This window comes from Microbacterium sp. zg.Y1084 (assembly GCF_024623595.1).
Lineage (GTDB): Bacteria > Actinomycetota > Actinomycetes > Actinomycetales > Microbacteriaceae > Microbacterium > Microbacterium wangruii.
The window spans coordinates 173,015-229,705 of record NZ_JANJGV010000010.1 but is presented as its reverse complement, the minus strand read 5'-3'; the positions used below and the strand labels follow the sequence as shown (position 1 = coordinate 229,705).

Here is a 56,691-nt window from a genome sequence, read left to right as displayed (position 1 = left end):
CGCCACCCCGCCGGGCAGGCGCGCCCCGCGACCGCATAGGCTCGGAGCGTGTCCGTCGATCGTGAGCGCATCTCGGTCCTCGTGCGTCAGCTGCTCGAGGCGATCGGTGAGGACCCCGACCGTCCCGGCCTGCGGCTGACGCCGCAGCGGGTGGCCGATGCGTATGCGGAGTTCTTCGCCGGCGTCGGCGCTGACCCCGGCGAGCCGCTCGCCCACACGATCAGCGTCTCCCGCGGCCCCGCGCCCGACACGCTGCCCTCCGGCGCGGTGATGCTGCGCGACATCCGGTTTCGCTCCATGTGCGAGCACCACCTGCTGCCCTTCGCGGGGCACGCGCACATCGCCTACCTGCCCGGCGAGCAGGTCGTCGGCCTCGGCGCGCTGCCGCGGGTCGTCGACATCCTCGCCGCTCGGCCGCAGGTGCAGGAGCGACTGGGGGAGCAGATCGCCGACACCATCGCCGGCGCCATCGACACCCGAGGGGTGGTGGTCGTGCTCGATGCGACGCACCAGTGCGTCACGATGCGCGGCGGTCGTCAGCCCGATGCCTCCACCGTGACCGTCGCCGCCCGCGGCGAGCTGGCCGAGCCTGCCGCGCGCGCGGAGATCATGACGCTGCTGGCGGGAGGCGCACGATGACGCTCGTCATGGGGATCGTCAATGTCACCCCCGACTCCTTCAGCGACGGCGGTCGGTACGCCGACGCGGATGCCGCGATCGCCCACGGGCTGAGCCTGCTGGCCGCCGGCGCCGACATCCTCGACGTGGGCGGAGAGTCCACCCGTCCGGGATCCGAGCGCGTGGCATCCGCCGTCGAACGCGCCCGCGTGCTGCCGGTGGTCGCCGCCCTGGCGGAGACGGGAGCCGTGGTCAGCATCGACACGATGAACGCCGACACCGCCGCGGCGGCCGTCGCGGCGGGCGCGCGGATCGTCAACGACGTCTCGGGTGGCCTCGCCGATGACGGCATGCTCGCTGCGGTCGCAGCGGCGGGAGCGGACTTCGCCATCGGCCACTGGCGCGGCCACGCCACCGACATGTACGCCGGCGCGGTCTACGACGACCTCGTCGCCGACGTCGTCACCGAGCTCGGTGCACGCGTCGCGGCGGCGGAGGAGGCCGGCATCCGCCGGGAGCGCCTCATCGTCGACCCGGGGCTCGGCTTCGCCAAGCGCGGCGAGCAGAACTGGACCGTGCTCGGGCACCTGCCCCAGCTGGCCGCCCTCGACCTGCGCGTGCTCGTGGGCGCGAGCCGCAAAGGATTCCTCGCCGCGGCGCTGCCCGAGCCCGAGGCCGACGAGCGCCGCCGCGACCTCGCCACCGCCGTGACGAGCGTGCTGGCCGCGCAGGCCGGCGCCTGGGCGGTGCGCGTGCATGATGCCGCCGCGACCCGCGACGCACTGGCCGTCGCAGCAGCCTGGCAGAACGGAGCGGCCGCGTGAGCGACCTGGATGAAATCGCCGTCACCGGCATCCGCGCATTCGGGCGTCACGGGGTGTACCCCGAGGAGCGCCGCGACGGGCAGGAGTTCGTCGCCGATGTGGTGCTGTTCCTCTCCCTGGCGGCCGCGGCCCGCAGCGACGACGTCGCCGACACGGTGCACTACGGCGAGCTGGCCGAGGAGATCGCCGCGATCCTCGCCGGCGACCCCGTCGACCTGCTCGAGACCCTGGCCTCCCGCATCGCCGACACGGTGCTCGCCCGCGACCTCGTGCAGCGGGTGCGAGTCACCGTGCACAAGCCGGCCGCGCCCATCCCGGTGCCTTTTGGCGACGTCAGCGTCACTGTGACCCGAGGGCGGATGCCATGAGCCGCCGACTCGCGCAGGGCTTCCGCTCCGAGCACGACCGCGTGGACGCGCCGCCGGTGCGCGCCGTCGTCGCGCTGGGGGCGAACCTCGGAGACCGGGAGGCGACGCTGACCGAGGCGCTGCGCAGCCTCGCGCGGCTGCCGCTGACCACAGACGTCGTCGCCTCGGAGCCGATCGAGACGATCGCGCTCACCCCCGACGGCCCCGACCCCGACGCGCCGGCCTACCTCAACGCGGTGGCGGTGCTGCAGACCCGGCTGGCTCCGAGCGTGCTGCTGGGTTTCCTGCACGCCATCGAGGCCGACCACGGCCGTGCTGTCCGCGTGCCGGGCGCCGCCCGTTGGCAGGACCGCACCCTCGACCTCGACCTCATCGCCTACGGCGACGTGCGCAGCGACGATCCCGCGCTGCTGCTGCCGCACCCCCGGGCCGCGGAGCGCGACTTCGTGCTGCGGCCGTGGCTGAGCGTCGACCCCGACGCGGTGCTCCCCGGCCGCGGCCGCGTCGACGAGCTTCTGCGCGCCCTGCAGACCGACGGGGGGCGATCGTGAAGCGCACCGGCGCCGCCGTACTCGCCGTCGCCGGGGTGCTCGGCCTCGGCGCCGGCTTCATCGTCGACCAGGCGCTCACCGCCGCCGGGCGACCGACGTTCACCCCGTCGCTCATGCTGCCCGTCCTGCTCGTGGCGCTGGGGGCGATCCTCATCGTGCTGGCCCTGCCGATCTCACGGGCCACCCGCGGGGTCGCCTCTCCCGAGGCGCCGCCGGTCAACCCCTTCCAGGCGCTGCGCATCGCCATGCTCGCGAAGGCGTCGAGCATCCTCGGCGCCGCCGTTGCGGGCTTCGCGGTCGGCATGGGGGCCTTCGTCGCAACGCGCCCGTCGGATCCGTCGCTAGGCTCGTTGAGCACTCTCGTGGCGGCAGCCGTCGGCGGGGCGATCCTGGTGGCGGCAGGGCTCGTCGCCGAACAGCTCTGCACCATCCGGAAGGACGACGATGACGAACCCCCAGCCCCCGGGCCGGACACCACTCCCTCCCACCACTGACCCCGCCGAAGTCGAGCCGGCTGCAACGACCCGCATCGACGACGCCCTCGACAGCGGCACCTACGACCGCCTCGTCGAGCCGCGCGGCGAGGGGCGGCTGGCGCTCGAGCAGGGGGTGTGGCATCAGATCTCGCGCCGCTATCTCTCGGTGCAGCTGATCAGCTACGGCGTCGCCCTCGTCCTGCTGATCGCCGCGACGCTCGTGCTCACTCTGCTGCTCGACCAGCTCTGGGCGCTCATCCCCGCCGCGATCGCCGCCGTCGTGATCATCTGGCCGATGGCGATCCTGCCGCGGCAGGTGCGCGCCATCGGCTACCAGTTGCGCGACGACGACCTCGTGTTCCGCCGCGGCATCCTCTGGCAGCGCATCGTCGCCGTCCCGTACGGCCGCATGCAGCTGGTCGACATCACCCACGGGCCGCTCGACCGCGGCTTCGGCATCGCGCAGCTGAAGTTCGTCACCGCCGCCGCCACGACCGGCGTGACCATCCCCGGACTGTCGCAGCAGGCAGCCGACGCGCTGCGCGACCACCTCATCGCGGTCGCCGAGAGCCGGCGCACAGGCCTGTGACGGATGCCGCGATGACCGACCAGCCCACGGCCGCGACCCCGCCCGTGCCGGGTGGGGTGCCGGGTGCGCCCGCGGGCACCGCCCCGCTCACCACGACGGCCACCACCGCCGACGGCCTGCCCGTGCCGCCGCCTGCTCTCGTGCGCTCGCCCCTCAGCGACGGCGAATGGCATCGCCTGCATCCGCTGACCCCGCTGCTGCGCGGCGGACTGGCGCTGATCGTCATCGCCGGTGTGGTCATCGCGAACCTGCGCGACCGCCTGATCGGGCTGTTCGTGCCCGGTCTGTCGGGTGGGCGGGCCGACGCCGAGGACTGGGAGGAATGGCAGGGCGGCGGCGATCCGATCGACTTCGTGCTCGCCAACAACCTCCTCCTCGTCGCGCTGGCCGTCGTGGCGGGGGTCGTCCTGCTGCTGATCGCGGGCTTCTACCTGTCATGGCGTTTCCACACCTTCCGCATCACCGGCGACGACGTCGAAGTGCGCAGCGGCATCCTGTTCCGCACGCAGCGGCGTGCGCCGCTGGACCGGGTGCAGGGCGTCAACCTGACGCGGCCGATGATCGCGCGGCTGCTGGGCATGGCCAAGCTCGAGGTGGTCGGCGCCGGCACCGACTCGAACGTCAAGCTCGAGTACCTGTCGACGGCGAACGCCGAGGCCGTGCGTGCCGACATCCTGCGCCTCGCATCGGGCCAGCGGCTGGGCGCCGCGGCGGTCGCGCGCGGGGGAGGGTCGCTCGCGCAGACCGTGAACCGCGGTCTCACCGGCATCATCGAGGGTGACGATCAGCAGGCCGAGGCACCCGAGTCGGTCGTGCACATCCCGGTCGGCCGCCTGGTGGCATCCCAGGTCGTGAGCCCGAGCAGCGTCATGCTGATCGTCGGCGTGATCGCCATCATCGTCGCCTCGATCGTGGGGACGCCCTGGCTGCTGTTCACGTTCGTGCCCGCGCTGATCGGTTTCGGCGCCTACTGGGTGCGGCAGATCGTGCGGTCGCTGCGCTACTCGATCGCGCCCACCCGCGACGGCGTGCGCATCACGTTCGGGCTGCTCACGACCATCACCGAGATCATCCCTCCGGGGCGCGTGCACGCCCTCGAGGTGAGCCAGTCGGTGCTGTGGCGCGGGTTCGGCTGGTGGACGATCAAGATCAACCGCCTCACCGGGCGCAGTGCGATGGAAAGCGGTGCCGACCAGTTCACGACGGTGCTGCCGGTGGGCACGTATGCCGACGTGCAGCGGGTGCTGCAGCTGCTCGCACCGGCCACCTCCGCCGAGGAGCTTCCCACGCTGCTGCAGCAGGGCATCGCCGGGCCCGACGGCGATGACCCGTTCACGACGACGCCGCACCGCGCCCGCATCATCCGTCTGCTGTCGTGGCGTCGCAACGGATTCCTCCTCACGGACGAGCTGCTGCTCATGCGCCGTGGACTCATCTGGCGCAAGCTGGCGATCCTGCCCCTCGCGCGCCTGCAGAGCTTCGGGGTGTACCAGGGGCCGATCGACCGCATGCTGCGTGTCGCCTCGGTGCGCGGGCACATCGTGACCGGGCCGATCTACGCGAACGTGGCCGCGATCGACAGGGGCGACGCCATCGCGCTGCTGGAGGCGGTCGAGGATGCCGCAGTGCGCGCCGCCGCCGCCGACCGTTCGCACCGCTGGGCGGGCGAGAGCGCGGAGTGGGGCGTCGCTGAGCCGGGCGCGGGTGAGCGCGGCGCGGTCGCCGCCGCGAACGCCGCGGTCGCCGCCGCGAACGCCGCGGTCGCCGCCGAGCACAACCCGCACGGTGCGTTCGCTTCCGGGCCCACCGCTGTTGTTGCGCCGGATCCCGGCGAGCCCGCGGCTGCTGAGCCGGATGTGAACGTCGTCGCGCCGGTGCGGTCGCGGTTGCGCGCCGTCGGCGTCCCCGTGCCCGAGCAGCCGCCCATGCGGCCGCCGGTGTCGGAGAGCCCGCCCGCTCAGCCGCCGGCACCCTCCCGTGCCGTGGATCCGCACGACGGAGCCCCGTCCGCGGGCGACCCGGAGGCGGAGCACGCCGGTGGGGTGGACTTCGACGAGCCGCGCCGGTGGCGTCTGCCCGATGCGCACAAGCCGGAGGACCCGCGATGAACCGTGGCGCCGCACGCCTGGGCGTCGGCATCATCGGCGCCGGCAGGGTGGGCCCGGTGATCGGCGCTGCACTGGCCGGGGCCGGTCATGCCCTGGTCGGCATCACCTCGGGCTCCGACCCCGACCGCGTGGAGGCGATCCTCCCGGGAGTCCCGGTGCTCGACGCCGTGGAGATCGCACGACGCAGCGAGCTGGTGGTCATCGCCGTGCCTTCCGCCGAGCTCCCCGGTCTGGTCAGCGGGCTGGCCGAGGTGGGTGCGTGGCAGCCGGGGCAGCTGGTGCTGCACACCGACCCCGCCTACGGCGTGCAGGTGCTGGCGCCTGCGGCCGCGCGGGGCGCCATCCCCCTCGCCCTGCATCCCGCGATCACGTTCACCGGCACGACGATCGACCTGCGGCAGCTGGTCGACGCACACGCCGCGGTTGCGGCGCCGGCGGCGGTGCTGCCGATCGCGCAGGCCCTCGCCGTCGAGCTCGGCTGCGAGCCGGTCGTGGTCTCGGAGGAGGAACGGCCGGCGTACGCGGAGGCGATCGCGACGGCGACCGAGTTCTCGCAGTCGATCGTCGCTCAGGCCACGGCGCTGCTGGCGCAGGCGGGCATCGAGAACCCGGGCAGCTACCTGTCGACGCTCGTGCACTCCACGATCGACCGGGCGCTGACTGAGACCGGCGGCGGTCCCGCAGAGGAGTGACCACCCCGGCGGGCGCACACAGCCCCGCCGGTAGACTGGGGCCTGACTTTTCCGAGGAGCCCCTGTGACTGATCAGCCCCCTTCCGCGCCGTCCGAGCCTGCCTCCGAAGAGGATGTGTTCGAGCAGAAGGCCGTGCGACTCGCCAAGCGTGAGCGGCTGATCGCCGAGCGTGCGGATGCCGCCGGCGGCGCCTACCCGGTGGCGGTGCCCGTCACCGACACCATTCCCGCGCTGCGCGAGCGGTTCGCAGACCTCGAGGCGGGCGCGGAGACCGGCGTCACCGCGGGCGTTGCCGGCCGCGTCGTGTTCAGCCGCAACACCGGCAAGCTGTGCTTCGCGTCGCTGCAGTCCGGCGACGGCAGCCGCATCCAGGCGATGGTGTCCCTCGCCGAGGTGGGCGAGGAGTCGCTGCAGGCGTGGAAGGACCTCGTCGACCTCGGCGACCACGTCTTCGTCAGCGGGCAGGTCATCTCCAGCCGCCGCGGCGAGCTGTCGATCATGGTGCGGGAGTGGTCGATCGCCTCGAAGGCGCTGCTGCCGCTGCCGAACCTGTACACCGAGCTCAGCGAGGAGAGCCGTGTGCGCTCCCGCTACCTCGACCTCATCTCGCGGGCGCAGGCGCGGGAGACCGTCCTCGCCCGGGCCGCCGTCAACGCGAGCCTGCGACAGACGTTCGCCGCGCACGGGTTCGTCGAGGTCGAGACGCCCATGCTGCAGGTGCAGCACGGCGGTGCCGCCGCCCGCCCGTTCGTGACGCACTCCAACGCCTTCGACACGGAGCTGTACCTGCGCATCGCGCCGGAGCTGTTCCTCAAGCGCGCCGTCGTCGGCGGCATCGACCGGGTGTTCGAGATCAACCGCAACTTCCGCAACGAGGGCGCCGACTCCACCCACAGCCCCGAGTTCGCGATGCTCGAGGCCTACCAGGCATACAGCGACTACAACGGCATCGCCGACCTCACCCAGGAGCTGGTGCAGAACGCGGCGATCGCCGTCGCCGGATCCACCACGGTGACGTGGGCGGACGGCACCGAGTACGACCTGGGCGGCGAATGGGACCGCATCTCGATGTACGACTCGCTGTCTGCGGCATCCGGTCGCGCCATCACCCCCCAGACCTCGCTCGACGAGCTCACCGCGCTCGCCGCTGAGGTGGGGATCGAGGTTCCCGCGAAGATCGCGACGCCCGGCAAGTTCGTCGAGGAGCTCTGGGAGCACTTCGTCAAGGGCGACCTGACCCGTCCGACCTTCGTCATGGACTTCCCCCTCGACACCAGCCCGCTGGTGCGTGAGCACCGCTCGATCCCCGGAGTCGTGGAGAAGTGGGACCTTTACATCCGCGGCTTCGAGCTCGCGACGGGCTACTCGGAGCTCGTCGACCCCGTCATCCAACGGGAGCGCTTCGTCGAGCAGGCCAAGCTCGCCGCGCAGGGCGACGATGAGGCCATGCGCGTGGACGAGGAGTTCCTGCGCGCGCTCGAGCACGCCATGCCGCCCACCGGTGGCATGGGCATGGGCATCGACCGCCTCATGATGGCGATCACCGGTCTCGGCATCCGCGAGACCATCCTGTTCCCGCTCGTCAAGTAGCGCCCGCGGGGCAGGGTGCCGAGGGCTGCGTGCCCCGTTGCGGTCGCGCATTCGGTCGCGCGCCGGGCGCCGTTTCGTCATGGGCGGCGGAACGGGATGCGAGTCGTGCGCCTATCGGATTCACTTGATTACGTGAGGGTTGTTTCGACCGTCGATGACCGCATCCGTCTGCGTGCTGATCCACCGCGCAAGCCGGAACGACGACAAGCGTGAGCTGGAGCGACCCCCCGCATCGTCCAACAGCGAGATGGCTTGCTCCGGTGGTCAAGCTGACGGATTCGGGACAGACACCCACCCCTGCCGCCCCGGCCGGCGTGCGGAATCCCGTGGCGATCGGCGCGCCGCTGCAATCTCCCGGGGTCGGCGCTGCTCAGGAGCGGCCGGTGCGCGCGGGCATTCGTGGGCTGAGAGCCGCCCCTGCCCGAGCCTGAGGCTGGCTTCAACACCTCGACTCAGTTCCCAATTCGTGAACTGGGTCGTACCAATTGTTTCCATAAAATTACGTTTTTCTGGCGTCGCGCTATTCTCTGCCACGATGATTTCCTCACTGGACCGTACCACTGGAGGTAAAATGCGTAGGAAAGCGATGGCGATCGGCGCAATGATCGCGTCGACCGTACTGCTGGCAGGTTGCTCGGCAGGATCGAGTGGATCCGGCGGAGACCAGGGCTCCGGCGAAGGCACCGTGAAGCTCGTGTCTTGGCCGGGACCTGAGGGCGAGGCGATGATCAAGGTCGTCGACGCCTACAACGCTGAACAGGGCAAGGAAGACGGTGTCAACGTTGAGCTGACGATGCTCTCGCGCCAGGACACGTTCTCGAAGGAATCCGCCCTGATGGCGTCGAAGTCCTCCGATGTCGACATTTACTTCACGGCGTCGTACAACATCGGGCAATTCGCACCATCGTTGGATCCGCTTACCGATATCGACACCTCGTCGTACTTCCCGGTCGCCGCCGAGGGACTCACCTACGAAGGCGAGCTCTACGCGCTGCCGCTGGATGTAAGCAACCACTTCCTGCTCTACCGGAAGGACCTGACCGACGCACTGCTGGTCGACCCGACGGCGCAGGCCGCCTACGAACGCATCAGTGAGTCGGTACTCGGCGAGTCGCGCGCGCCCAAGGACCCGAACGAGTGGGACCTGGACGACTTCAAGGTCGCCGCGGCCTACTTCTCACAGAGCGAGAACCCCAGCTCGCCGACCAAGTACGGCACTGTCATCCAGGCGAAGAACCTGCTCTACAACACGATGATCTGGAACGACGTGCTGTGGGGCTATGGCGGTAATTGGGTAGACGACGGCCAGGCGGCGCTAACGAGCGACGCGGCGAAGAAGGCTGTTCAGCTGTACTCCGACATCTACACCAACGGGTGGACCTCGCCGGACAGCTCCCAGGCGGAGTTCCCTGAGACGCAGGCTGCGCTGCAGTCGGGCAACACCGCGTTTGCGATTCAGTGGTCGGCCGCGTTTGCTTCGCTCAACGACCCTGCCCAGTCGCCCGATGTGGCGGGGAAGATCGCGATCGCCCCGGTTCCGGGCGGCAAGACCCACGTGCACGCTCTCGCCGTCTCGCTCAACAAGTACAGCGAGAACAAGGCGGCGGCGAAAAAGTTCCTGTCGTTCCTGGCGACTGAGGACGCGATGACGCAGTACGCACAGGCGGGTGGTATCCCGGCCGTACCCGCTGTGCTGGAGGCGAACGGGGACCTCAACCCGGCGTTCACTCTTGTCTCCGAAACGATCACCGAGAACGGGTACTCGGTGCCGGTGTTCCCTCAGACGTTCCAGGGGTACAGCAAGATCGCAGAGGACCTCAGCGGTGCCTGGGTGGGACAGGTCGACATCGATAGCGCATTGGAGACCGCCAACGCGAACCTGCAAGAACTGCTCGGCTAACTGAGCGAACTCCTGAGGGGCGGGCACTTGTCTAACCCGCCCCTCAGTCTTCCCCCTGCATAGAAGGTCGACCAAAGATGTCTCACACCGTCGAACGCGCTAAGTCGATCGCCGCGGAGCGCCGAAAGCGCACCACCGCGGCTGCGATTCTCAGCTTGCCGCTAATTCTGTTCGCCGCAGTTTTCGTGATCTACCCGCTCGCATCGGGCGCGCTCACCGCCTTCCAGAGCAGCACCTTGCTGAATCAGACCAACGAACTGAACGGCATCGCCAACTTCATCTCCTTGTTCCGCAGCGGCGGCTTCGCGAAAGCCGCTGGCTTCACTATCGGCTTTTCCGCCGTTGTCGTGGCGATCGAGATGGTGCTCGGCTTCGGGCTTGCCCTCCTGATGAACCGCGTGTTCCCGGGCAAGAAGCTAGTCTTCACACTCCTTCTGTTGCCGATCATGGTCGCCCCGGCGCTGCTGGGGGTGATGTTCCGACTGCTGCTCAACGGAGACATCGGCGCCCTCCCCGCACTCTTGGAGAGCTTTGGGCTGAACGTCTCGCTGTTCTCGCCTGACTCCATCGTTCCGCTGCTCGTCGTCTTGGACGTACTGCAGTGGACACCGTTCACGTTCCTGATCATCTACGCGGGTTTGCAATCCTTTCCCAAAGAGCTTCTTGAGGCGTCATCGATGGACGGCGCAGGCTACTTTCGGTCGTTGACTTCCGTGGTGATCCCCGTGCTCAAGCCGGTGCTGTTCGCCGCGTTCTTCCTTCGCGCGATCGATGCCATCCGCACATTCGACGTGATCTACGTGCTCACCGCCGGAGGCCCGGGAACGAGCACCACCACTCTCAGCATCTACATCTACAAGACCGCGTTCGAGTCCGGTGATTTCGGAAAGGCAGCCGCCGCCGCACTGGTCGTCCTGGTGGTCCTGATCCCGTTCGTTCCGCTCATCGTGCGACGCATCTCCTCGACCGGAATGGAGGCCAAGAAGTGACTACTGTGGCCCAGAACTCAACGCAGGCAATCGTCCCTGGCTTGTCTTCCCGCAAGACAACTCGCCGCCCGAGGCTCTGGCTGTTCACGAGCATTGCGGGCGCCATCGCCTTCATCGTGAACGTCCCCCTCCTGAACGCCGCACTGGTCAGCTTCAAGCCAGACGGGGAGATCGCAAGAAACCCCATGGGTCTGCCCGCCTCGCCGACCCTCGATCACTACGCCAACGTGTTGTACGCGTCGGGATACGACTTCCCGCGGTTCTTCCTTAACTCGGCGATGATCGCGGTCGGGACCGTCTTGCTCGTGCTGATAATCGCGATCCCCGCCACTTACGCAATCGTGCGATTGAAATTCGGTGGGCGATGGATCATCAGCAGCGCCTCCGGCCTTCGGTTGCTGCCGGCCATCTTCTTTGTCGTGCCGTTCTTCATCCTGTTCTCGACGCTGGGCCTGGCAGACACCATCCTGGGCCTGATCGCGGCGAACACGTTCCTGAACCTGCCGCTGGCAATCATCCTGCTTTCCGCCGCTTTGGGCGACATACCGCAGGAGATCGAGGAAGCGGCCGCCGTGGACGGTGCCAGCATCTACCGCACGCTTGGATCCATCGTTCTGCCGCTCCTCGCACCCACCATGGTTGCCGTGGCGGTGCTTGTATTCATCTTCAGCTGGAACGACTACTTGTTCGCGCTGGTCCTGTCTACCTCCCGGGCCACCCCTGTCACGCTCGGCGCCGCGAACTTCATCACCAGTACCGGTATTCGGTGGGGGGACATCTCCGCTGCATCGGTGTTGTCGACCTTGCCGCCATTGCTGTTCGCGATCTTCGCCCAGCGGTACCTTGTCAGCGGCCTGTCCGCCGGCGCGGTCAAGGGATGACGACGACAGGCACGGAAGGACACGATCATGGCGCACAAGTACGAACAGGTCGCAGCAAGCATCCGCGACTCTATCGCCCAGTCGCTCGCCCCCCACGACGCATTGGAGTCCGAGCGTGAGTTGATGGCCATCCACGGAGTGAGTCGCATGACTATCCGCAAGGCCATTTCTGTGCTCGTCGACGAGGGCCGGGTCTACAACATCCGCGGCTCCGGCACCTACGTCGGGTCGGCGGATATCTTCTCGAAGACACCGAAGCTGACTTCCTTCACTGAGGACATGATCAGCCGGGGTGCGACGCCCTCATCGCGGGTGCTGGAGGTTGCTCGCATAGCCGCCCCCGATCACGTCTCGACCGCCCTCGGGCTGCCGGCCTCTAGTGAGGTGACCCTGATTCGACGACTGAGGCTCGCAGACGGCACCCCAATCGCTCTCGAAGATGTCTACCTACCTACCTCGGTCCTGGAAACCGAGTCTCTGAACCTCGGCGAGTCGCTGTACGAGCAACTCCGCCTTGCGGGCTACGAAGTGTTCCGCGCCGAGCAGGAAATCAAGGCCATCGCGCTGTCCAGCTCGGACAGCGAATTGCTGGATGTCTCCACAGGCTCCGCGGCCCTCTCGGTCACCCGGGTCAGCTCGTCTCGCAAAGGCCAACTGATCGAGTTCGCCCGTACCACCTACCGTGCGGATAGGTACACCTTCCAACTGGCCGTCACTCGGGACGATAAATGACGTTCCATCAACTCGACGAGAGAAAGACTTCTATGCTCCACACTTTGAGGGGCCGCCTCATCGTCTCGTGCCAGGCGTACCCCGGCGAACCGCTGCGGGATCCCGACGCCATGGCCCGCATCGCGCAGTCTGCCGTCATTGGTGGGGCAGCTGCCATCCGTGCGCAGGGTTTGGGCGACATCCGCGCGATCGCGCGGAGCGTCACCGTGCCGCAGATCGGCCTTTGGAAAGTCGGCGCGGAAGGCGTGTTCATCACACCCACCCTCGATCACGCAGTCGCGGTCGCCGGCGCCGGCGCACACATCGTCGCCATCGACGGCACCCGCCGGGAACGTCCGGACGGGCTTTCCCTGGCGCAGACCATCCGTGAGCTAAAACGGCGCGCCGACGTCCTCGTCATGGCCGACGCCGGAAGCGCTGATGACGGGCTCGCTGCCGAGGATGCTGGTGCCGACATCGTTGGTACCACCCTCGCCGGCTACACCGGAGAACGGCCGCGGACGACAGGACCGGACCTTGAGCTCGTGAACACTCTGGCTGCACGCCTAAGCGTCCCGCTGTTCGCGGAAGGACGCATCCACACACCGAACGACGCCCGCGCAGCCCTCGCCGCCGGCGCCTACTCCGTGGTCGTGGGAACAGCAATCACGCACCCCGCCTCGATCACCTCCTGGTACGTCGAGGCCCTCGCCGAAGAGCGGACCGTCCTCGCGGAAAGCCACCGCCAAGACTGAGCGCGGCGCCCCTATCCCATCGGACATGTGCGTGGCGGACGGTCTTGCGACGCTCACAACAGAGAAAGTGATCCACTGTGGTCGACCTTGCTATCGACATCGGACAAACCCAGGCCCGCATACGAGCCGTTCACGCAGAACGCTCTGATGTCGAGTTCGAAGTGGACGGCTTCGCCTACGGGTCTGACCCGCTCGAGACCATTGCCCGGATCGTGGAGGAGTCCGCCGACCGGCTCGGGTTCGACACCATCGACGCCGTCGCGGTTGGAAGTACCGGACTCTACGGACACGTGCCCCCCACAGACAATCTTCTTGCCCGACTTCATCGTGCCGTCGGAACCACGTCCGTGGTGGTCGCCGATGATGCCGTCACTGCCTACCTTGGAGCGCGCGGAGACCAGGACGGCGTCGTCGTTGCAGCTGGCACCGGGATGGTCGGCCTTGCACACGGGCCCGCCGGCGCCGCCCGTGTTGACGGGGTCGGTGGAATGATCGGCGATGAGGGATCGGGGTGGTGGATCGGGCGGCAGGGTCTTATAGCGGCTATCAGCGCCGCGGACGGCCGTTCGAACGCCTCACCCGCGCTGCTGAATCGCTTGGAAGCGCGTTTCGGGGCTGTAGATGCCTTTCCCGCGCTGCTCGCCGCCGAGCCCGCCCCCGTGGCTGTCGTCGCTTCGTTCGCGAAAGACGTCGCCGACATCGCCCGCGAAGGTGACGCCGTCGCCGCTCACATCTGGCGGCAAGCAGGCGAGCACATCGGCGGCGTGATAGCCGCAGCAGCATCGCGAGCAGGACTCGGTGGCAAGGTGCCATGGGTTTTGATCGGACGTCTAGCCGGCGGTGATGATCTCCTTCAGCCCGGTATAGACGCCCAGTTAGGCGTCCTTCTCCCGCAAAGCACACGCGTCGCGCCGGATCGTGGGCCCCTTGATGGTGTCGTCCGGCTGCTCACCATAGACCCGGCCGGGTACGCGCCCATGGTCCGCGACAGTCGCATCAACTGATCGCGACGCAGACGGGGCACGCTCCCATCGACGCGCCGCGTGAGGCTACGACGCCGGGAGATTTTCCAGGCAATCAGAGTAACGATCGCGGATGCGCGCGCCGTCCCGTCATGGGCGGCGGAACGCCCAGTCGGGCAGATGCCCGGCGTTGACGAAGGTCAGCACGATCTCAGCGAGACCATGCGTCGGCTCGATGTCGAGGGCGAGCAGCGCATACCGCTCCGCGTGCGTCGATCGGCCCAGTGCCCACGACAGCCATGCACAGGTCGCCAGCGCTCCGGGACGGAACGGCTCGGGTGCGAGGGCGGCGACGTCGCGCGTGAGCGTCAGCGCGCGCGTCAGTCGCTCGGGGTCGGGGCGTGGACCGTCGCCCCACATCGTCCTCGCCAGGTCGAGGGGGTAGTCCTCGCCCTCCTCCCACCGCTGCTGCGATTGCAAGGCCCGGTGGCCCCGGCGCGCGTCGGCACTCCACTGGACGATCGCCACATCGCGCAGCGCCGGGCGGGACAGGCACCACACCAGCAGCGCGGCCAGGAACGGTGACGCGGTCGGGGCATCGGTGGCGAGAGCCTGCTCGAACACGTCGACGATGTCATCGAGCCGCTCCGCCACCGCCAAGGCCTCCGGGTGGATGCGCGGTCGGTTCCGGCCCGTGCCGCGCGGTGCGCCGACCGGGACGCGCAGGCCGTCGAGCGCCGCGAGCAGTGCGGGCAGTGCGTCACCGACGGCCGCGACACGGGCGGCATCCACCACGGGCAGCTCGGCGCCCGACGCCTGATCGCCGGCAGCCGGGGGATCCGACACTTGCACGGGTGTCAGCGCACCGAGTGGGCGCCCGCCGGGCGGGCAGTCCGAATCGAGGTGCGAACCCCAGCCGTCGCTGCCGACGCTCAGGGCATCGGTGACCCGCACGCCGCAGGCGTCGGCGCCCCGGCGCAGCGCAGCGACGAGCTCGGCACCGGGGAGGCCGTCGGCGCACGCATCATCGGAGAAGATCGCCGCCGCGAACGCGTCGGCGTCGGGTATGCGGCAGATCATGCCCAGGCACGTGCCGGCGAACGCGTCGAGGTCGGTGTCGTCGCGGGGCAGATCCAGACGGAGGCCGCCGATGCTGCGCACCCCGTGGAAGGGGACCAGCACGAGGCTCCGTCGCGGGGTGAAGCCGAGCATCGCGGGGATGAGGGAGAGGAAGTGCGCGGCATCCGCCGCCTTCACGATCGTGGTCATGCCGACAGCGTGGCGACTCGGGCGCGCCGGCGTTGCGCCCGCACGACCCCCGTTGTGGACGGATGCCGAAAGTCGCCCCCGGTGCAGAGAGCGCCGCCTCCCGACGCCGGGGGCGGACCGGCCGCACCGGCGCGCCGCGTACGATGGAGGGCATGGACACTGTGTGGGCTGGCGTGTTGTGGGCCCTGCTCCCCACTCTGGTGGTTTCGGGCCTCTTCTGGTTCGTGCTGCGCTCGATCATGCGCATGGACCGCACCGAGCGTCGCGTCCACGCCCGCATCGAGGCGGAGGAGCGCGCCAAGCGCGGGCTGCCGCCGGTGTCCGAAGCGCCGGAGGCTGCACGCCGCGCACGATGACCGTAGCCCCCGATACGCTGACCTCAGAGCATCGGGGGAGTAAGTGATCAGCATCACCGTCGACTGGACGTGGTGGGTCATCCTCGTGTTCATCACGGACCTCGTGGTCCGTGTCACCGCCATCATCGTGGTGCCGCGCAACCGTCGTCCCACCGCGGCGATGGCCTGGCTCCTGGCGATCTACTTCATCCCGCTGGTCGGAGTCTTCCTCTTCCTGCTCATCGGCAACCCCCGGCTGCCTCGCAAGCGGCGGCGCAAGCAGGATCAGATCAACGAGTACATCCACGAGACCAGCGAGCACCTCGACTTCGGCACGCTGCGGCCCCATGCGCCGGAGTGGTTCACCGCGACCGTTGCGCTCAACCGCGCCCTCGGAGCGCTGCCGCTGGCCGGCGACAATGCCGCCCACCTCATCGCGGACTATGAGGCGTCGCTCGCCGCGCAGGCGAAGGCGATCCGCGCGGCGCGGCACTACGTGCACGTCGAGTTCTACATCCTGCAGTCCGATCCCACCACCGACGACTTCTTCCGCGCGCTTGAAGAGGCGCGCGCACGGGGCGTCGTCGTCCGCGTGCTGATGGACCACTGGGCCAACCGCGGCAAGCCGTACTACAAGCAGACGCTGCGCCGGCTCACCGACATGGGGGCGCTGTGGCAGCTGATGCTGCCGGTGCAGCCCCTCAAGGGCAAGTACCAGCGCCCCGATCTGCGCAATCACCGCAAGCTGCTCGTCGTCGACGGAGTGGTGGCGTTCGTCGGCTCGCAGAACATCACCGACTCCACCTACAACCTCAAGCGCAACCTCCGCCGCGGCCTGCACTGGGTCGACCTGATGGTGCGGGTGGAGGGGCCGGTCGTGGCATCCGTCAACGCCGTCTTCCTCTCGGACTGGTACAGCGAGACCGACGAGACACTGACCGACGAGATCGACCTGTTCGACGTCACCGCCGGCCCGGGCGACCTGGACTGCCAGATCGTGCCGTCCGGCCCGGGGTTCGAGTTCGAGAACAACCTCAAGCTGTTCCTGAGCCTGATGTACGCCGCCCAGCGCAAGCTCATCATCGTGAGCCCGTACTTCGTGCCCGACGAATCGATGCTGCTGGCCATCTCGACCGCCTGCCAGCGCGGGGTCGACGTGCAGCTGTTCGTCTCGGAGGAGGGTGATCAGGCGCTCGTCTACCATGCCCAGCGCAGCTATTACGAGGCCCTCCTGCGTGCCGGCGTGCGCATCTGGATGTACCGCAAGCCCTACATCCTGCACGCGAAGTCGATGACCGTCGACGACGAGGTCGCCGTGATCGGCTCCAGCAACATGGACATGCGCTCGTTCGGTCTGAACCTCGAGATCTCGATGATGGTGCGCGGCGAGGAGTTCGTGCGGGAGATGCGCGACGTGGAGCAGGGCTATCGGGATCTCAGCCGCGAACTCACCCTCGAGGAATGGGAGCAGCAGCCGCTGCGCTCCACGGTGCTCGACAACCTGGCGCGACTGACCTCGGCACTGCAATGAGTGTTATCTCCCCGTGACCGCACGTGCGGGCAACGTCGAGCGGAACACGCCAGGATAGGGCCATGACCCTGCGACTGAGTCCCGTGCTCGCCGGTGCCGGCCTCGCCGTGCTGCTGGCGGGCGTCCTGTCCGCCTGTGCCACCGCCGACCCGGCATCCCCCGCATCGCCGGGCTCGCCGGGCACCGCGGCCCCGGGTGACGTGATCGAGACTGACGTGGATGCCACCTGGCTCGACGGCGGGCGCATGATCGGCATCGTGACCCAGGGATCGTCGACGTGCGTGCCGATGGCGGATGCCGCGACGGTCACGTCCGACGGAGTGCTGGAGGTCACCCTCGTCGACCCCGCCGGCGACACCCCCTGCACCGCCGACATGAGCCCGCGGGTGACGGTCGTCGGCGTGCCGGAAGGCGTCGACCCGTCGCAGGACCTCGAGATCCTCGTCACCGGCGACGACTACGGCGCCGACCTGGAGCTCGACGGCATCCCGGGCCTCGCCGCGCCCGCCGGGCAGACCGACTACGCGCCCAGCGCCGGATGGGTCGATGACGGCGCCTTCGTGGTGCTCACGTGGGGCTCCTCGTCGTGCGCGCCGGTGATCGAGTCGGTCGAGGCGACGGCGGCGGATGCCGTGACGGTCACGTTCGCCGAACCCGAGGCGGATCGCATGTGCACGATGGACATCGCCCCGCGGGCGGCCCTCGCGTACCTCGACGGCGGCACCGAGGTCGATGACGACGCGGAGGTCACCCTGACGCTGACCGGCGGCGGGCCGGAGTTCGCGGAGCCGGTGACCACGACGATCCTGCGCTGACCCGCGGCGCGCCGCGCCGGCCGCGCCGGCCGCGCCGCGCCGCGCCAGCGCTGCGCCGCGCCGGCGCTGCTCGAGTGTCGCGAATGGTGGGTGAGGCGGGCCCTCGCCGTGCGGACGCGACACCGGAGCGGCGCCGGGCCCGCGGTCACGAACGCCGTGGTGGCCCCGCGGCCGCGCTGCTCGAGTGTCGAGGATGGCGGGTGCTGTGGGCTTGCACCGTGCGGACGCGACACCGGAGCGGCGCCGGGCCGTCGTTTCCCGCGGCCGCGCTGCTCGAGTGTCGAGGATGGCGGGCGCCCCGGGCTCCGACCGTGCGGACGCGACACCGGAGCGGCCCCGGGCCCGCCGGGCGGCGACGCGCGGCGACTCCTCCACAGGCAGGGGACGCCCGGCATCCGTCCCCATATGGCGGCCCTGCTCCGCGCCGGGCGCCCGGCGGATGCCAGGTTGTGCACATGCTCCGTCGTCCGCTCCCCGCATTCCTGCTGCCGGCGTTCACGACGGCGGATGCCACGGCGGCCGGTGTCGGACGCTCGCGGCTCCGCGCGGCAGATCTCGAGCATCCCTTCCACGCCGTCTACGTCGTGCGTGATGGGCGGCCGCCGGTGCTGCGGCCCGAGGACGAGATCATGGATCGCGCCGCTATCGCGCACCTGCGACTCAGCGACGGAACGTTCTTCTCGCACCTGACGGCCGCTGTCCTGTGGGGCGTGCCGCTTCCTCCCGGCATCCTTCTCGCGCACGACGAACTCGACGTAGCGGTGCTGCATCCGCGACGTCCGGCTCGGGCTCGCGGGCTCCGAGGTCATCGCGTGCAGCCGGAACACGTGCGGCTGACCATCCATCCCGAGCACGGCCTTCCGGTGCCGACGCCGGCCAGCACCTGGGCGATGCTCGGCAGCGTGCTGCGGCATCCTTACGATCTCGTCGCGGTCGCCGACGCTCTGGTGAGCGACCGGCGGTACGACGCCGCACGGCCCCTCGCCACGCGCGCGCAACTCGAGGCCGCCGTCTTCACGAAGCGCCGCGTCGGGGTGCGCGCGCTGCGGGAGGCGCTGGTGCAGGTGCGGCCGCGCGTCGCGTCCCGCACCGAGACCTGGACGCGGCTCGTCATCGTGGATGCCGGCCTGCCGGAACCGCTCATCAACCACTCTGTGGTCGATGGGGCCGGTCGGTTCATCGCGTGCGTGGATCTGGCCTATCCGCAGTGGAAGGTCGCGGTCGAGTACGAGGGCGCGCACCACCTCTTCGATGCCACGCAGTGGGCGAGCGACATCCGGCGCTACGAGCAGCTCGCCGCTGAAGGGTGGCGTGTCATCCGCGTCACCAGCGACGAGCTGTTCCTGCACCCGGAGCGCCTCGCGCTCCGCGTGCGCCGCGCGATCCGCGCCGCCGCCTGAGCCCGGTGCGCCCCGCCCGGCGCCGCTCCGGTGTCGCATGTGGTGGGGCGGTCGCGTGCGTTGACCGTGCGGACGTGACACTCGAACCGCGCTATGCGCGCGCCCGGCCGCCGCCCGCCCGCCGCGTGGCCGCCGCGCGCCGGCGCTGCTCCGGTGTCGAATCTGGCGGGTGGAGCCGAGCGGGACTGTGCGGAAGCGACACTTGAGCAGCCCACGGGCCCCGACCGCGAGCCCCCGACCCCCCGCGGGCCGCGCCCGCGCGAGCCCCGAGCGCCCGCGCGAGCCCCGAGCGCCTGCGCCAGCCCCCGGCCCCCGCAACCGCCCGCGGCTAGCGCGGGTCGGCGCGCACGAGCAGGTCGCCGACCTCGCAGTCCAGCGCGCGGCACACCGCCGACAGCGTCGAGTACCGGATCGCCCGCGCGCGGTCGTTCTTCAGCACCGACAGGTTCACCACCGACACCCCCACGAGCTCCGACAGCCGTGCGAGCGTCATCCCGCGCTCGGCGAGCAGCTCGTCCAGCCGGCAGTGGATGCCGGTGGGGCCGTCGCCCTCGGCGGGGGTCATACCAGGCCCTCGGTCTCGCGCTGCAGCCGGGCGCCCACGGTGAACACGGTGGAGGCGAGCGCCGCGATGAAGCCGAGCATCAGCAGCGACGACACGTCCACAGACATGAGCACGTTGTCGAACGTCCCGTCCGACAGTGCGGCGAACGCGCCGTTGGCGGCCATGTTCCCGAAGAACGGGTAGGCGGCCGCGCCCAGCAGCGCGGTGAGTCCCGCGGTGGTCACGAGTCGGGTGTTCGTGCGGCTGAACACCCGGTCGCGCAGCACGCTGCGGGACAGGAGCAGCAGGCACGTGAGCACGATGACGACAGTGGCGACCATGAGCACCTGCTGGATGACGATCGACCAGAGGGATGCCACGGGGAGGTCCGCGACCGTCAGCACGGCCGTCTCCAGCGCGACGGTGACGCCTGCCCCGTCCACGCCGATCGGGGCGAGCGCCGGCGTGCCGACGAACTCCGCGAGCACCTCGACGCTGTCGGCGGTGAGCACATCCACGATGCGCACGACGGCGGACACGATCGCGCCGACCGCCAGCCCCGCTCCCGCGATCATCATGAACATCAGCGCGAACCTGTCGCCGCTCGACAGGGTGCGCTCGGGTGCCGTCATCTGCGACATGCTTCCTCCATAACGAAGATCGTTAATATCGATAGCCGTTATGTTATCGATTCTCGATATGTGCGTCAAGCGGCGGCGGGGCGGCGGCGGAGCGGTGGCGAAGCGGCGGCGGGGCGGCGGCGAAGCGGTGGCGGGGCGGATGCCGCGCAGCCGCCCCGCCGCCCTCACGGCATCCGTCCGAGTGGCCGTCTCGCCGCCCGCGCGGCATCCGCCCGTGGCGAACACGGGCATACCGGCCCTCCCCGGTCGTTACCCTTTTTTGTAAGCGCCAGAACTGTGCGCTTGGAGGAGTCGACGATGTTCGAGAGATTCACGGACCGTGCCCGTCGTGTGGTTGTGCTCGCCCAAGAAGAGGCGAAGATGCTCAACCACAACTACATCGGTACCGAGCACATCCTGCTCGGCCTCATCCACGAGGGCGAGGGTGTCGCCGCCAAGGCGCTGGAGTCGCTCGGTATCTCGCTCGACGCGGTGCGCGAGCAGGTGCAGGACATCATCGGGCAGGGCCAGCAGCAGCCGACGGGACACATCCCGTTCACGCCGCGTGCCAAGAAGGTGCTCGAGCTGTCGCTGCGCGAGGCCCTGCAGCTGGGCCACAACTACATCGGCACCGAGCACATCCTGCTCGGCCTCATCCGCGAGGGTGAGGGCGTGGCCGCGCAGGTGCTGGTCAAGCTCGGCGCCGACCTGAACAAGGTGCGCCAGCAGGTCATCCAGCTGCTCAGCGGCTACCAGGGCAAGGAACCCGCCGGCGTCGCCGCCGGCCCCGGCGAGCAGAACGCGCCCGCCCAGGGTGGATCGGCGGTGCTCGACCAGTTCGGGCGCAACCTCACCCAGGCCGCCCGCGACAACAAGCTCGACCCTGTCATCGGGCGCGAGAAGGAGATCGAGCGGGTCATGCAGATCCTCTCCCGCCGGTCGAAGAACAACCCCGTTCTCATCGGTGAGCCCGGCGTCGGCAAGACCGCCGTCGTGGAGGGCCTCGCACAGGCGATCGTCAAGAACGAGGTGCCCGAGACCCTGAAGGACAAGCAGGTCTACTCGCTGGACCTCGGGTCGCTCATCGCCGGGTCCCGCTACCGCGGTGACTTCGAGGAGCGCCTGAAGAAGGTCACCAAGGAGATCCGCACCCGCGGCGACATCATCGTGTTCATCGACGAGATCCACACCCTCGTCGGTGCCGGTGCAGCCGAGGGCGCGATCGATGCGGCATCCATTCTGAAGCCCCTGCTCGCCCGCGGTGAGCTGCAGACCATCGGCGCGACCACGCTCGACGAGTACCGCAAGCACTTCGAGAAGGATGCCGCGCTGGAGCGCCGCTTCCAGCCGATCCAGGTCGCTGAGCCGAGCCTGCCCCACGCGATCAACATCCTGAAGGGGCTGCGCGACCGCTACGAGGCGCACCACAAGGTGCAGATCACCGACGGCGCGATCGTCGCGGCGGCCAACCTCGCCGACCGTTACGTCAGCGACCGGTTCCTCCCCGACAAGGCCATCGACCTGATCGACGAGGCCGGCGCCCGCCTGCGTCTGTCGATCCTGTCGAGCCCGCCGGAGCTGCGCGAGTTCGACGACAAGATCGCCAAGGTCCGCGAGGACAAGGAGCGCGCCAGCGAGGACCAGGACTTCGAGAAGGCCGCAGCTCTGCGCGACGAGGAGAAGTCCCTGCTCGCCGAGCGTCTGCGCCTGGAGAAGCAGTGGCGCTCGGGTGACGTCGCCAGCCACGCGGTGGTCGACGAGGGCCTGATCGCCGAGGTGCTCGCGCAGGCCACCGGCATCCCGGTGTTCAAGCTGACCGAGGAGGAGTCCAGCCGGCTCGTCTTCATGGAGAAGGCGCTGCACCAGCGCGTCATCGGTCAGGACGAGGCGATCGCGGCGCTGTCGCGCACGATCCGTCGTCAGCGCGCCGGCCTGAAGGACCCCAAGCGTCCCTCCGGCTCGTTCATCTTCGCCGGCCCCACGGGCGTCGGAAAGACCGAGCTGGCCAAGGCGCTGGCGGAGTTCCTCTTCGACGACGAGGGCGCCCTGATCTCGCTCGACATGAGCGAGTTCGGCGAGAAGCACACCGTCTCGCGCCTGTTCGGAGCCCCTCCCGGCTTCGTCGGGTTCGAAGAGGGCGGCCAGCTGACCGAGAAGGTGCGGCGCAAGCCGTTCTCGGTCGTGCTCTTCGACGAGATCGAGAAGGCGCACCCCGACATCTTCAACTCGCTGCTGCAGATCCTGGAGGAGGGACGCCTGACCGACGGTCAGGGTCGTGTCATCGACTTCAAGAACACCGTGATCATCATGACGACGAACCTCGGTTCGTCGGCGATCGCAGGCGGCCCGGTCGGCTTCCAGGTCGAGGGCAACGCCCAGACCTCGTACGACCGCATGAAGGGCAAGGTCGACGAGGAGCTGAAGCGTCACTTCAAGCCCGAGTTCCTCAACCGCCTCGACGACATCATCGTGTTCCCGCAGCTGAACAAGGACGAGCTTCGCCAGATCGTCGGCCTGTTCACCAAGCGGCTGGCCGAGCGCCTGCTCGACCGTGACATGACGGTGGAGCTGTCGCCCGAGGCGACCGACCGGCTCATCGAGATCGGCTTCGACCCGACCCTCGGTGCCCGGCCGCTGCGCCGCGCCATGCAGCGCGAGATCGAGGACCAGCTCAGCGAGCGCATCCTGCACGGTCAGCTGAACGCGGGCGACCACGTGAAGGTCGGTTCCGACGCCAACGGATTCACCTTCGAGAGCGCCCCGCGCGGCGAGAAGGTGGCCATCGGAGTGGGCACCGCCGGCGAGATCTCGGCGACGCCCGACATGATCGCCGGCGCGGAGTAACCACCGCACCACGAGATCGACACGAGAGCGGATGCCACCCGGCATCCGCTCTCGTCGTTTCAGCCTGCGGTCGGGACGACGGGGACCGGTGCGTCGGCGACCGGGGCGACGTCGACCTGCACCCGCAGGGTGGAGTTCTTCGCCTCGGTGAAGATGATGCCCTTCACCGGCGACACGTCGCCGTAGTCGCGGCCCCACGCCACGGTGACGTACCGGTCGTTCGCCCACTGGTCGTTGGTGGGGTCGATCGCCAGCCACTGGTCGGTGCCCGGCATCCAGACGGCCAGCCAGGCGTGCGAGGCATCGGCGCCGAACACACGCTGCTTTCCGGGCGGCGGCTGGGTGGCGAGGTACCCGCTGACATAGCGGGCGGCGACGCCGTGGGCGCGCAGGCACGCGAGCGCCAGGTGCGCGAAGTCCTGGCAGACCCCGGCGCGGGTGGCGAGCACGTCGGCGACCGTGCTGGTGACGGTGGTGGCGGTGCTGTCGTAGGCGAAGTCGGCGTGGATGCGCTGCATCAGATCGGTGACGGCCTCGCCCAGCGGACGACCGGGCGTGAGGGATGCCGCGGCGTACGCGGCCGCTTCGGGCTCGTGCGCCACCCGCGGCGATCGCAGCGCGTACTCCACCGCCTGCCAGGCGCCCGGGTCGGCGCCGTTGAGCAGCGGCCGCGCGTTCTCCCACGGCTGGGCGAGGGCGTCGCTGTCATAGCGGGGAGGGTCGACCTCGATGTCGCTGGCGGCCTCGATCACGAGGGTGCTGTGCGGCTCGATGACGTGGAAGTAGGTGGCGCCGTTGCCGAAGTAGTCGACGTCGCGGTCGACGTCTCCCGGCTGGGGCGAGACGGTCACCTGGTGGCCGTGCACGCGCTGCCCGGGGAGAGCACGGGGAACGAGATGGAACAGTCCCACACTGTCTTCGACCTCGTCGCTGTACGTGTAGGTGGTGCGGTGCCAGACGCGGTATCTCATGCGCCGGCCCGTTCCTCGACGAGCGCCAGCTCCGACAGCGGCAGCGGCGGCGGACCGCTTTCGAAGTGCACGTGTGCGACGGAATCGGCGAGCTGCTCGAGCTGCGCGATGACGTCGACGAGGAACTCGGTGAGCGCGGGGCGGTGCTCACCGTCGGGCGCGGTGAGCACCGCCACGTCGACGTGGTCGAGCGCCGTCTCCAGGTGCTCGAGCAGGCGCTCGGGGCGGGTGGATCCGGTGGATGCCGGCATCGCCGCGAGGTGGCCGCGCAGCGCGGCGAGGCAGAACGTCAGCGACCGGGGGTTGCCGCCGTCCAGCAGCAGCAGCTCCAGGGCATCGGCGGTGCGCACCGACCCGCGGTAACGGCGTCGATAGGTGACGATGCTCTCCGACGCGGTCAGCATCGCCTCCAGCACTTCGCGGTCGGCTCGGTAGTCGCGGCGGCGTGTGGCGGTGGCCACGAGCAGATGGCACAGCTGCAGCGCCCGTTCGAGGCTGCGCCCCGCCTCGATCATGTGCCAGCCGGGGTCGCGCATCATGCTCGCCGTAACCCCCTGCAGGGACAGGATCGCCGTCAGCATCCGCCCGGCCGATTCGGCGGTGCGGTGGGCGTGCGGCGACGCCCGCAGCGCCCGGGTGGCACGGTCGATGGCGGAGAACACCCGCCAGGTGTCTCCCGAGAGCTGGTCGCGCACGCCCATCAGCGACTCGCGGAGGTGGGCCAGGGCGTGGGCGGCGCCACCGGTGCGCGTGGCATCCAGCAGCAGGGCGCGCAGCTCGGCATCCGCATCAGGACCCGCGTCGCCGGCCAGGCGCCGCAGCGCCCCCCGCAGCACGTCGGTGCTCTCGGCGGCCTGCGAGGTGGGACGCCGGCTCAGCTGCTCGAGCTGGTGGTGCGTGGTCAGCAGCAGGCGCAGCAGGTCCTCGGCGCGCTCGGCGTAGCGGCCCACCCAGAACATGTCCGCGAGCGCCCGCGGAGCCAGCGGTGGCACGGTCGGGCTGATGGTCGGTGGCGCGCTCTCGATCAGCCCCTGATCGGGGTCATCCTGCGTCGCCTTCAGCACCCACACGTCCTTGGTGACGGGACCGCTGTCCGCGTCGGCGAGCACGGTCGCGAGCCCGCCGACGAGCGGCCGGTAGGCGGACCCGTAACGCAGGGTGAAGCTGCGGAAGACCACCGGCCAGGCCTCGGCCCGCGCGCGATCGGCCCACACCGGCGCCTGTGACAGGGGCAGCAGCTCCTGCCCGACGAAGCGGTGCGGCTCGGCGAGGATGCGCGCGCGCAGCTCGGCCGGCGACGCGGCGGCCAGGGTCGCCCGCGGCTCGTCGATCGCGCGCACGATCAGCGCGGGGTCGTCGGCGGCGAGACGCTCCAGCACCTGCTGCCGCGCCTCGGGGTCGCCGCACCACAGTGTCGGCACCGACGGCAGGCGCAGCTGTTCGCCGAGCAGGCGCTCGCAGGCGGCGGGGAGGAAGGGCATGAGACCCGGGTTCTCCAGCACGCCCGCACCCAGGCCGTTGACCAAGCGCACATGGCCGCGGCGAACCGCCTCGGCCAGCCCCGCGACGCCCAGGCGCGAGTCGGCCCGCAGCTCCAGCGGGTCGCACCACTCGGCATCCACCCGCCGCACGATGACGTCCACGCGCTCCCGCGGTGCGGTGCGCGGCCAGCCGGCGGGCTTCATCCACACCCAGCCGTCGCGCACCACCAGGTCGCTGCCCTGCACGAGCGGCATGCCCAATGCGTTCGCGAGGAACGCCTGATCGAAGGCCGTCTCGGAGTGAGGGCCGGGGGAGAGCACGGCGACCTGAGGGGATGCCACGCCCGGGGCACTGTCGAGCAGCGCCGCGCGCAGGGCGGAGAAGTACGGCTCCATGCGGTGCAGGTCGCTGCCCTGATAGAGATCGGGCAGCACCTGCGCGATGACGCGACGGTTCTCCATCGCGAAGCCGAGGCCCGAGGGTGCCTGCACGCGATCGGTGAGCACGTGCCACTCCCCGCGCGCATCGCGGCCGAGGTCGGTGGCCGACAGCAGCAGCGGCTGGGTGTCGACGACACCGGGGCGCGCGACGGGGCGCGCGAAGCCGGAGTGGCCGAAGACGCACGCCGACGGCACGACACCGGATGCCAGCAGCGTCTGGGGGCCGTACAGGTCGCTGAGCACGGCGTTGAGCAGTTCGGCGCGCTGGGCGAGGCCGATCTCGAGGCGCGCCCACTCGGGGGCGTCGATGACCAGGGGCATGGGGTCGAGCTGCCATGGCTGGGCGCCGCCGTCGGGGCGCACGTAGGTCACTCCGTCGTCGGCGAGGAAGCGGGTGATCTCGCCTTCGACACGGCGCAGCTCGTCGGGGGTGAGAGCGAGCGCCAGGTCGGCCATGGACTTCCAGGCGGGGCGCAGGCCGCCGTCGGGGGCGACCACCTCGTCGTAGCGGGTCATGTCGTCCCGGCCATCCCGCGACGGAACGGCGAACGGGAGCGTCGGCTGGGTCACCGTCGTGGCGTAGTCGCGCAGCACACTCACGTCTGCGCACCTCCTCGCATCGTGGTGAGCGGCTCCGGGGAGAGCGCGCGGTACGAACTTACCGGAGCCGCACGCTCAGCCGCCGCCCGGCGTCGCCGCGCGTGAGCGGCATAGGCTGGAAGAGTGAGCAGCTTCACCGTGCGTCCGGCCCGCACCTCCGACGTGCGCGGCATCCTGGAAATGCTCGACCCGTACGTGCAGCGGCGCATTCTCCTCGGCAAGGACATCGTCGTGCTGTACGAGTCCGTGCAGCAGTTCGTGGTCGCCGAGGCCGATGGCCGCCTGGTCGGCTGCGGCGCACTGCACGTCATGTGGGAGGACCTCGGGGAGGTCCGCACGCTCATCGTGGTGGACGACTGGCTGCACCGCGGTGTCGGCCGCGCCATCGTGGAGCGGCTCGAGGAGGATGCCCGACGGCTCGGTCTGTCCCGGCTCTTCTGCCTGACCTTCGAAGTGGACTTCTTCGTCGCCCGCGGCTTCGAGCCCATCGGCGAGCACGTCGTCGACCCCGATGTCTACTGGCAGCTGCTGCGCAGCCGCGACGAGGGTGTCGCGGAGTTCCTCGACCTCGCTCACGTCAAGCCGAACACCCTGGGCAACACGCGCATGCTCAAGCGGCTGTAGCGGGCGCGCCCGACGCCGACCCGCCGGGGTCGCGACGTAGCCTGGGATCATGTCCGAGCCCGTCCGCCGCCGGCCCACCCCTGCCGTCTACCGCCGCCGCCGTCTGACGGTGCTGCTCGCTCTCCTTCTCGTCATCGCCGGGGTGGTGCTGCTGGTGTGGCAGCCCTGGAACGCCGATGCCGCCGAGACCGGGCCGCGCCCGGAGCCCACCCCCGCGGTGTCGTCTCCGGCACCGACCCCTGCGCCCACGACCTCGGCACCGCCGAAAGAGGCCACACCGGATGCCGAGGTGCCCGAGGACCCGGACGCGGGTTCCGATGCGGTCGGGGAGTGCACGTCGGGGATGGTGGAGGTCGCCGCGGTGACCGACAAGCAGTCCTACCCGGCCGGTGAGAACCCGCAGCTGTCCATCTCGCTGACCAACACCGGCGGCGTGGCGTGCACCATGAACGTGGGCACGACGACGCAGGTCTTCACGATCAGCAGCGGCGACGACGTCTGGTGGCGATCGACCGATTGCCAGAGCGAGCCGAGCGATCAGACCGTCACGATCGACGCCGGGCAGACGGTGTCCAGCGCCACCCCGCTCACGTGGGACCGCACCCGCTCGTCGGTCTCGACGTGCGGCGACACCGACCGGCCCGTCGCCCCCGGCGGTGGGTCGTCGTTCCACCTGAAGGTGGCCATCGGTGGGGTGCAATCCGCCGGGAGCGCGCAGTTCCTCCTGCAGTGATGCGTCGCTGAGCGGTCCACCACCGTCCTCACGTCGGCGAATCTGAGGGAATTCTCATCGATGTCCCCCAAAGAGGGGACACCTGGGTTGGGGGGCTTGGACTAATCTTGAGATCAGTTCCTGCACGTTGTCCCCCTCTGTCCCCAGCAGTTGAGTGAGGCTTTCCCCAAGGCCCCACACCGGGAAATCCAGCGGCAGTGAGCGTTGGGCCCTCTCGAGTCCCCCAGTCCCCAATGGGCGGCCCGAGAGGGCCCCTTCTTGTCCTCGGTACGCTGGGGGGATGGTCCGCAAGAAGAAGACGAAGCCCGTCGGCGCGGAGCATTTCCGCAACCCGCAGCTGAGCGATGCCCTGCAGACCCAGGACATGGCGGCGGTCGCGTTCGCCCTGCGCCACGGACCCACCGTGGTGCCCCTCATGCGTCCGGGAGCACGCGACAACCCGCTGGACGTCGGCGAGGTCTGGACCTACCGCGACCCGAACTCCGGCGAGCTCGCGCTGCTGCTGTTCAGCGACGCGACGCACAAGCCCGCCACGTTGCCCCCGGGCGTCGCGCTGCAGTCGCCGGCGTGGCTGCGGGAGTTCCTCGCCACGCACCAGGACCGCATCACGACCGTCTTCTTCGATATCGCCGGGCCCCACCCGATGCAGGCATCCCCCGCCGACCTCATCGCCGCGCTCGACGCGTGAGGCGTCACCGCGCGTAGCCCTCCGCGGCCGCCGCTGTCAGAACGACGGCTCGTCGCCTGCCTCGGTGCGGTGCAGCCGCGGCAGGTCGCGCAGGGCATCGCGCAGCGTCTTGGACGACGCGTCGAGCACCGTGCGGTAGCCGAGCCGTGCCGCTTCGCTGCGCCGCTGCTCGGTCTGGGTGACCGCGCGGATCTCGCCGGCGAGGCTGAGCTCCCCGATCGCGGCGAGCTTGGACGGCAACGGCCGGTCGCTCACGGCGCTGGCCACGGCCAGGGCGATGGCGAGGTCGGCGGCCGGCTCGGTGAGCCGAACGCCTCCGACCGTGGACACGTAGACATCCTGGTTGGAGACCGTGATCCCGCCCTTCTTCTCCAGCACCGCCAGGATCATCGCGACGCGCGCGCCGTCGACCCCGCTGACGATGCGCCGGGGGTTGGGCGCGCCCGTGGCCATGGTGAGGGCCTGCACCTCCACAGGCAGCGCCCGGCGGCCCTCGAGCGCAACCGTCACGCAGGTGCCGGCCTCGCGCGAGCCGTGCCCGAGGAACAGCGCGCTCGGGTCGGCCACCTCGGCGATGCCCGACCCCGTCATGTCGAAGCAGCCCACCTCATCGGTCGCGCCGAACCGGTTCTTCAGAGCGCGCACGAAGCGCAGCGACGTCTGGCGGTCACCCTCGAAATGGCACACGACGTCGACGAGGTGCTCGAGGATGCGAGGCCCCGCGATGGAGCCGTCCTTCGTGACGTGCCCGACGATGATGACGGGGAGATCGCGCTCCTTCGCGACGCGGATGAGGGTGGATGCCACCTCTCGCACCTGCCCGGGGTGGCCCGCCAAGCCGTCGGACAGCGAGGACGACACCGTCTGCACCGAGTCCACGATGAGCAGCTGCGGCTGCACCTCGTCGACGTGGCCGAGGATCGTGGCGAGGTCCGTCTCACTGGCCAGGTACAGCTCGTCGTGCAGGGCTCCGGTGCGCTCGGCACGCAGGCGCACCTGCCCGAGCGACTCCTCGGCACTGACGTAGAGCACGCGACGCCCGACCCGGGCGCTCTGCGCCGCGACCTCGGTGAGCAGCGTGGACTTGCCCACACCGGGCTCGCCGGAGAGGAGGATCGCCGCTCCCGGCACGAGCCCGCCTCCGAGCACGCGGTCGAACTCGCCGATGCCGCTCGTGGTGCGGGACGCCTCCTGCGTCTGGACCTGCGTGATCGGCCGTGCCGCGCGTGCGGCGCCTGGCGCCACCGGAGTGACGGTGCGGGTGATGCCGGTCTGCTCGCCCGACTCGACGACGGTGCCCCACTGCTGGCATTCGCCGCAGCGGCCGACCCACTTCAGGGTCGTCCAGCCGCATTCCGTGCATCGGTACGGTGCAGCTGTCGTGGGGCGTCGTGTGGCCATGCGGCAAGGCTAATCGCCGCCACCGACAGCGGCGGCATCCGCCCCTCTCAGCGGCTCCCTCGCCGGCGGTGACTCACTCCCGCAAGTCGTCGGCCACGCGGCGCAGCGCGTCGGCCGAGCGACGGAAGAGCCCCAGCTCGCTGGGTGAGAACGAGGTCTCGCGAATGGGCTTGGCGCCCGCGGCGCTGATGATGGAGGGCACCGAGAGCGCGACGCCGGAGACGCCGTGGAAGTCGTCCAGAACGGCGGAGACCGGCATGACGGCGTGCTCGTCATGCAGGATCGCCTCGACGATGCGCGCACTGGTGATGCCGATGGCGTAGTTCGTGGCGCCCTTGCCCTGGATGACCTTGTACGCCGCGTCGCGCACGTCCACCGCGATCTGGTCGAGCTCGTCCACCGTCATGCGCGGGTGGCCCTCGGTCTCCCAATCGAGGATCGGCACCGTGCCGATGTAGGCCTTCGACCACAGCGGGAACTCGGTGTCGCCGTGTTCGCCCACGATGTACGCGTGCACGCTCGACGACGAGACACCCGCACGCTGGGCGAGCTTCCAGCGCAGGCGCGAGGTGTCGAGCACGGTGCCCGACGCGAAGATGCGCTCGGGCGGCAGCCCCGTCGCCTCCTGCGCCAGCACGGTCAGCACGTCGCAGGGGTTGGTGACGATGACGAAGACCGCCTTGGGGGCCACCTCGAGCAGCTGCGGCACCATCGTCCGGAGGATGTTGGCGTTGGTGCCGGCGAGCTCGATGCGCGTCTGCCCCGGCTTCTGCTTGGCACCCGCGGTGATGACGATGACGTGCGAGCCTTCGGCGACGGAGATGTCGGCGCCGCCGATGATGTCGCTCGTGCCCGTGAACTGGGTGCCGTGAGCGAGGTCGAGCACCTCGGCCTCGGTCTTCTCCGCCGCGATGTCGTACAGCGCGACGTGCCGAGCCGATCCGCGGATCAGCGCCGCGTAGGCGGTGGAGGAGCCGACGCTGCCGGCGCCGACGACGGTCAGTTTCGAATTCTCGATCACAGTCATGTGGCCAGTCTGGCAGGGGCGGATCCCGCTGACTACGGGTGCCGTGAACGGCGGTGTGTCTACGGGGATGTGGCCGCCGGGTCGTCCTCCGCGGTCGTCGCCGGACGAGGGGTGCGGATGCCGAGGAACGACACCACGCCGCCCGCAGCCATGAGCACGGCGGTCGCGACGGCCGCGCGGTGGAAGCCCGCCAAGTCGAGCGATCCGCCCACGATCGCGGCCAGCGTCGCGATGACGATGAGTCCGGCGACGCGGGAGACGGCGTTGTTGACCGCCGAGGCGATGCCCGAGCGGGCGGGCTCGATCGCCCCGAGGATCGCCGCCGTCAGGGGCGACACGGTCACCGCCAGGCCGAGTCCGAACACGATCATGCTGGGCAGCACCTGCCACCAGTAGTCGAAGTCCTCCGACACGGTGAGAAGCAGCAGCGACCCGGCGGCCATGAGGAAGGGGCCCACCGTCATGAACAGGCGCGGACCCAGCCGCCCCGCGAGCGCTCCCATCCGCGAGCTGAGCAGCACGAGCAGCACCGTCGTGGGGATGCTCGCCAGCCCCGCGAGGGTCGCCGAGAGTCCTGCGCCCTGCTGCAGGTACACCCCGACGACGAAGCCGTTCAGCGCAAGCGCGCCGTAGATGAACGCGGTGGCCACGTTCCCCGTCCAGAAATTGCGCACCCCGAAAAGGCCGAGGGGGAGGATCGGATGCCGCGCCGTGCGCTGCCGCCACAGGAACGCGGCGAACAGGGTCACGCCGACCGCCAGCGGCATCCAGATCGCGGGCGAGGCCCAGCCGAGGTTCGGCTGCTCGATGAGCGCGAAGACCATCCCGCCGAGGCCCAGGGTGCATAGCGCCGCACCGATCCAGTCGATGCCGGCATCCTCTCGCCGGGTGTCGCGCAGCTCGAGCCGGGGGAGCAGCCAGAGCGTGACGGCGATGGGGACGACGTTGATGACGAACGCGAAGCGCCATGAGAGGTAGTCGACGAACAGGCCCCCCACGAGCGGGCCGGCGATGGTGGCGGCGGTCGTCAGCGCCGTCCACACCCCGATCGCGTGCGCCTGCAGTGGGCCGCGCATGCTGGACGTGATGAGGGCGAGCGAGCTTGGCACGAGGAACGCGCCCGCGGCGCCCTGCACCGCTCTGGCCACGATGAGCAGCAGCGGGTCGGGGGCGAGGGCGATGGCGACGGATGCCACGCCGAAACCGATCAGCCCGATGCGCATGACCAGGATGCGCCCGAAGGCGTCGCTGACCGAGCCCGCCAGCAGGATCAGCGAGCCGAGGGTGATGAGGTACGCGTCGACCGTCCACTGCTGCGTGGTGAGGCCGCCGCCGAGTTCCCGGCCGATGGCGGGGAGGGCGACGTTGACGATGCTGCCGTCGAGGAAGGCGACGAACGAGGCGAGCACCGCGATGGTGACGACGAGGCGCTGCTGCCGGTTCATGGTCTCGGCCATGCCGGCACGCTATCCCTCGCGCGGGTCGCGCGCGGGCTTGGGTTGAGCCGCGGGGGTCCGGTGCGCGCGCTGCTCGTGTGTCGCGTATGGCGGGTGTCGCCGGGCTCGGACCCGCCGTTCGTGACACCGGAGCGGCGCGGGGTCGCGCGGGCCGCGCCGGGTGCGCCGGGGGCGGCGGTGGGCGGGCGGGCGCCCGGGGGTCGCTCGTGTGTCGGGAATCGTGGGTGGGCGGGGGCGTGACCCGTTATTCGTGACACCGGAGCGGCGCGCGATCGGGCGGGCGCGCCCGGCGGGCTGCTCGTGTGTCGCGGATGGTGGGTGTGCGGGGGTGCGACCCGCGGTTCGTGACACCGGAGCGGCGCGGGAGCGGCGCGCGGAGGCGCGGGAAGGGCGGGCGCGGAGGCGCGGGAAGGGCGGGCGCGGCGCGGGAAGGCGCGGACGTCGGGCGCAGGGGAAAGGCGGGGGATGCCCGGGGGGTGGCATCCCCCGCCTGGTCCTGTCGGCCCGGGCGGGTCAGTGCTGCGGGTCTGCCCAGCTCCAGATGTCATCGCCGCGCAGCGACGCGTCGGCGCCGCCGTCGTCGTAGATGACCTGGCCGGCGAGGTGGGTGTTCTCGGGGCCGGTGAGCCAGATCAGCAGGTACGCGATCGACTCGGGGGACTGGTGGTAGTTCAGCGGCATGGGCACCGCGGCATCCACCATCGCGGCGCCTTCGGGCGTCTTCAGCAGCTCGGCGGTCATCGGGGTGATGACTGTGCCGGGGGCCACCGCGTTCAGCGGGATGCCGGCGCCGGCCCAGGTCGGAGTGACGGACGCGCGACGCACCCAGCGCGACAGCGCCCGCTTCGAGGACGGGTAGACGAGATACCCGATCTGCGGGCCCTGCGCGGCCAGTCCTTCAGCGATCTCCAGTGCACGCGGCTCGTCGCCTGCGAGGGCCGCCTCGACCATCTCGGGCGAGTTTGGCTGCAGGGACGCCATCGACGAGACGACGGCGGCGCGGGGCGCCTCGGACTTCTGCAGTGCCGGCAGGAGGGCCTCGAGCAGCTCGGTGACACCGAAGTAGTTGACCGAGATCGTTTTGGCGATGGGCGCCGAGATGCCGGCGCAGGCGATGACGGCGTCGATGGTGCCGCCGGCGAGGTCGATGGCCTTCTCGGCGGCCTGGGCGCGACCCTCACGGGTGGAGAGGTCCGCCTCGATGTCGGCGTTTCGCAGGTCGATGCCGATCACGCGCTCGCCCCGCTCCTGCAGGATGCGCGCGGTCGTGGCGCCGATGCCGGATGCTGATCCGGTGACGACATAGGTGCGGGGCATGGTTGCCTCCTTTGTTCCGGGCCCGGGTGGGGCCGTCTTCAGGCCGACGGATGGTCGGACGTGGGTGCAGCGGGCTGATCGGCGTCGGCTCCGATCGCGGCTTCGACGAACCGCGAAGTGAGGTGTGCGAAGCGGCTGCGCTCCGCGGCATCCCACCCCTGAAGCGCCTCGTCGACCATCTCGCGGCCGCGCTTCACCAGCAGAGCGAAGACATGCTCGCCTTCCGGAGAGAGCGCGACGATGCTGGCACGCCCATCGTCCCGGTCGGCGGATCTGGTCACGAGGCCCGCCGCTTCGAGCCGGGCGAGCTGCTTGCTCATGGTGGGCCTGGTCAGTCGCAGATCGGCGGCAAGGTCGCCCGCGCGCATCGGGCCGACCAGGCCCAGGGTATAGACGGGGCGGATGTCGCCGGCATCGATGCTCAGTCCCGCTTCACGGGCGACTGCAACCTGCCGCGTGAGGGTGGCCCACTGGGCCATCAACTGTGTCAGCGACGTCAGGAGGACCGCCTCGGGGGTGGGGTCCGCCGTCGTCCCGTCCATGATCAGATTCTACGCGCAGTAGTTGCCTCAGGCAATTAAGTTGAGGCTGTCCTTGCCCGGGCGGCTCGATTGGCGGCGGTGGCCCGTCTCGCGTACGATTGTCCGCGGTGACGTGTCCGAGCGGCCGAAGGTGCAACTCTCGAAAAGTTGTGTAGGGTAACCCCCTACCGTGGGTTCAAATCCCACCGTCACCGCCACCGAAACCCCCGCAGATCCCCTGGAAACACCGGGATCGCGGGGGTTTCGTCATTGGGTCGTGGCTGCAGCGGTAACGCAGCGGTAACGCTTTGTGGGGACCTGCCTCCGATACTTCGCAATAGCGTCGGCTCGACGCGTCGCGGGGATGCTGTCGTACGAGTCGCGCTCTCCGAGCTGCCAGTTCCCTTTGTCGATGATGTGCTCTCGCCCCAAATGGTGCCTGCTCGCGCGAATGCCCGAGTTCAACACCTCCCGGTGGCGCACCTCGGCCGACATCCGGCCGATAGTCCCTCCTGAGCTTCCGGCTCAGACGATGGCCACCTCCGCAAAGCTGCGGGGGCGGCCGCGGCGCAACACCCCGGCAAAGCTGCCGGTTACCCGATGGCGCTCGCGCCTCTCGACCCGAAAGAGAACCATGACCACTCCTGAGATCCAGCCGCCCGTGGTGGCGCCCCACGCCGCCCAGCGCAACTCGTTCTCGCCGGCTGCTCCGGCCGCCACGCAGCTGCACTTCGGCTTCGACGGCGGAGCCGCCACCTGGCTCGGCGTCGGCATCGGCGGCTTCCTGATCACGGTGTTGACCCTCGGCATCTGCTACCCGTGGGCGGTCGTGATGACCTACCGCTGGAAGTGCAAGCACACCTACGTCAACGGTCGCCGCCTGCGCTTCACCGGCTCGTCGGTGGGTCTGTTCGGCATGTGGATCAAGTGGTTCCTGCTGACGCTCATCACCTTCGGCATCTACAGCTTCTGGGTGTACCCGCGCCTGCAGAAGTGGATCGTCGAGCACCAGGAGATCGATCCCGCCAACGCTCGCTGAGCCAAGGCCGCAGACCCGCCTCTCCGCTGACGGGGGGCGGGTCTTCACCCAGGGGCAGCCGCAGCCCCAACTGCCACCAAGCCCCCAACCCCAGGAACCCACATGAGCACCTCGAGTAACGACGCTGAGCCGTCGACCTCACCCCCATCGTCCAAGCTGCCCCGCTTGAGCGCGCATGTCCCGAAGCCGGTCTGGATCACCCTCGGCGTCGGCTTCGCCATCCTCGCGTTGGTGCTCGCGCTCGTGCCCGTCGTCGGTGGGGCCATCGCCCGGAACAACGCCACAGAGGAACTGCACCGCGCCACCGGCGCCGTCATCGCCGCCCACGACGCGCACGCGGCAGCCGAAGAGAAGCTGTTCGACGCGCGCATGAGTGCGAGCGCTGCGCATGACGAGACGGCACGCTTCGTCAAGGAAACCCGCGGAGACCTGCTGAGCGACCCTTCAACCCTCGAAACGCTCGCGGCGTCGTTGGCCCAGCTGCTCGACGTCGCCAGCCTGGAGCTGGACGACGCTGGCGCGCCGGTCGCGCCTGAGCAGCCGACCCCTCAGCCCGCGGCAGAGACCCGGGAGGCCCCGGACAGCACCGACGAGATCCGCACCCTCGCCGAGGAGCAGCTCGGTCTGGCAGCCGAGCTCCAGACCCGGACCGCCTCTCTCCGCGAGGCGGCCGAGGCGATCGACGAGCACGTCGACTCGCTGCAGCCGCTCACGGATGCCGTGCTCGCTTCCGCATTCGAGTACGGCTCGGCGCTCTCCGGCATGGAAAAAGCCGACGAGGCGTCACGCCAGGGCTTCAGCGCTGCGGTGAAGGCTCTCGGCGACTAGGAGACACCAGCCGCCGAGCGCTTCGCTGGGTACCGGGGAGCCGCCGACGCCATGAAGGCGTCCCACGACGCCGCGGTCGCCGCCGAACAGGCCGCAGCCGAGGAAGCCACCCGCCAGGCACAGGGCCGAAGCGATTCCTCTGGGAGCGGCGCCACCAACCGCGGCGGAAGCGCCGGCGGGTCCTCCGGAGGTGCGACCGGCGCCGGCTCAGCTGGAGGAGCGTCTGGTGGTTCTTCTGGTGGCGGTGGTGCTCCTGCGCCGGCGCCTGCTCCCGCGCCAGCGCCTGCTCCCGACAGCGGCTACATAGATCACGGTGCAGTCAAGACGCCCGCGAAGTTCACCACGGGCGCGAACTACGTCGCCTACGACCAGTGCGACGCGATCTTCTACGCTTCACACCAGGTCGGATGGGGTGGCACGTCCACCAGTGGTGGCTCGATGGGCGCTCTGGGTGCCCCCTGGTCGGCAACGGTCAGCGGCGACACCGTCAGGTATTACCTCTGCGGCTGACGGGTCTCCATCAGCGCCGCCGCAGCACCAGAAGCCGCCCCGAGAAACACGCCGGGGCGGCTTCTGGTCCTTCTTGCCCGCAATGCCCCTGTCCGAGCCTTCCAGTAGCGTTTCACGACCCGCCTCTTCCCGCTCGTTTACGAGCGCCGGAGCGGGTCTCTGCCCGCCGGAAGGCGCGGCATCTCACCAGAGGAGTCCTCATGTCCGAGATCACATTCGGCAGATACAAGACCTCGATCTTCATGATCCCCGGCCTCGACGAGCTCAACGACGAGTTCGTGGCGGTCCTGCGCGATCCCATGCGGGACAGCGTCGCGCGTACGGACGCTCACGTCCCGGTGCTGGAGGATGTCCTCAAGCGCTACTTGAGCCACGACCAGATTCCGCTTCGCTCGGACACGCCGGCGGCGCGGGGCGCCTGGACGGCTCTCGAGGCCGCTGCCGATCGAGCCTTCGGTTACTTCGAGGCGCTCAGCGGAGATTATCTACCCCCCGAGAGCGAGCGGCTGGCTCAGACTCGCGACGGCAAGGGGCATTGAACCCGATGAGCCTATTCGACCTCGAGGACGACCTCATGTTCGGGCTCTACCCGGTGTCGACTGCGAGGGAACTGCTGGACCGGAATGAGGTCCCCCTCGAGCTGGCCCCGGAAGGCTCGATCGTGATGATGATCGTCGAGAGATCTGCCCTCGACGTCGACCAGTGGAGCGAACAGCAGAACGGCGACTGGCAACTCGCGGAGCATGTGCGGCGCGTTCCCAGGCGAAACATGCCGAAGGAGTTCGAGAGCCACACCATTCTTCGACTCGATCAATAGGGAGCAGAGTCCCGACCCGCTCTACGCCGAGGCGAGTGTGCGTGTCGTCGAAAAATGGCGGCGGGCGCGAGACGCGGCGTCGAATCGCGTCTGAACTGGGCGCGGTGGTAGCCAGACCTCCCCGGTCACGACGATCTCGCTACCACCGCACCGGTACCCGCGCGATCTGGTCCTGAACGACCGGACGGTGTCCGTGTGATGCGCTGCTCGGTCATACTCATATGCGTGACGCCGCCCCCGCGTGAGAGCAAGTGCCGGCGCCCTGCAATCCTCATCGCAGGACGATGATCTGGTACCGGTGGGGAGCTGCAGAGATGAACGCCTCAGCGTTTGCGACCGCCTCGGCCTCCGTGAAGAAGGCCTTTCCGATGGGAGCGGTTGTTCCCCACTTCTCGCCGATGCCGGCATCGTTGTAGCCCACGACGATGATCGTGCGACCCGTCTTGGACTCCTGCTCCTCTTTGAGTCTCAGTCCCGCTGAAAGCGAGGGCGAGAGCGCTTCAGGGTGACTGTTAGCTTTGAGCTCCACCACCCTGGCATTGAGCGTGTCAACGACGGGCTGAGGCAGCGGCTCGTCGGGGACGATCAACACGTGCTCCCCGGACGGCAGCTGGTATGCCCGTGGCTTGGAAGCCATGTACGCGTTCTCGTTCAGCTCTGCGGCCGTCTCTGCATCGAGGATGTCGCCGGCTTTCGCGTCGGCAGGCAGGAGCTCGCCCTCGCCCTCGCCCTCGGCGTCGGCGTCGGTCTCCTCGGGAGCTGCGGTCTCAAGCTGGGTCACGGAACTGGGCTCCGGCTCACTTGTCGTGGCAGCCGCACTGCAGCCCGTCAGGACGAGGGCCGCGGCGAGAGCGAAGGGTGCGGCGGGAAATAAGAGCCTTCTCATGAGCACAGTCTGGCCCACCCCACCGTCACCGTCCCGCGCCGCCCGGCGCCCCGTCTGGGGGGGGGGGGGGGGGGGGGGCCAAAACCCCGGGGTGCCCGGGCCCCCCCCCCCCCCCGGGGGGGGGGGGGGGGGGGGGGGGGCAAAGCGCCGGGTGTCAGCGTGCGCCCGCAGAACGCGGGGATGGCGCGCGCCGATATGCGGTTCCGAGCACTGCCGGACGGGGGGACGTCCGACCTGCTGCAGAGACCTAGCCAGGAACGTTGCCACACGAGGGGCGTGCCGGGCGAGCGTGGGGGACGCTCATCCTGCCGTCCCGGCCAGCATCCACGCTACCTCGTCGCCAGCCCGCCGGATGCCGTCGGGCACCTGTTCCCCGTTCACTGCCGGCGACCCGCCGGATCCGTGAGACCACCCGCCCGCAGTGACCGTAGAGTGGGCCCCCAAGGATGACTATCAGGTGGAACTAGGGTGTCTTTTCTGGTGGTACGGGGGTATCATTGACGCATGGAGACGCTCACCCCCACGGCAGCACACGATCGCACGATGCGGATGGACATCCATGACATCGTGCGTGAGCTGAACGGTGCGCTCGGCCCGACGCTGGTTGCCGCTCTCGCCGGCTCGAAGGACCGCAAGCTTCCGATCCGCTGGGCGAAGGAAGACGGACCCGAGCCCCGCGTCGAGGCCTCCCGCCGGCTCACCTTTGCCCACCGTCAGTGGTTGCTGCTGGCCGCCGCCGACGGCGAACACGTCGCGCGCCAGTGGTTCATCGGGAGCAACCCGCAGCTTCACGAAGACACTCCCATCACCGCCATCCGCGAGGATCGGCGCAACGACGTCGCCGCGGCAGTGAAAGCCTTCATCGAGGGCTCCGCGGCCGCGTGAGTACAGGTCGCACCTGCAGCCGGACCGGGCTGCGGATCCTCGACGCCGGCGGCGCAACCGGATTCCGCGTGGGCAAGCGCGAGTACGATCCGCTCTCCGCCGCTCCTCGCACCGCAGGTGACTCGAGGGAGTACTGGAACCGGTACGACGCCCCCGGCCAGACGTTCTACATCGCCGAGACGACCGAGGCTGCGTACGCCGAAGTTCTTGCACCCTTCAAGCGTGCGCTCGGAGCGACAGACAGCCTCGCCAAGGATGCGGAGTCCCTCGAGATGTCCGTAGAGGAGTTCGTCGAGGAGGTCGCCCGCGAGTGGTCAGAGCTCGACTTCATGGGCCTGGGTGCCATCCCAGCTGGATGGCGCTTTGACCGCGGCATCGTCCGCGTTCACCTGCCCACCGGTGCTGCGCTGGTCGACATCGAGCATCCCGACTCAATCGCCGCGATCGAGCGGATGATGTCGGCGGAGCTGGCGACGCTCGGTCTGTCGCAGCTGACCACAGGTGTGCTCCGCGGGGAGGACCGCGTCGTGACGACCGCGATCGCGGCGACGGTGAAGCATGTCAGGCTCGACGACGGCTCAACGCCTCTCGGGATTCACTTCGGGAGCAAGCACGGGGCCGCCTGGTGCAAGGCCATCTGGCTGGATCACCCGCTCGCGGGAGATCTCATCGTGCTCTCGCCAGAACCGATCCTCGTCACCGACGACGCGCTGCGCACGGTCGCAGATCGCTTCCGCATCCGTGTGTTCTGACCGCCGGTCGCCCACGTCGGCCCGGTCACCCTTGCCACCGCCGTGCCGCCGGGCGATCGCCGCCACCTCGATCCGCCGCGGAGGTACGACATGACGACCCGCACGACTCCTTCCACCGCGACGCCGGCATGCCCGACGTGCGGGACGTGGCGATGCTCCGCGTGCTCGCACACCCGGGCCTACGCGAATCGCTTCTCACAGACCCCGCAATCGTGCTCATCCTGCGGCAGCGGCGAAGGATCCATGCTGCCGGTGACTCACCGCCCCGGTCGCGCGGACGACCACGCCTCGAGCTGTGCCGCGCTCGTGCGCTCAGGCATCACGGCCCGCTACCCACTCGAGTAGTCACCGCGGGTCGCACCCGGGGCCGTCGTGCGCCCGCTCGATCACGCACGTGCTCAGCCCCATCTCACTTCAAGGGGTCTGTACTTAGGCCGCGATAATCACACTTATCCCGACTATTCGGCGAGAGCCCCATCTGCCTGGGGACGATGTGGCGGCACATCCTGTCGCACGAGGCGCCCCGCGATCGGGCACCACACCGGGCAGGGCGAACGGTCAGGGCGGCTGTCAGCCGATCGAGGCCGAGAGATCGAAATCTGGACCACTAAATGCCGGGCAGCCCTCCCGCAGGCGGAGCCGGGGAATCGCGCTGGTCGGCCGCATACGGCGGGTGCGAGCGATAATCCCTGCCGCCAGCCGCGCACGTCGCGCCAAGAGCGGGCATATGTGCGATCGAGGACCCTGCTGCGCATTCCCGGGTGAGCACCCTTGCGGGTTGGGCGGACGTCTTGTGAGGATTTCGGGATGAACACCATAGAGCAGCGCCTGGCGGCACCACTCGACACTTCTCGACGCACGGCGCGTACGTCGTGGGCTCCGCTGATTGTCACTGCGGTGCTCACGACTCTCTTGCTCGGGGTCAGCGGCTTTCTCTTTGGGACCGTTCAAGGTGACATTCCTTGGCCTGCCACACCAGCAGAAGAGACGGTGTACTACACGGCGCGCGGGCTCGGGTGGGGAGCCGCCGCGGTCGCCTTCGCGGGAGCGATCACGGTCGCAGTGTTCCCTCCGAGCCTCACCCGTGGTGTCCGGTGGTTCTGGGGCGTGGTCACGCTCATCGGGTCAGGATTCGTGGGCGCCATCGCTTTCTTCACCGCATACGCGTTCGCCCAAGCGAACTACCTCTTCGCATTCACTTCCTGAGTCGAGCGCGGTAGGCACCCGTCGGCGCCGACCGGCGGCACGTTCACCAGCCCCGGTGCAGATGCGAGCTGCTCATCGGCTCGCTCGGCACGTCCGCTCAATCAGACCGCACCGAAGAACACCGCCCGTGGGAGGACCCCGCTACGAACGTGGCGGCTGTCAGGGCGCCATTCTGGCTGCGCGCGATAGCGTCGGATTGAGCCGGGAGGTCAGATGCAAGCCGAGTGGGACGAGTCCTTCTTCGAGGCCGAGTCGGAGGACGCATTCGTCTACTGGGTGTGCTTTTGGACTGGGGACGATGTTGAAACGCCGGCGCAGCACAACCCGCAGCGAGTCTCTGGTGCCGACTCGGTGGAGGAAGTCCTCGCCTGGATTTCCCGCGAGAGAGGCGAACGAGGGTTCGAGCTGTTCGTCGAAACCGTCGAGTACGCGGAGTCGCGCGACGTCGGCTGGGCACCTCACCGCAAGCTTGTTCGTCTGGCTGGCAACTTTCGTCCTGCCAACGCCCAGGTGACGATCCCTCTGATTCGAGCGCACTGACGATCCTTGCCGGTGCGCCCGGAGCACGACCGGCATCCGCGCGATGTGCGCCGGTCGACTTGGTACTTCGCGGCGCCAATCGCGCGGCTACGACCGTGGCGATCACTAGAGCGACCACATGACCACTCCGGGCAAGCGCGCCGACGAAGTTTTCGGCGTATCACAACAGGTCCGCGACGATTCGTACGTAGATCGAGCTGGGCTGGACGCGACGGTAGCAAAGTATCTGCGCAGAGACGTGCATATCTCCCTACGGGCCCGAGCAAAAGTGGAAAGTCCTGGCTACGACAGCTGGCAGTCCCGGATGCCATTGTGGTTCAGTGCCGCCTCGACAAGACAGCCGAAGACCTCTATAAGGAAGCGCTGGGGGCTCTGGGGATAAACCTTGTAATCCGGGGGACGAAAGGCGGCAACTTTGCGGGTCACGTTGAGTCGTCCGTGACGCTGGGGCAGTCGCTCATCTTGAAAGTGGCCGGGAAGCTTGGACTGTCTTACACGAGGTCCGAGGAATTACAGCTCGAGCCCGTCAGCCAGGACGTCAACGACCTTCGCTTCGTCGCAGAACTGCTAAACGAGAGCGGTCGGAGGCTCGTGATCGAGGACGTTCACTACCTCTCGCATGAAGAGCGTCGGCGCCTCGCGTACGATCTCAAGACTTTCTGGGACTTCGGCGTCTTCGTCATCATCGTCGGCATCTGGAGTCAGCAGTCACTCATCGACCTGAACCCCGACCTGAGCACGCGAGTCCGCGAATTCTCGCTCAGCTGGACGCAGGACGACCTTCTTCGAATCATCGACAAGGGGCAGAGCGCGTTGAACCTGTCTATCGATGCTCAGGTAAAGCAGAAGCTCGTCTCCCATGCTTACGGAAATGCCGGCCTGCTCCGAGCGCTGGCGCTCGGGTTGCTGGATGAGGCTGGCTTTGATGTCAGTGCTCCCGAAGTGTTCGAGGTTTCCGACGCGAATCTGTTCGATAGTGCCGCCATGGCGCTCGCTGAAAGCCTGAACCCGCTCTACCAGTCCTTCGCAAAACGGACGTCGGCGGGAATCCGAACACGCCAGAACAGCACCGGTATCTACGCTCACACCATGGCTGTGATACTCGATTCGGACGACGACAAGTTGATCAACGGCATTGGAGCTGAACCCGGTCTTGTGGACACTTGATCTGAGCGGCGAGAGTCGTTCGTGAAGGAGTCGTCATGCCTGCAGCTCACCCGGTGGAGTTTCGTCGGAGGGCGGTCGCGCTCGCGCGGTCGAAGGAGAAGCCGATCGCGCAGCTCGCGGCCGATCTGGGGATCAGCGAGTCGTGTCTGCGACGGTGGATGAAGATCGCCGACGTCGACGAGGGCGTCCAGGAAGGCGTCACGTCCGACGAGCGGGCGGAACTGGTTCGGTTGCGGCGGGAGAACAGGGTTCAGGCTGCGGAGATTGAGATTCTCCGGCAGGCGTCTGCATACTTCGCGCGGGAGGTGGTCGGCCCAAAAGGGTCTTCCCGGTGATCGACCGTCTCGTCGCCACCGGGATCGACGCAGCCCTGGCGTGCCGGGTGCTGCGAGTCTCCCGCTCGGGCTACTACGCGTGGAAGAGCCGGCCAGCTTCGGATCGATCACGGGCCGACGCGGAGCTGACGGGCACGATCGTCCGAATCCATCAGGACTCGAGGACCAGCTATGGCGCGCGTCGAGTGCATGCCGAGCTGCGGCTCGGGTTGCAGATCCGGTGCGGGAAGAAACGTGTCGCACGGCTGATGCGCCTGGCGGGGATCGCGGGGATCAGTCACCGTCGCAAACGCGGAAAGTCGCGTCCTTTGCCGGCGCCGCACGAGGATCTCGTGCGGCGGAAGTTCGTCGCGGATGCTCCGGACAAGCTCTGGGTCACGGACATCACGGAACATCCGACGAAGACCGGGAAGGTCTACTGCGCTGCCGTCGTGGACGTGTTCTCCCGCCGCGTCGTCGGCTGGGCCATTGCCGACCACATCCGCGCCGAACTCGTCGTCGACGCCCTCGACATGGCGAGGTGGAGACGCAAACCCGAGGCCGGGACCGTGGTGCACTCTGACCGCGGATCCCAGTACACGTCCTGGGTGTTCGGGCACCGGCTCCGACAAGCTGGGCTCCTCGGATCGATGGGCAGGGTCGCGTCCAGCGTCGACAACGGACTCATGGAATCGTTCTGGTCCACCATGCAGCGCGAACTCCTCGACCAACGCGTCTGGCAGAGCCGAGATGAGCTCGGGCAGGCGATCTTTGAATGGATCGAGGCCTGGTACAACCCGCGCCGCCGCCACTCCGGCATCGGAGACGTCTCACCACTGGAGTTCGAGAACACCCACCACGCCGCCCTCGCGGCATAATTCAACACACAACCCGTGTCCACCGAACCGGGTTCAGCTCCATTCACGCACGCACGATCTATCGTGAGGCGCACGCTCGTGAAAAGCGCATCCAGCAGCCGAATCTCAAGACGATCTTGCGACACCTTGACAGCCTTCAGATCGATCAGGATGGGCGCGGTCTCGTCGTCACCTATGACGAAGGCCAAGAGGAGGTTAGTGTCGTCGATCTTCAACTCCTCCTGTACCGCAAGTTCAGCACAGTCAAATGGCCCTGGGAGGAGATCGTGCAAGAGACGGACGGGCGGGACGCCTACCAAGCTGACCTGCTGTTCTAGCTTCGGAGCTCACCTAGTCCCCGCCACGCCCGATCAAGGATCGATGGTCGGCGAAGGCCGCTAGGGAAGGCGACGATGCGGCGCCAGCTCGTTGCTCGGCGCTCGCTGAATCGGTGCACGGATCATCGGCCATCGGCGGAGGCGACCTGTGCCTCGTCGATGTCGAACGTTTTGAATCCCCCGGCGGGAGTGGCGTCGCTAAAGGCCGCCATGTTCTCAAGATGGTGGCGGATGAAGAACTCGGTGTAGACCATCCGGCTCCACAGCGACTGCCTGCCGCCGTTGAGGGTGAAGTCCGCCCAAGCGCGAATCTCCGGAGCGATGACAACGCCCGTGAGGTCTGCGGCAACGTCGAAGCGCGAGATTGACTTGCTAGTAATGAACCGGCCCACAGCGAGCTCACCTTCGATGTGACTGTATGGCCGAACAGTCTCGTCGAAAGTTGCCGTGACCCCCTGCGGTACCCGAAGTCGAATGCGATGCTCGTCCACTCGCCCGATTCCTACGTGGGCCGCACGGTGTCGATCGGTGCGTGCCAGTTCGTGAACCCAATAGGTCAGATTGCTCTCTGGTCCGTACGGGGATCGGTAGGGCTGTGCCTTCTCAAGCTTGTCGAGAATCTCGACGGGCACCCCGGACAGCCGCTTGCGCTGGTCAACGAACTCTCCGGGCGTCGAACAGATCGGGTACTGGATGCGTTCGGCTTTTGGCGGGGGGTTCTGGCCGGTCGCCGCCGCGACCCAGGCGTAAAGTCCGTTGTCCAGCGCGGCTCGTAACGCAGAAAGCCAGTCGCTGAAAATCATTGAAAGCTCAATCGGCGCCGGCTCACGCATGACCGCGAGAATCTCGAACTCCCGCTCGCCCGTCTCACGGACGTCGATATCCCACGGGTGCACCGCGATGTAGTCCGCCCACGCCTTCGAAAATTCGCGGCGTCTGGCCCCCGCCCGATCAATGCGGGCGAAAGCTAGGTCGAATAGTTCTTGCACGATGCCAGGCTATGAGCCTTCGCCGACATTGATCTGAACAGCTGCACGAGTATGTGTCATCTGTTGGAGTGTGCGAAGCGGTCCGCTGGCCGTGCACTGCCCGAATGCGGATAGCGATCGGACGGACTGAGACCCGCCCGCGAGGCCCCGCTTTCGAGTACCGCCCGCCAAGGGATGGCCCCCGGCGGGTCGGCGAGTGGCGGCTGCTCAGGGAAGGGTCGATCGCCCACCGCGGTGCTTCTTGAGCGCCTCGGGGGATGGCCACGTTCCTAGCCCCGGGAAGTAGCGGCCGGTCTCCTGGAGCCACCGGTCAAAGCTGGGGATCCGAATTCTGCCAGCGCGTCGCGTAGACGACTCTTCGCGCCAATATCCGACACCGGCGAGCACGAGCGTGAGGTAGTCGGCGGCAAAGTCGATCCAATGGCGGTCAGGGTTGAAGAACTCGCGACAGTCGTCGACCGGAATTCTGTCAGCATGACCAAGGCCAGTAGCTTCACCTAGCGCGGCCCGCAAGCTGCCTTCTAGGTGCGCCCACTGCCGCGGCATTGCGGAGCGCTCGGCCTGCGCGGTCGCCATGCAATTGATGACTGCCGTCGCCCACGTCGTGGTATCCGTGGCGATATCCCGCTGCTGCAGCAACCTACTGATGGGTAATAGCGCATGGATGAGTGCCGTCCCGCTGGCATGGCGGCGGCTCCATCGAAGCTGCGACTCCGTCATCTTTCCTGTAACGAGCGCAGCCGAGACAGCTCCTGCTGCGGATACGACGTCTGTCATCGTGACCTCCCGAGCGAATCATGCAACGGACATCCGACATCCGCGATGCGGCAAAGCAAACGGAGTCGGAGACGCATCGCATCGGCACCGCACGCGAAGGCGCCGCCCACGCGCACTGCCCGTTTACGGATGGCGCCGAACGGGGGTCTTTCGCAACTCACCGGCGTTCCCTATGGTGCGTGGCATGGACAACGCACAGCTATCTCCAAGGTTCATCGCCTCTCCGGCTGAGTGGAGGGCCCCCCAGGCCGCGGGGCCCTTGGATGGCGTGGTCGCTGTGCCGGGTTCGCAGGCGCAGACCTATCTCGAAATCGTTCTTGCTGCCAGTGCAGAGGGCTCAAGCCTGCTGATGCGGCCGTTGCATTCTGACTTTTTGGCGGGCGTGATCGAGACCTCGCGCGTGCTGGGCGTGGATATCCGGGAGGTCGCCGGTACTGGGCCTTTCGGCCCGGATCTGGTCGTCGATCCCTCCGCTGCGCTCGCCACCGATGCGGTGGTGAGCATCACCGAGCCCGACGGCGTTGCCCCCGTCGCTTTCGCCGTCGCCGGCCGTGCCTCGGGCAGTGTAACCGTGGAAATTCACGAGAGCCGGTCGCACCGTCCGCTGGGCGAGGTGATCAAGGTTCTCCGCAGCATCGGTTGTGACCTCAACGACGCGGGCACATGGACTGTGCCGCTGACCGTGCACGGGCGCGGACACATCCGGGGGGGCCACGTGGAGATCGACGTCAACCGTTCATCCATGCTTGTCTCGACGCTGCTGCTGGCCGCTCCGCGGTTCGACGTCGGTCTGACGCTCCGCCACGTCGGCCAACCGCTGGGAAGCCTCCCCGACATCGCCATGACCGTCGAAGCACTCCGCCGGCGCGGCGTGTACGTCGACCAGCCGACACCTACCGAGTGGATCGTTCCCGGGGGGCCGGTACGGGCCAGAGCCGCGACCATTGAGCCCGATCTGTCACTTGCGGCACCGTTCGTCGCCGCCGCGATGATAGCCGGCGGTCGCGTATCCGTCCCAGGGTGGCCCGCTCATTCCGCGCAGCCAGCCGCCCGGCTCGCCGAGATTCTGGTGCTGATGGGAGCACGCGCACGCCGACGCGGCGGAGCTTTGACTGTCACCGCTGGCGCCGAGCGCATCATCCGGCGCGCGTGCGTCGATGTGTCGGAGATCAGTGAACTCACCCCCATCCTGGCCGCCCTCGCCGCCTTCGCGGACGGGCCGTCCACTTTCACCGGACTGAAGCCCCGCACCGGGAACGAGAGCACGCACATCGACGCACTAGTGGACAATCTTCGTGCCATCGGCGGTGAGGTGGAGGAACTACCTGACGGTATCCGCGTGGTTCCCCGCCCACTGACCGGCGGGGTTTGGCGAGCCGACCATGACTACCACGTCGCCACCGCCGGAGCCCTGATCGGACTTGCTGTACCCGACGTCACCGTCGACGACATCGGTTCGGCGACTGGGGACCTGCCCGAGTACACGAAGTTGTGGGAGCGATTGGCGCGCGGTTCCCGTGCCCGATAGCGGTCCATGAGCAAAGAAGAACGGCTGACGGGCGTGAGAACAGCTGTCATGACATGCCGCGAGATCGCCAGCCCTCCGGGCCCGGGACTTCGCCGCCTCACCGCGCTGAGCGGACCGCTCATGCTGCTGCGGGTCGCTGTCGTCGCTTCTGTCAAGGGACCGGGTCACGTCCACGAACACGTGGAAAGCACCAGCAGATAGCCATCCGGGTCCTTGAGCGTCACGCCGTGCTCGTCCCAGTACGGGTTCCGTGAGGCGCCCCGCGAGCCGCCCGCCCTTTCAATCCGTGCAATGAGTTCACTGTCTACCGGCCCCTCAAAGTAGAGAACTAGGAGGGCTTCGTCGGTCGGTGTCGGGACGATCTCGGAGTCCCGCACGATCGCCAGGTGCCACCAGAGGCAGTTCGAAGCACAGCGACGTGGGCATCGACGCGACGTACGGCTCGTACACGGGGATCGGCGTGAACCCCGCGGCCGTGTACAGCGCGATCGATTCGGGCTGCGGCTTCCCGGTCTGCAGGATGACGCGTCGTGCGCCCTCCGCGCGCGCTCGTTCGATCACCGCGGTCGTCAGAGCCCGACCGACACCCCGGCGCCGTGCCACGGCGGGCACGATGAGTCGCTTGAGCTCGACGTCCACGCCGAGGCGGCGCAGCATGACGTGCCCGAGCGGCGTGCCGTCGTCATCGAGCGCGAGGAAGGTCGCGATGACGTCGTCGGGGCGCACGCGCAAGGCCTCCCGGCGCGCCGCGGTGAGTTCCGGATCCTCGCCGGACGTCACCGGCCCGTACCGAACGGTCAACTCGTCGTCCAGCATCCCGCGCAGCCCGACGGCGCGCGCGTCTTCGACGGGGACCTCCTCGATGCGCACAGTCACTTTCCCATCCTGCAGCGCACGCGTCCTCGACGTCGACCGTGCGGATGCCGCGGGGTGGCGGCATCCGCACCGATCCCCTCCGCCAGCCGCTCCGCCCGCCCCCGCGGCACGTCGAGAGTTCCGCCCGCGAAGGGATATCCTCGCTCGGGGCCTTCAGCGCCCCCGTGTCCGGCGCGTCGCCGCCACGCCCCTTCGGGAAGAGAAGGTCACACATGTCGGTCGGACTCCTCGCCGTCGTCGACGACATCCTGACGGCCGCACTCAAGGCCAGCGCCAAGACGGCCGGCGTCGTGATCGACGACGCCGCGGTCACGCCCCAGTACGTGCAGGGCATCACCCCCGCCCGTGAACTGCCCGTGGTGTGGAAGATCGCCCTCGGCAGCCTCGTCAACAAGTTCGTCATCATCATCCCGATCGCTCTGCTGCTCACGGCGTTCGCGCCCTGGGTGCTGCCGTTCCTGCTGATCATCGGAGGCGGCTTCCTCTGCTTCGAGGGCGCTGAGAAGGTGCTGGAGTGGTTCGGCCGCGAGCACGCGCACGCCGACGACGAACCCCGCGACGAGAAGAAGCTCGTGCTGGGTGCGGTGCGCACAGACCTCATCCTCAGCACCGAGATCATGCTCATCGCCCTGGCGAACCTCGACCCCGATTTCGGCATCTGGATGACGCTCGGCGCGCTGGCCGTCATCGGCCTGGCCATGACGATCGTGGTCTACGGGGCGGTCGCGCTGCTGGTCAAGATCGACGACGTCGGGCTGCGGCTCATGAAGAGCGCCTCGCGCCGGGTGCGGCGCACCGGCGCCCGGATCGTCGCCTCCATGCCCGCCGTCTTCCGGGTCATCAGCGTCATCGGCACCGTGGCGATGCTGTGGGTCGGTGGTCACCTCGTGATCGCGAACCTCGCCGAGACTCTCTGGACGGGACCGTACGACCTCGTGCACCTCGTGACCCACGCGATCGAAGCCGCGGGTCCCGTCGTGGTCTGGGTCGTGGACACGCTGATCTCCGCCGTCTTCGGTCTCGTGCTCGGACTGCTGATTTTCCTCGTCGTCACGGGCATCTCCCGCCTGCTGAAGCGCCCCGCGGCCACCGAGTCGCACACGACCTCGTAGGGCGTTGCGAAGACCCCGCCCGCGTCTGGGTGGGTGTCAACCCGGTTGAGCGGAGGCCGGCTGCGCCGCACCCTTGACGCAATCCCAGGAGGACACCATGAGCGATCTGAACAAGCCCCACGAGCACCACGCCGATGACGCCGTCGCCGACGACCTGGCTCCCACGGATGCCGTCACGGACGAGGTGCGCGAAGACGCCGCGAGCGCGCAGCACGTGGCCGGCGGCGACGAGCCCGACGCGCCTGCGGCGACCCACCCGTAACGGTCAGCAGCGGGCGCACCGGGGGAGGGGCGCGTGCGGCGACCGCCGCGGTTTCGGCTAGAAATGACTGCATGCCCGACACCGCCGCCGCCGTCTCGTCCGCTCCGCTCGCCAGCGCGGCATCCGAGGTCATCCACCTGCGGCGCGGCGGGACCAGCGTCGTGGTCGACCTCGGCGCGGAATCACCGGCCATCGTCCACTGGGGCGAGGACCTGGGCGATGCGCCGGTCGCGACCCTGCAGTCCCTCGCGCGCGCCGCGCGGCTGCAGCGGGTCTCGGGGGGTCTCGACAGCACCGCCCGGCTGGGCGTGCTCACCACCGCCGCCGCCGGCTGGCTCGGCACCCCCGCGCTCGAGGGCCACCGCGATGGGCAGAGTGTCAGCGCGCGGTTCACGCTCGCCGACGCCCGGGCGACGGCGCATGAGCTGCGGCTCGACTTCGCCGACGACGAGACCGAACTGAGCGCGCGGGTCGAACTGAGCCTGGGCGTGTCCGGCCTCGTGCGCAGCCGCATCGCGGTGCGCAACGAGGCGGACGCGCCGTACACGGTGCAGGCGCTGCACGCGACGCTGCCGCTGCCGTGGGATGCCACGGAGATCTTCGACACGACCGGCCGTCACCTGCGGGAGCGCTCGGGACAGCGCCACGACCTCACCTTCGGCACGCACCTGCGGGAGACCCGGCGCGGCCGTCCCGGAGCCGACGCCACCCTGCTGCTCGCCGCGGGCACCCCCGGGTTCGGGTTCGAGCGCGGGCGGGTGCACGGCATCCACCTCGCCTGGAGCGGCAACCAGCGCGCCTTCGCCGAACGGGCGCCGACCGGGGAGTCGTTCCTCGGCGCCGGCGAGCTCTACGCCCCCGGGGAGATCCGGCTCGGCCGTGGTGAGGAGATCGTCTCGCCGGTGCTGTTCGGATCGTGGGGGGACGGCCTCGATGCGCTCGCCGCCCGCTTCCACGACGAGTGGCGCGCCCGCCCGCAGCATCCGCGCCGGCCGCGCCCGATCACCCTGAACACGTGGGAGGCGGTCTACTTCGACCACTCTCTGCCCAAGCTCACCGCGCTCGCCGATGCCGCCGCCGCGCTCGGCGTGGAGCGCTACGTGCTCGACGACGGCTGGTTCCGCGCCCGCCGCGACGACACCGCCGGACTCGGCGACTGGTTCGTCGACACCGGCGTCTGGCCCGACGGGCTGCACCCCATCGTCGACCACGTCAGGGGGCTCGGCATGGAGTTCGGGCTCTGGTTCGAACCCGAGATGGTCAACCCCGACAGCGACCTCGCCCGGCAGCACCCCGACTGGCTGCTGCGCGGCCGCGTCGAGCTGCCGCCGTCGGCGCGCCAGCAGCAGGTGCTCAACCTCGCCCATCCCGAGGCCTACGCCTACATCGCCGGGGTCATCGGGGCGATCCTCGACGAGTACCCGATCGCGTACGTCAAATGGGACCACAACCGTGATCTGGTCGACGCGGCCGCGGGCCCGGGTGGCGCCGCGCAGGTGCACGCGCACACGCTCGCCGTCTACCGGCTGATCGACGAGCTGAAGGCCGCTCGTCCGGGCCTCGAGATCGAGAGCTGCGCCTCGGGCGGCGCCCGCGTGGACCTCGGCATCCTCGATCGCACCGACCGCATCTGGACCAGCGACTGCCTCGACCCGGTGGAGCGCCTCGAGAATCAGCGCAACACCGGTCTGGTGGTGCCGCCCGAGATGATGGGCATGCACCTGACGACCCCGCACGTGCACTCCACCGGCCGCACCGTCGCGCTGAGCATGAGCGGCGCGGTCGCCCTCTTCGGGCACTTCGGCATCGAGTGGGACGTCACGACGCTCACCGAGCCCGATGCGGCGGCCGTCGCGGAGTGGGTGGCCCTGGCCAAGCGCGTGCGTCCGCTCGTCGCCGCCGGCCGGGTCGTGAACGTCGACGTCGCCGATCCGGGGCTCGACGTGCGCGGGGTCGTCGCCGCCGATGCGGCCTGCGCATTCTTCACCGTCACCCAGACGCAGTCGCTCATCTCGTCGCCGACGGGGAGGGTGCGGATGCCGGGTCTCGACCCCGATCGCACGTACCGCGTGCGCATCGTCACGCCCGGCGGCATCGTGCAGGAGCCGGCTCAGTCGCCGCTCGACTGGGCGCACCACGACACGGTGCTCACCGGGCGCCAGCTGGCCCTCGTCGGCGTGCGCCCGCCCGTGCAGAACCCGCAGCAGGCGACCGTCGTCGAGATCACCGCCGCGTGAGCGGCGGCGCTCCATAGTTGCTCCCGGCACTGAACGCCAGTCCTCGTTTCCGGATCGTCTCGTCCCCTAGCGTGGGACGATGCCGAGCGACGACTTTCGGCCGGAGGACCTCTACACCGGCCCCATCGACCTGACCGGAGTGAACCCCGAGGGCGACGACGAGCCCGACGCCGACAAGGTCGAGATCAGCTACGACGAGCAGCGCTACCCGGCGCGTCCGAAGCGGCTGCGCCCGCGCGACCAGTTCCGCGGCGGGAGCGTGCGACGCATCAAGACCGACCCCCGCACGGCCAACGGCACCAACCCGTCGTACGTCGAGTGGCTGGTGCGGCAGTCGATGCTGAAGGATGCCGACGTGCTCGCGCGCCAGCTGGCGGGCCAGCCGGCCATGTGGCGCAACCCCTACGCGCGCCCCGACGCCCGGCGGGCGATCTCGACGACCGACGTGTGGTTCACGGCGTACCCCATCTCTCTGATCACCCGCCCCGGTCAGTCGTTCCTGGCCGCGCTCGGCGACGAGGACCTGTGGACGGCGTTCGAGCGCATCGGCATCAACGCCATCCACACCGGTCCGGTCAAGCGCGCCGGCGGCATCGCCGGGTGGCGGGAGACGCCGAGCGTCGACGGGCACTTCGACCGGATCAGCACCGAGATCGACCCGGCGTTCGGCACCGAGGACCAGTTCCGGGCCCTGTGCGACGTCGCCGACAGTCACGGCGGCAGTGTCATCGACGACATCGTGCCGGGTCACACCGGCAAGGGCGCGGACTTCCGCCTGGCCGAGATGGGGTTCAAGGACTACCCCGGCATCTACCACATGGTCGAGGTGCCGCCCGAGGACTGGGGTCTGCTGCCCGATATCCCCGAGGGCGTCGACAGTGTGAACCTCGACCCGGCGACCGAGCAGGAGCTCGAGAGCCGCGGCTACATCATCGGCGCGCTGCAGCGCGTCATCTTCTACACGCCCGGGGTGAAGGAGACCAACTGGAGCGCGACGGCACCGGTGATCGGCCCCGACGGCATCACGCGCCGGTGGGTGTACCTGCACTACTTCAAGCAGGGCCAGCCCTCGATCAACTGGCTCGACCCGACCTTCGCCGGCATGCGTCTGGTGATCGGCGATGCCCTGCACTCCCTCGGCGAGCTCGGCACGAGCGCCCTGCGCCTGGATGCCAATGGCTTCCTGGGCGTGGAGAAGAGCGCCGGCGGGCCCGCGTGGTCGGAGGGGCACCCGCTCTCGCACGCCGCGAACCACATCATCGCCGGCATGGTGCGCAAGGTGGGCGGCTTCACCTTCCAGGAGCTCAACCTCACGATCGAGGACATCCGCGACACCGGCGCGGTGGGAGCCGACCTCTCCTACGACTTCATCGGGCGCCCCGGCTACCACCACGCGCTCGCGACGGGCCAGACGGAGTTCCTGCGCCTGGCGCTCACCACGTCGCTCGAACTGGGCGTGCAGCCGGTGCAGCTCGTGCACGGCATGCAGAACCACGACGAGCTCACCTACGAGCTCGTGCACTGGGCGACCCGCCACGCCGACGACCTGTACCGCTTCCGCGGGGGCGAGATCTCCGGTGGCGAGCTCGCCGAGGTGGTGCGCGCCGAGCTCACCGAGAGCCTCACCGGAACGGCCGACTACAACCGGGTCTTCACGCAGAACGGCATCGCGTGCACGACGACATCCCTCATCGCCGCGACGCGCGGGATCGCGCGCCTCGACGACATCGACGATGACGACATCCCGGCCATCCGCGACGCCCATCTGCTGCTCTGCGCGTACAACGCCTGGCAGCCCGGCGTCTTCGCGCTGTCCGGGTGGGATCTGGTGGGTATGCTCACCATCCCGGGCGAGGAGATCGCCGACCTGATCGCCGCCGGCGACACCCGCTGGATCGAGCGCGGCGCCCACGATCTGCTCGACGTCGACCCGCAGGCCACCCGCTCCGCGGCGGGGATGCCGCGGGGGCGCGCCCTGCACGGGCCGCTGCCCGCGCAGCTGGACGACCCGGCGTCGTTCGCCTCACGCCTGGCCGCCATCCTCGACCTGCGGCGGGAGTCGGGCATCGCCACCGCCACCCAGGTGGACATCCCCGAGGTCGCGCATGCGGGCATGCTCGTGCTCGTGCATCGCCTCGACGAGGGGGATGCCGAGGCGGAGGCGCCGATCCAGGTGACCGTGCTGAACTTCGCCGCCGAGGCCACGGAGGGCACCGTCAGGTCGGACCAGCTCATACCCGGCAGTGAGGTCGTCGACGCGGCCTCGGGCGAGACCGTCGGGCGGGTGGACGATCTGCGGAGCTTCTCGGTCGCGCTGCCGGCCTACGGCGCGATGTTCCTGCTGCTCACGCCGCCGGCCGTCGACGCCGAGTGACTCAGGCCAGGGCGGCGTCGATGCCGGCCAGCGGCACGGGCAGCCAATCGGGGCGGTTGCGCGCTTCGTACATGGCCTCGTAGACCGCCTTGTCGAGCACTAGCGCCTTCAGCAGCAGGGTGTCCAGGTCGACCGCGCCCAGCGCGGCCGCATAGGCGTCGAGGAACGCCTCGCGACACGCCGCAGCCCACGCGCCGGCATCGGCGTCGCCGGCGACGGCGCTGGCGTAGTCGAACGACCGCAGCATGCCGGCGACGTCGCGAGGCGCCAGATCCGGGATCGCGCGCTCGTGCATCGGCCGCAGCGGCTCGCCTTCGAAGTCGACCACGCGCCATCCGCCCTGGGGGACCGCGAGCACCTGCCCGAGATGCAGGTCGCCGTGGATGCGCTGCAACCGCGGCCAGGGCCGCTCGAGCGCCGCCTGATAGACGGCGTCGATCGCCGGAAGGCGCTCCGCGACCGCGGGCACCTCGGCTGCCGCGGTGGCCAGGCGCTGGCGCCAGGTGGCCGCCGTGGCTGCCACCTCGGGAGTGCCGGCATCCACGGTCTCCAGGGTCGCGCCGAGGGCGCCGTGCACGGCGGCGACGGCGATGCCGAGATCCCGCGCGGCCTCGGTGAAGTCCCGCCGGTCCCGTGCGGCCTCCAGGGCGACCTCCCAGCCATCGCGCACGCCGGGCAGGAACTCCTGAGCGAACCCGAGGGTTCCGCGGGCGACGCCGGACGCGCGCCCCGCGTCGGGCCATTGCGCATCGAGGCTCCCGAGGAACTTCGGGACGTACGGCGACTGCGCATCGCTCAGCACGCGCTGCATGGTGACGTCGGGGTTCTCGCCGTGGTGCAGCGTGCGGAAGAGCTTGAGGATGATCGTGGGTTCGCCGTCCTCGTCGAACACGATCGACGTGTTGGACTGCTCGCCCGAGAGCACCCGAGAGCCGGTCACGCGGCTGACGTCGACCCCCATGTCGGCGAGCATTCCCACCGCGAAATCGGGGTGCCGGGTCGCATCGACGAGGTACCCGTCGTCGGTGCGACAGGCGACGGCATCGGAGGGCGAGGGGGACGCGACGAGGGTCAACGGCACGTGGTAGAGCGCCGGCAGTGAACCGGCGTCGTCCATGAGCAGGTAGCGCGTGGCGCCGGGCACGGGCTGCGCGTCGAGGATGCGGAAGCGCGGTGCGTGACTCTTGCCGGCGAACCACCGCTGCTGCGCCAACCAGGCGCTGAGGTCATCTGTGAAGTCCACGCTTCACCCTCGCGCGTTTCGGCGCCGGGGCGAAAGGGGTGGACGTGCGGCACGGAGGCGTAGTACCGGACGTGCTGCGACGCGGGCCGAGCCGGCCCCGCGCCTCCAGCCAGGGCGGGTCCTGCGCAGGCTTCCGGTGCGGGGGCGCGCAGACCCTAGAGTCGATCGTGCCGGCCCGCATCGACCCCCATCCGCTGTCGAGGCCGTGCTTTTCCCGCACATGACCCGAAGGAACCCCTCCATGACGACGTCCGTCGACCTCGCCGCGTTCGCCCACGGCCTCCCCAAGGCTGAGCTGCACCTCCACTTGGAAGGCACGCTGGAGCCCGACCTCAAGTTCGCCCTCGCCGCCCGCAACGGCATCGAGCTCGCGGAGAAGACGGTCGACGAGGTGAAGGCGACATACGACTTCACCGACCTGACGAGCTTCCTCGCGGTGTACTACCCCGCGATGCGCGTTCTGCAGACCGCGGAGGATTTCCACGACCTCGCCTGGGCGTACCTGCTGAAGGCGAAGGAG

General features: G+C 69.3%; 57 protein-coding genes and 1 tRNA gene (2 of these 58 only partly in view). 42 read left to right on the top strand and 16 right to left on the bottom strand.

Annotated features, from left to right (window positions below):
- The 16 genes from ftsH to NQ165_RS12780 form a co-directional block, all read left to right on the top strand.
- Positions 1–39, top strand: the 3' portion of a protein-coding gene (gene ftsH / locus NQ165_RS12855; protein WP_257533765.1) for an ATP-dependent zinc metalloprotease FtsH. The gene continues 1,965 nt to the left of window position 1, outside the view; the window shows 39 of its 2,004 coding nt (coding positions 1,966–2,004); its start codon lies off the left edge, out of view; it ends in the stop codon at positions 37–39.
- 9 nt (positions 40–48) lie between these two features.
- Positions 49–639, top strand: a complete 591-nt coding sequence (gene folE / locus NQ165_RS12850) for a GTP cyclohydrolase I (RefSeq protein WP_257533763.1) — start codon at positions 49–51, stop codon at positions 637–639.
- Positions 636–1,442 (top strand): dihydropteroate synthase, encoded by an 807-nt coding sequence (folP, locus tag NQ165_RS12845; protein WP_257533762.1) that lies wholly within the window; start codon positions 636–638, stop codon positions 1,440–1,442. The genes folE and folP overlap by 4 nt, the downstream gene beginning before the upstream one ends.
- Positions 1,439–1,810, top strand: coding sequence for a dihydroneopterin aldolase (gene folB, locus NQ165_RS12840; protein ID WP_257533760.1), 372 nt, complete (start codon positions 1,439–1,441; stop codon positions 1,808–1,810). The genes folP and folB overlap by 4 nt, the downstream gene beginning before the upstream one ends.
- Positions 1,807–2,361: a 2-amino-4-hydroxy-6-hydroxymethyldihydropteridine diphosphokinase gene (gene folK, locus NQ165_RS12835; RefSeq protein ID WP_257533759.1), complete on the top strand. Its 555-nt coding sequence runs from the start codon at positions 1,807–1,809 to the stop codon at positions 2,359–2,361. Before folB ends, folK begins: the two co-directional genes overlap by 4 nt.
- Positions 2,358–2,855 carry a DUF3180 domain-containing protein gene (locus NQ165_RS12830; protein WP_257533758.1) on the top strand — a complete coding sequence of 166 codons (498 nt, stop codon included), beginning with the start codon at positions 2,358–2,360 and terminating at the stop codon, positions 2,853–2,855. Before folK ends, NQ165_RS12830 begins: the two co-directional genes overlap by 4 nt.
- Positions 2,806–3,426 carry a PH domain-containing protein gene (locus tag NQ165_RS12825; protein ID WP_257533757.1) on the top strand — a complete coding sequence of 207 codons (621 nt, stop codon included), beginning with the start codon at positions 2,806–2,808 and terminating at the stop codon, positions 3,424–3,426. Before NQ165_RS12830 ends, NQ165_RS12825 begins: the two co-directional genes overlap by 50 nt.
- Positions 3,427–3,437: 11 nt before the next feature.
- Positions 3,438–5,534: a PH domain-containing protein gene (locus NQ165_RS12820; protein WP_257533756.1), complete on the top strand. Its 2,097-nt coding sequence runs from the start codon at positions 3,438–3,440 to the stop codon at positions 5,532–5,534.
- Positions 5,531–6,226: a DUF2520 domain-containing protein gene (locus tag NQ165_RS12815; RefSeq protein WP_257533755.1), complete on the top strand. Its 696-nt coding sequence runs from the start codon at positions 5,531–5,533 to the stop codon at positions 6,224–6,226. Before NQ165_RS12820 ends, NQ165_RS12815 begins: the two co-directional genes overlap by 4 nt.
- 64 nt (positions 6,227–6,290) lie before the next feature.
- Positions 6,291–7,817, top strand: a complete 1,527-nt coding sequence (lysS, locus tag NQ165_RS12810) for a lysine--tRNA ligase (RefSeq protein WP_257533754.1) — start codon at positions 6,291–6,293, stop codon at positions 7,815–7,817.
- A 586-nt stretch (positions 7,818–8,403) separates the two neighbouring features.
- Positions 8,404–9,717: an extracellular solute-binding protein gene (locus NQ165_RS12805; RefSeq protein WP_257533753.1), complete on the top strand. Its 1,314-nt coding sequence runs from the start codon at positions 8,404–8,406 to the stop codon at positions 9,715–9,717.
- A gap of 77 nt (positions 9,718–9,794) precedes the next feature.
- Positions 9,795–10,706: a carbohydrate ABC transporter permease gene (locus NQ165_RS12800; RefSeq protein WP_257533752.1), complete on the top strand. Its 912-nt coding sequence runs from the start codon at positions 9,795–9,797 to the stop codon at positions 10,704–10,706.
- A 5-nt stretch (positions 10,707–10,711) separates the two neighbouring features.
- Positions 10,712–11,587, top strand: coding sequence for a carbohydrate ABC transporter permease (locus NQ165_RS12795; protein WP_257533751.1), 876 nt, complete (start codon positions 10,712–10,714; stop codon positions 11,585–11,587).
- 27 nt (positions 11,588–11,614) lie between these two features.
- Positions 11,615–12,319, top strand: a complete 705-nt coding sequence (locus NQ165_RS12790; protein WP_257533750.1) for a GntR family transcriptional regulator — start codon at positions 11,615–11,617, stop codon at positions 12,317–12,319.
- Positions 12,316–13,053 (top strand): N-acetylmannosamine-6-phosphate 2-epimerase, encoded by a 738-nt coding sequence (locus tag NQ165_RS12785; protein ID WP_257533749.1) that lies wholly within the window; start codon positions 12,316–12,318, stop codon positions 13,051–13,053. The genes NQ165_RS12790 and NQ165_RS12785 overlap by 4 nt, the downstream gene beginning before the upstream one ends.
- 77 nt (positions 13,054–13,130) lie before the next feature.
- Positions 13,131–14,057, top strand: a complete 927-nt coding sequence (locus NQ165_RS12780) for a BadF/BadG/BcrA/BcrD ATPase family protein (protein WP_257533748.1) — start codon at positions 13,131–13,133, stop codon at positions 14,055–14,057.
- A 108-nt stretch (positions 14,058–14,165) separates the two neighbouring features.
- Here the strand turns inward: NQ165_RS12780 and NQ165_RS12775 are convergent, their stop codons facing one another.
- Positions 14,166–15,284, bottom strand: a complete 1,119-nt coding sequence (locus tag NQ165_RS12775) for a DUF4192 domain-containing protein (protein ID WP_257533747.1) — start codon at positions 15,282–15,284, stop codon at positions 14,166–14,168.
- A gap of 152 nt (positions 15,285–15,436) precedes the next feature.
- Between NQ165_RS12775 and NQ165_RS12770 the strand changes: the two genes are divergently transcribed.
- The 4 genes from NQ165_RS12770 (at position 15,437) to NQ165_RS12755 (ending at position 19,365) form a co-directional block, all read left to right on the top strand.
- A complete protein-coding gene (locus NQ165_RS12770; RefSeq protein ID WP_257533746.1) occupies positions 15,437–15,640 on the top strand; it encodes a hypothetical protein in 204 nt (67 codons plus the stop codon).
- A gap of 43 nt (positions 15,641–15,683) precedes the next feature.
- Positions 15,684–17,150 carry a cardiolipin synthase gene (gene cls / locus NQ165_RS12765; RefSeq protein WP_257533745.1) on the top strand — a complete coding sequence of 489 codons (1,467 nt, stop codon included), beginning with the start codon at positions 15,684–15,686 and terminating at the stop codon, positions 17,148–17,150.
- A 62-nt stretch (positions 17,151–17,212) separates the two neighbouring features.
- Entirely contained in the window at positions 17,213–17,965 is a 753-nt protein-coding gene (locus tag NQ165_RS12760) for a hypothetical protein (RefSeq protein ID WP_257533744.1), read from the top strand.
- 455 nt (positions 17,966–18,420) lie between these two features.
- Complete coding sequence (locus tag NQ165_RS12755) at positions 18,421–19,365, top strand: endonuclease domain-containing protein (protein WP_257533743.1); 945 nt, start codon at positions 18,421–18,423, stop codon at positions 19,363–19,365.
- 328 nt (positions 19,366–19,693) lie between these two features.
- Here NQ165_RS12755 and NQ165_RS12750 read toward each other — a convergent pair whose 3' ends face one another.
- Both NQ165_RS12750 and NQ165_RS12745 read right to left on the bottom strand, forming a co-directional pair.
- Positions 19,694–19,930: a helix-turn-helix transcriptional regulator gene (locus NQ165_RS12750; protein ID WP_257533742.1), complete on the bottom strand. Its 237-nt coding sequence runs from the start codon at positions 19,928–19,930 to the stop codon at positions 19,694–19,696.
- Complete coding sequence (locus tag NQ165_RS12745) at positions 19,927–20,541, bottom strand: DUF2975 domain-containing protein (RefSeq protein ID WP_257533741.1); 615 nt, start codon at positions 20,539–20,541, stop codon at positions 19,927–19,929. Before NQ165_RS12745 ends, NQ165_RS12750 begins: the two co-directional genes overlap by 4 nt.
- Positions 20,542–20,847: 306 nt before the next feature.
- Between NQ165_RS12745 and NQ165_RS12740 the strand changes: the two genes are divergently transcribed.
- Positions 20,848–23,373 (top strand): ATP-dependent Clp protease ATP-binding subunit, encoded by a 2,526-nt coding sequence (locus NQ165_RS12740; RefSeq protein ID WP_257533740.1) that lies wholly within the window; start codon positions 20,848–20,850, stop codon positions 23,371–23,373.
- Between the two features lie 59 nt (positions 23,374–23,432).
- On the opposite strand, the gene NQ165_RS12735 is transcribed toward NQ165_RS12740, so the two are convergent.
- Positions 23,433–24,344: a transglutaminase family protein gene (locus tag NQ165_RS12735; RefSeq protein ID WP_257533739.1), complete on the bottom strand. Its 912-nt coding sequence runs from the start codon at positions 24,342–24,344 to the stop codon at positions 23,433–23,435.
- The gene (locus tag NQ165_RS12730) at positions 24,341–26,866 is read right to left on the bottom strand and encodes a circularly permuted type 2 ATP-grasp protein (protein ID WP_257533738.1); all 2,526 of its coding nucleotides are present in this window, start codon (positions 26,864–26,866) and stop codon (positions 24,341–24,343) included. The genes NQ165_RS12735 and NQ165_RS12730 overlap by 4 nt, the downstream gene beginning before the upstream one ends.
- Before the next feature lie 123 nt (positions 26,867–26,989).
- Here NQ165_RS12730 and NQ165_RS12725 point away from each other — a divergent pair, with 123 nt between their 5' ends.
- The 3 genes from NQ165_RS12725 (at position 26,990) to NQ165_RS12715 (ending at position 28,911) form a co-directional block, all read left to right on the top strand.
- Positions 26,990–27,490, top strand: a complete 501-nt coding sequence (locus NQ165_RS12725) for an amino-acid N-acetyltransferase (protein WP_257533737.1) — start codon at positions 26,990–26,992, stop codon at positions 27,488–27,490.
- Positions 27,491–27,539: 49 nt separating this feature from the next.
- Positions 27,540–28,223 (top strand): hypothetical protein, encoded by a 684-nt coding sequence (locus tag NQ165_RS12720; RefSeq protein ID WP_257533736.1) that lies wholly within the window; start codon positions 27,540–27,542, stop codon positions 28,221–28,223.
- A gap of 280 nt (positions 28,224–28,503) precedes the next feature.
- Positions 28,504–28,911 (top strand): dehydrogenase, encoded by a 408-nt coding sequence (locus tag NQ165_RS12715; protein ID WP_257533735.1) that lies wholly within the window; start codon positions 28,504–28,506, stop codon positions 28,909–28,911.
- Positions 28,912–28,947: 36 nt separating this feature from the next.
- Here NQ165_RS12715 and radA read toward each other — a convergent pair whose 3' ends face one another.
- The 5 genes from radA to NQ165_RS12690 form a co-directional block, all read right to left on the bottom strand.
- Entirely contained in the window at positions 28,948–30,312 is a 1,365-nt protein-coding gene (gene radA, locus NQ165_RS12710) for a DNA repair protein RadA (RefSeq protein ID WP_257533734.1), read from the bottom strand.
- A gap of 73 nt (positions 30,313–30,385) precedes the next feature.
- Positions 30,386–31,339: an L-lactate dehydrogenase gene (locus NQ165_RS12705; RefSeq protein ID WP_257533733.1), complete on the bottom strand. Its 954-nt coding sequence runs from the start codon at positions 31,337–31,339 to the stop codon at positions 30,386–30,388.
- A gap of 59 nt (positions 31,340–31,398) precedes the next feature.
- Positions 31,399–32,796: an MFS transporter gene (locus tag NQ165_RS12700; RefSeq protein WP_257533732.1), complete on the bottom strand. Its 1,398-nt coding sequence runs from the start codon at positions 32,794–32,796 to the stop codon at positions 31,399–31,401.
- A gap of 513 nt (positions 32,797–33,309) precedes the next feature.
- A complete protein-coding gene (locus NQ165_RS12695; protein ID WP_257533731.1) occupies positions 33,310–34,113 on the bottom strand; it encodes an SDR family NAD(P)-dependent oxidoreductase in 804 nt (267 codons plus the stop codon).
- A gap of 38 nt (positions 34,114–34,151) precedes the next feature.
- The gene (locus tag NQ165_RS12690; protein WP_257533730.1) at positions 34,152–34,655 is read right to left on the bottom strand and encodes a MarR family winged helix-turn-helix transcriptional regulator; all 504 of its coding nucleotides are present in this window, start codon (positions 34,653–34,655) and stop codon (positions 34,152–34,154) included.
- Positions 34,656–34,761: 106 nt separating this feature from the next.
- On the opposite strand from NQ165_RS12690, the gene NQ165_RS12685 reads away from it, so the two are divergent.
- The 5 genes from NQ165_RS12685 to NQ165_RS12665 all read left to right on the top strand — a co-directional run bounded on the left by NQ165_RS12685 (position 34,762) and on the right by NQ165_RS12665 (position 37,828).
- A tRNA-Ser gene (locus NQ165_RS12685) sits at positions 34,762–34,852 on the top strand.
- A 416-nt stretch (positions 34,853–35,268) separates the two neighbouring features.
- Positions 35,269–35,673: a YjgN family protein gene (locus NQ165_RS12680; protein WP_257533729.1), complete on the top strand. Its 405-nt coding sequence runs from the start codon at positions 35,269–35,271 to the stop codon at positions 35,671–35,673.
- A 102-nt stretch (positions 35,674–35,775) separates the two neighbouring features.
- Positions 35,776–36,501, top strand: coding sequence for a hypothetical protein (locus NQ165_RS12675; RefSeq protein WP_257533728.1), 726 nt, complete (start codon positions 35,776–35,778; stop codon positions 36,499–36,501).
- Positions 36,502–37,211: 710 nt separating this feature from the next.
- Positions 37,212–37,550 carry a hypothetical protein gene (locus NQ165_RS12670; RefSeq protein WP_257533727.1) on the top strand — a complete coding sequence of 113 codons (339 nt, stop codon included), beginning with the start codon at positions 37,212–37,214 and terminating at the stop codon, positions 37,548–37,550.
- 5 nt (positions 37,551–37,555) lie between these two features.
- Positions 37,556–37,828 (top strand): hypothetical protein, encoded by a 273-nt coding sequence (locus NQ165_RS12665; protein ID WP_257533726.1) that lies wholly within the window; start codon positions 37,556–37,558, stop codon positions 37,826–37,828.
- A 271-nt stretch (positions 37,829–38,099) separates the two neighbouring features.
- Here NQ165_RS12665 and NQ165_RS12660 read toward each other — a convergent pair whose 3' ends face one another.
- Entirely contained in the window at positions 38,100–38,609 is a 510-nt protein-coding gene (locus NQ165_RS12660; protein WP_257533725.1) for a hypothetical protein, read from the bottom strand.
- 609 nt (positions 38,610–39,218) lie between these two features.
- On the opposite strand from NQ165_RS12660, the gene NQ165_RS12655 reads away from it, so the two are divergent.
- From NQ165_RS12655 to NQ165_RS12625, 7 genes are all read left to right on the top strand, one after another.
- Positions 39,219–39,599, top strand: coding sequence for a hypothetical protein (locus NQ165_RS12655; RefSeq protein ID WP_257533724.1), 381 nt, complete (start codon positions 39,219–39,221; stop codon positions 39,597–39,599).
- A 68-nt stretch (positions 39,600–39,667) separates the two neighbouring features.
- Positions 39,668–40,351 carry a hypothetical protein gene (locus tag NQ165_RS12650; RefSeq protein WP_257533723.1) on the top strand — a complete coding sequence of 228 codons (684 nt, stop codon included), beginning with the start codon at positions 39,668–39,670 and terminating at the stop codon, positions 40,349–40,351.
- 807 nt (positions 40,352–41,158) lie between these two features.
- Complete coding sequence (locus tag NQ165_RS12645) at positions 41,159–41,557, top strand: hypothetical protein (RefSeq protein ID WP_257533722.1); 399 nt, start codon at positions 41,159–41,161, stop codon at positions 41,555–41,557.
- 213 nt (positions 41,558–41,770) lie between these two features.
- Positions 41,771–42,097, top strand: a complete 327-nt coding sequence (locus tag NQ165_RS12640; protein ID WP_257533721.1) for a hypothetical protein — start codon at positions 41,771–41,773, stop codon at positions 42,095–42,097.
- 312 nt (positions 42,098–42,409) lie between these two features.
- A complete protein-coding gene (locus NQ165_RS12635) occupies positions 42,410–43,264 on the top strand; it encodes a hypothetical protein (RefSeq protein WP_257533720.1) in 855 nt (284 codons plus the stop codon).
- A gap of 35 nt (positions 43,265–43,299) precedes the next feature.
- Entirely contained in the window at positions 43,300–43,599 is a 300-nt protein-coding gene (locus NQ165_RS12630) for a transposase (RefSeq protein WP_257533719.1), read from the top strand.
- Positions 43,596–44,456, top strand: coding sequence for an IS3 family transposase (locus tag NQ165_RS12625; protein ID WP_257533718.1), 861 nt, complete (start codon positions 43,596–43,598; stop codon positions 44,454–44,456). The genes NQ165_RS12630 and NQ165_RS12625 overlap by 4 nt, the downstream gene beginning before the upstream one ends.
- 439 nt (positions 44,457–44,895) lie before the next feature.
- On the opposite strand, the gene NQ165_RS12620 is transcribed toward NQ165_RS12625, so the two are convergent.
- Positions 44,896–45,762 (bottom strand): hypothetical protein, encoded by an 867-nt coding sequence (locus NQ165_RS12620; RefSeq protein ID WP_257533717.1) that lies wholly within the window; start codon positions 45,760–45,762, stop codon positions 44,896–44,898.
- Positions 45,763–45,969: 207 nt separating this feature from the next.
- Positions 45,970–46,539 carry a hypothetical protein gene (locus tag NQ165_RS12615; protein WP_257533716.1) on the bottom strand — a complete coding sequence of 190 codons (570 nt, stop codon included), beginning with the start codon at positions 46,537–46,539 and terminating at the stop codon, positions 45,970–45,972.
- Positions 46,540–46,723: 184 nt separating this feature from the next.
- Between NQ165_RS12615 and NQ165_RS12610 the strand changes: the two genes are divergently transcribed.
- Complete coding sequence (locus NQ165_RS12610; RefSeq protein WP_257533715.1) at positions 46,724–48,067, top strand: 3-phosphoshikimate 1-carboxyvinyltransferase; 1,344 nt, start codon at positions 46,724–46,726, stop codon at positions 48,065–48,067.
- Positions 48,068–48,231: 164 nt separating this feature from the next.
- Here the strand turns inward: NQ165_RS12610 and NQ165_RS14725 are convergent, their stop codons facing one another.
- Both NQ165_RS14725 and NQ165_RS12605 read right to left on the bottom strand, forming a co-directional pair.
- The gene (locus NQ165_RS14725) at positions 48,232–48,444 is read right to left on the bottom strand and encodes a hypothetical protein (RefSeq protein WP_374679392.1); all 213 of its coding nucleotides are present in this window, start codon (positions 48,442–48,444) and stop codon (positions 48,232–48,234) included.
- Entirely contained in the window at positions 48,383–48,943 is a 561-nt protein-coding gene (locus NQ165_RS12605; RefSeq protein WP_257533714.1) for a GNAT family N-acetyltransferase, read from the bottom strand. The genes NQ165_RS14725 and NQ165_RS12605 overlap by 62 nt, the downstream gene beginning before the upstream one ends.
- Before the next feature lie 212 nt (positions 48,944–49,155).
- Between NQ165_RS12605 and NQ165_RS12600 the strand changes: the two genes are divergently transcribed.
- The 4 genes from NQ165_RS12600 to treS all read left to right on the top strand — a co-directional run bounded on the left by NQ165_RS12600 (position 49,156) and on the right by treS (position 54,928).
- On the top strand, positions 49,156–50,055 hold the full coding sequence (locus NQ165_RS12600; protein ID WP_257533713.1) for a DUF808 domain-containing protein: 900 nt from the start codon (positions 49,156–49,158) through the stop codon (positions 50,053–50,055).
- 97 nt (positions 50,056–50,152) lie between these two features.
- Entirely contained in the window at positions 50,153–50,317 is a 165-nt protein-coding gene (locus tag NQ165_RS12595) for a hypothetical protein (protein ID WP_257533712.1), read from the top strand.
- Between the two features lie 71 nt (positions 50,318–50,388).
- Positions 50,389–52,554 (top strand): alpha-galactosidase, encoded by a 2,166-nt coding sequence (locus tag NQ165_RS12590; protein ID WP_257533711.1) that lies wholly within the window; start codon positions 50,389–50,391, stop codon positions 52,552–52,554.
- 79 nt (positions 52,555–52,633) lie between these two features.
- Positions 52,634–54,928, top strand: coding sequence for a maltose alpha-D-glucosyltransferase (gene treS / locus NQ165_RS12585; RefSeq protein WP_257533710.1), 2,295 nt, complete (start codon positions 52,634–52,636; stop codon positions 54,926–54,928).
- A gap of 1 nt (position 54,929) precedes the next feature.
- Here treS and NQ165_RS12580 read toward each other — a convergent pair whose 3' ends face one another.
- A complete protein-coding gene (locus NQ165_RS12580; protein ID WP_257533709.1) occupies positions 54,930–56,171 on the bottom strand; it encodes a phosphotransferase in 1,242 nt (413 codons plus the stop codon).
- A gap of 241 nt (positions 56,172–56,412) precedes the next feature.
- Between NQ165_RS12580 and add the strand changes: the two genes are divergently transcribed.
- Positions 56,413–56,691, top strand: partial view of an adenosine deaminase gene (gene add, locus NQ165_RS12575; RefSeq protein WP_257533708.1) — the 5' end (the start) only. The gene runs 762 nt beyond the window's last position; the window shows 279 of its 1,041 coding nt (coding positions 1–279); the start codon lies at positions 56,413–56,415; the stop codon falls past the right edge of the window.

Bases quoted from the DNA above. Each gene is read 5' to 3' on its own strand.
- NQ165_RS12745 (WP_257533741.1), bottom strand. From the start codon at position 20,541: ATGACGGCACCCGAGCGCACCCTGTCGAGCGGCGACAGGTTCGCGCTG.
- NQ165_RS12705 (WP_257533733.1), bottom strand. From the start codon at position 31,339: ATGACTGTGATCGAGAATTCGAAACTGACCGTCGTCGGCGCCGGCAGC.
- NQ165_RS12815 (WP_257533755.1), top strand. From the start codon at position 5,531: ATGAACCGTGGCGCCGCACGCCTGGGCGTCGGCATCATCGGCGCCGGC.
- folP (WP_257533762.1), top strand. From the start codon at position 636: ATGACGCTCGTCATGGGGATCGTCAATGTCACCCCCGACTCCTTCAGC.
- NQ165_RS12695 (WP_257533731.1), bottom strand. From the start codon at position 34,113: ATGCCCCGCACCTATGTCGTCACCGGATCAGCATCCGGCATCGGCGCC.
- NQ165_RS12675 (WP_257533728.1), top strand. From the start codon at position 35,776: ATGAGCACCTCGAGTAACGACGCTGAGCCGTCGACCTCACCCCCATCG.
- NQ165_RS12735 (WP_257533739.1), bottom strand. From the start codon at position 24,344: ATGAGATACCGCGTCTGGCACCGCACCACCTACACGTACAGCGACGAG.
- NQ165_RS12680 (WP_257533729.1), top strand. From the start codon at position 35,269: ATGACCACTCCTGAGATCCAGCCGCCCGTGGTGGCGCCCCACGCCGCC.
- NQ165_RS12630 (WP_257533719.1), top strand. From the start codon at position 43,300: ATGCCTGCAGCTCACCCGGTGGAGTTTCGTCGGAGGGCGGTCGCGCTC.
- NQ165_RS12770 (WP_257533746.1), top strand. From the start codon at position 15,437: ATGGACACTGTGTGGGCTGGCGTGTTGTGGGCCCTGCTCCCCACTCTG.
- NQ165_RS12670 (WP_257533727.1), top strand. From the start codon at position 37,212: ATGTCCGAGATCACATTCGGCAGATACAAGACCTCGATCTTCATGATC.
- NQ165_RS12820 (WP_257533756.1), top strand. From the start codon at position 3,438: ATGACCGACCAGCCCACGGCCGCGACCCCGCCCGTGCCGGGTGGGGTG.
- NQ165_RS12785 (WP_257533749.1), top strand. From the start codon at position 12,316: ATGACGTTCCATCAACTCGACGAGAGAAAGACTTCTATGCTCCACACT.
- NQ165_RS12715 (WP_257533735.1), top strand. From the start codon at position 28,504: ATGGTCCGCAAGAAGAAGACGAAGCCCGTCGGCGCGGAGCATTTCCGC.
- NQ165_RS12615 (WP_257533716.1), bottom strand. From the start codon at position 46,539: ATGACAGACGTCGTATCCGCAGCAGGAGCTGTCTCGGCTGCGCTCGTT.
- NQ165_RS12700 (WP_257533732.1), bottom strand. From the start codon at position 32,796: ATGGCCGAGACCATGAACCGGCAGCAGCGCCTCGTCGTCACCATCGCG.
- NQ165_RS12755 (WP_257533743.1), top strand. From the start codon at position 18,421: ATGCTCCGTCGTCCGCTCCCCGCATTCCTGCTGCCGGCGTTCACGACG.
- NQ165_RS12825 (WP_257533757.1), top strand. From the start codon at position 2,806: ATGACGAACCCCCAGCCCCCGGGCCGGACACCACTCCCTCCCACCACT.
- NQ165_RS12750 (WP_257533742.1), bottom strand. From the start codon at position 19,930: ATGACCCCCGCCGAGGGCGACGGCCCCACCGGCATCCACTGCCGGCTG.
- radA (WP_257533734.1), bottom strand. From the start codon at position 30,312: ATGGCCACACGACGCCCCACGACAGCTGCACCGTACCGATGCACGGAA.
- NQ165_RS12590 (WP_257533711.1), top strand. From the start codon at position 50,389: ATGCCCGACACCGCCGCCGCCGTCTCGTCCGCTCCGCTCGCCAGCGCG.
- NQ165_RS12805 (WP_257533753.1), top strand. From the start codon at position 8,404: ATGGCGATCGGCGCAATGATCGCGTCGACCGTACTGCTGGCAGGTTGC.
- NQ165_RS12600 (WP_257533713.1), top strand. From the start codon at position 49,156: ATGTCGGTCGGACTCCTCGCCGTCGTCGACGACATCCTGACGGCCGCA.
- NQ165_RS12740 (WP_257533740.1), top strand. From the start codon at position 20,848: ATGTTCGAGAGATTCACGGACCGTGCCCGTCGTGTGGTTGTGCTCGCC.
- treS (WP_257533710.1), top strand. From the start codon at position 52,634: ATGCCGAGCGACGACTTTCGGCCGGAGGACCTCTACACCGGCCCCATC.
- folK (WP_257533759.1), top strand. From the start codon at position 1,807: ATGAGCCGCCGACTCGCGCAGGGCTTCCGCTCCGAGCACGACCGCGTG.
- NQ165_RS12645 (WP_257533722.1), top strand. From the start codon at position 41,159: ATGAACACCATAGAGCAGCGCCTGGCGGCACCACTCGACACTTCTCGA.
- NQ165_RS12665 (WP_257533726.1), top strand. From the start codon at position 37,556: ATGAGCCTATTCGACCTCGAGGACGACCTCATGTTCGGGCTCTACCCG.
- NQ165_RS12610 (WP_257533715.1), top strand. From the start codon at position 46,724: ATGGACAACGCACAGCTATCTCCAAGGTTCATCGCCTCTCCGGCTGAG.
- NQ165_RS12640 (WP_257533721.1), top strand. From the start codon at position 41,771: ATGCAAGCCGAGTGGGACGAGTCCTTCTTCGAGGCCGAGTCGGAGGAC.
- NQ165_RS12690 (WP_257533730.1), bottom strand. From the start codon at position 34,655: ATGGACGGGACGACGGCGGACCCCACCCCCGAGGCGGTCCTCCTGACG.
- NQ165_RS12800 (WP_257533752.1), top strand. From the start codon at position 9,795: ATGTCTCACACCGTCGAACGCGCTAAGTCGATCGCCGCGGAGCGCCGA.
- NQ165_RS12790 (WP_257533750.1), top strand. From the start codon at position 11,615: ATGGCGCACAAGTACGAACAGGTCGCAGCAAGCATCCGCGACTCTATC.
- NQ165_RS12760 (WP_257533744.1), top strand. From the start codon at position 17,213: ATGACCCTGCGACTGAGTCCCGTGCTCGCCGGTGCCGGCCTCGCCGTG.
- NQ165_RS12595 (WP_257533712.1), top strand. From the start codon at position 50,153: ATGAGCGATCTGAACAAGCCCCACGAGCACCACGCCGATGACGCCGTC.
- NQ165_RS12775 (WP_257533747.1), bottom strand. From the start codon at position 15,284: ATGACCACGATCGTGAAGGCGGCGGATGCCGCGCACTTCCTCTCCCTC.
- NQ165_RS12720 (WP_257533736.1), top strand. From the start codon at position 27,540: ATGTCCGAGCCCGTCCGCCGCCGGCCCACCCCTGCCGTCTACCGCCGC.
- NQ165_RS12655 (WP_257533724.1), top strand. From the start codon at position 39,219: ATGGAGACGCTCACCCCCACGGCAGCACACGATCGCACGATGCGGATG.